The following is a 56,996-nucleotide window of genomic DNA, read 5'->3' as shown; positions in this document are numbered from 1 at the left end:
TTTGCTTCTTAAGACGAGTTATCTCCTCCTCTTGAATCCGGATTTTAACACGATATTCAATCACTTCATCACTTTGCTGTAGATTTCCTCCAGCAGATAGACGCGACTGATTCAACTCTCGTTCGGTGACCTCTAGCTTACTATTACTACGAAATAACTTTTCTTCAAGCGTATTAACGGCTTGATGCTGAACTCTAACTTCATCTAACAAGGACGTATATTTCTGCAATAGCGCTTGATAATCCTTCTGTAATGCTATTAACGAATGGCCGCCATCCTGCTCGGCCTTGTGCAGCAGCTCTTCAAGCTCTCGAATACGATCACTGTAAACAGCGCTTTGCTCTTGAAAGCGTTTTTCAGCATAAGCCAACGCCCTATCCCACGTCTGATTCGCTAACCTAATCACAGGTTCTGGTAATTCAGGATGATCGTGACGACGATTGAGCCGCTCACTTAATGAGCCCCACCAGTCACCCAAAGCTTTGTTGATGGTTGTAATGCTGCCACTACCAATTAAATCTCGCACATTTTGCTGAGTAGGACGCACACCTTGCTCTAGCAAGGTGTCTGCTGCCTTAAAAACTGCTTGATGAGTATTACTGCTTCTAGCCATATTATTTAGTACACAATACGTATTGAATGGTATGTATCGTTAGCAATAATATCATTATTAAAAGCCTATGCAAGCGTCTTTACTCGCCTCTTTAAGTGGATTTCGATAAAATTGCGCTTTGATTTCTTCTAAGGTTTTTTGAAAGTATATGAACGCACCCAAGGTAGGCTTTGTTAGCCTAGGCTGCCCTAAAGCACTCGTTGACTCCGAACGCATCCTGACCCAACTTCGTACAGAGGGATATGAGATCTCTCCTTCTTATGACAATGCCGACATCGTGGTCGTCAACACCTGCGGCTTTATCGATAGCGCTAAAGCAGAATCCTTGGATGCCATCGGTGAAGCCATCAAAGAAAACGGTCGCGTGATCGTTACCGGATGTCTTGGTGTGAATGAAGATGAAATTCGCAACCTACATCCTCAAGTGTTAACGGTAACTGGACCTCAAGCCTACGAGTCCGTGGTGAACGCTGTTCATGAACATGCACCTCATACTCCTGTTCATGATCCATTTATCAGCCTAGTGCCTCCACAAGGTATTAAACTGACCCCTCGTCATTATGCTTATGTAAAAATCAGTGAAGGCTGTAATCATCGCTGTACTTTCTGCATCATCCCTTCCCTTCGTGGCGACCTGGTTTCCCGCAAAGCTGAAGATGTGATGAAAGAAGCGGAAGGCTTAGTTAAAGCAGGCGTAAAAGAGCTACTGATCGTCTCTCAAGATACCAGTGCATACGGTGTCGATTTGAAATACCCTCTGGGTATTTGGAATGGCCGTCCGGTTAAAACGCGGTTATTGGAACTTTGTCAGGCACTCGGCGATTTGGGTGTATGGGTTCGCTTGCATTATGTTTACCCTTATCCATCAGTCGATAAAGTGATTCCTTTGATGGCAGAAGGAAAAATTCTTCCTTACTTGGATATACCATTCCAGCATGCCAGCCCTCGCGTTCTAAAGATGATGAAACGTCCTGCACATGCGGAAAACACCCTTGAGCGTATTCGCGCTTGGCGTGCTATTTGCCCGGAACTCGTGATTCGTAGCACCTTTATTGTTGGTTTCCCCGGTGAAACCGAACAAGACTTCCAAGAATTATTGGATTTTCTGGAAGAAGCTCAGCTTGATCGCGTGGGATGCTTCCAATACTCACCGGTTGATGGCGCAACAGCCAATGATATTGCCGAGCATATTCCTGATGATATTAAGCAAGATCGTTGGGAGCGTTTTATGGCAGTTCAAGCGCGAATCAGTGCCGCAAAACTGCAGCAGAAGATCGGAACAGAGATCGATGTCATCATAGATGAAGTGGTTGAAGAAGGCGCTGTTGGGCGCAGTAAAGCAGATGCACCAGAAATCGACGGTCAGGTTTTCTTGGACAATGCGACTCATTTAATCCCTGGTAGTATTGTCCGCGCCCGCGTTATTGACGCAGATGAATACGACCTTTGGGCAGAACTCATTTAGTAACAATAGGTTACTAATGCAACCTCAAGCGCTGCCCACGCGGTGCTTGAGGTACTAAATCACAGTACAAATCACCTCGAATTAATCTATCTTGTTCAATCTGGCGCGAAATACCTCGCTCATATTGCTGTCGAGTCGCAATCATTTCTGCACACTCTCCCACTGAACGTCGTTGAACGGCATTTGCTGAACGACACACACGAACGGTTTGACCATCGAAACTGGCATAAAAAGATTGACCATAGTGCCCACGCGAATCGATGGCTTCCATTTCATCGGCGAAACCACTAACAAGATCTAGTGCAACAGGTCTTGCAGCTTCCCAGCGCCCTCTGACATAGACTTCAGCAGGATCTAAAATACATTGCACTCTTTCGCCGTATTCTGCATTTCGTCTACGCTGATCTAGCTCTGCTGCTTCTTTAAGAGCCTCAGCCTCTCTTGCCCGCGCTTCAGCCACTCTTCGCTCATGAGCGGCTTTATCAAGTGCCGCTTGCTGACTTCTGGCATCTAACTGCTGTTGCGGTGACATCAACACCCACTGCTCTTCTGGAATATTCAGAGGATAGCGAGTTCCACAAGCCGTTACTCCTATGACTAGAAGAACCATTAATATGCATTGGTACGTAAGTGTAATCGTCTTTATCATCATCTCAGTTTACAGTGGTTAAATGAGCTGAAGCTTAACAACATTAAAAGAGAAATAAGTTGATTTCAGAAGCAGCCGAAAAACTTCATACATTTATCCGCAAGCACCCTCGCCTGATGGTGCTGACCGGAGCTGGCATGAGCACAGATTCAGGAATTCCTGCTTATCGAGATGCGAATGGCCAATGGCAGCAAAAACAACCGGTGCAGCATCAAGCATTTATGACGCAACTGTCTGTAAGACAACGTTATTGGGGAAGAAGTTTACCGGGCTGGCCTGTCATGCGTGATGCCAAACCAAATCCTGCGCACTATGCACTGGTGGATTTGGAACATAAAGGCCATATCAACCTGTTAGTGACGCAGAATGTTGATCGTCTGCATCAACATGCAGGTTCGCAACAGGTTACGGATCTGCATGGACGATCCGATCAAGTCATCTGCATGTCGTGCGATTATCGTGTTGACCGTAATAACGTCCAAACACGCTCTGCCGAGTTAAATCCTGATTTTGCCTCTATTCAAGCAGAGGCCGCACCTGATGGTGATGCGAATATAGAGATGGATTTTTCTACCTTTAAGGTCCCCGATTGCCCCAAGTGTGGCGGCATTCTTAAGCCAGACGTGGTGTTTTTTGGCGACAATGTGCCTAAAGAACGAGTCCATCACAGCTTAGACACACTCAAGAGTTCCGATGGATTATTAGTGATTGGCTCTTCGTTAATGGTTTATTCTGGATTTCGTTTTTGTCGTTATGCTGCTGACTGGAAACTACCCATCACGACACTGACCCTAGGAGTGACTCGCGCAGACCCTATCTCTCAATTACAGATAAAAGCACCGATTAAGGAAACCTTGGATTTAGTGATAAAGAATCTATGAGTCTTTGGAAAAGCGTTGCTTTCCAATTTTAGATGCTTTTCTATTTTAAATGTCGACCGCCATCAACCGCCAAGGTACGACCTGTGACATAACCGCTATTGAGCAAATAATCAACAACATTTGTCATCTCAGCTGCGCCAGCTTCTTTATTCATTAATGACTTAGCGCGTGCTTTTAACTTATATTCTTCATCATCACCTTCATTGAACAAGATGAGTGCCGGTGCAATATTGTTAACTTTAACCTTGGGTGCTAGCAGTTGTGCGAAGGATAACGTCATATTAGACAGAGCAGCCTTGCTTGCAGCATAAGCAATATGTTTTTTACTTCCCTTCTCTGCCACGTAGTCGGTAATGTGAATAATATCAGCCGAGTTGGAAGCTAATAACAGATCTTTAAGTGCCAAATTTAGTTGATACGGAACAGCAACATGAATGTGCATCATCACATGCATGGTCAATAGCGCTTGATCCGCTGTACCATCAGGCAACCAGTCAGAGGCATTATGAATAATACCTCTTAATGCAGGTGACTTATTTTTTACATGCGATATCAACGCTTGAACCTGATCACCGACATTAAAATCACATTGAAACAGGTCAATACCAAGATTGGTCAAGTGTTGTAGTGAAGAACGTTCAGTACGATAGGTACCGATCACCTGATAACCCTGTTGCTGTAAATGCTCAGCCAGATGAAACCCTATTCTCTGACCCACGCCGGTAATCAGAATAACTTCACTCAAGAGACTTCTCCCTTATAACTCATGAAAATTAGCAATAAAGATATGCATGTAAAACTTATTTTTGAGTATTATTTTAAAAACTCAGCTCTAGTATGAATATTTTCTTTAAAAACCCCGCCAAGAGCAGTTGTTGATGTTTTAGAATTAACATCCATCACACCACGGGATTTAACGCAGTAGTGTGTTGCTTCAATAGAAACCGCAACATTTTCAGTTTCCAACAAAGCTTGTAGCGCAACTAAAACCTGCTGAGTCAGCCTCTCTTGCACTTGAGGTCTTTGTGCAAAAAAGCGCACTAAACGATTGATTTTTGAAAGACCAATGATTTTTTCATTGGGAATGTAAGCCACCGTTGCAGACCCATCAATGGTAATAAAATGGTGTTCACACGTACTGGTTAAATCAATATCAGAAACTTTTACCATCTCGTCAACTTGCATCTTATTTTCAATAAGAGACATCGATGGAAAGTTTGAATAATCTAGCCCAGAGAAAATCTCATAGACATACATTTTAGCAATACGATGTGGCGTTTCAGCCAAACTGTCATCAGCAAGATCCAAACCTAGTGTTTTCACAACATCAGTCATAGACGCTTTGATCTTCTGATATTTTTCTTCAGCCGATAAACTCTGTTCCGTTAGAGGTGTTTCTAATCCCCTATCGATCAATACTTGACGAACACGTGCCGCTTCATTGGAGATCATACATCTGCTCCTGTGCTTTTAATCAGCTTTTATCATAATGAAGTGTGAGAGAAACCGAGTCAGCAAACCTTAACGCATGCGGTTTATCAATTCGGACTTGAGCATGAGTCACCACCTCTGCTTGAGTGCAAATGCTCAACACATCTGACACAAGTTTTTCGAGTAACAGGAACTGTCCATCTTCGACATGTGCGATGATTTGTTTAGTGATTCCCTTGTAGTCTAATGCAGCATCCACTTGATCGGTTAAGCAACCACGATTAATGGGATAATGAATTTCAGCATTAATGACAACATCTTGCTTCTTTTCACGCTCTTCTGGGTTAAACCCGATAAACGTGCGAAGTCGCAGGTTGGTAATCTTAATAATCGCATTGCTCAACGGCATGTTCAGTCTTCTCCAGTAGGTGATGTTGCTCTTTACGCACATCACTATTCAAATAGAGCATAGCAAGTGTAAAAATTTTCATAAAATTGTTATAAAAACAACACTAAATCAAAGGGTACTGTCGCTAAATGCGTCTAAAGGCACAAAAATCCAACCCTCAGTCATTGAAATATCCTTGTGGGGAAAGGCCACTTTGTCTTTATCTGTATCAAAAAGAAAAGCGATTAAAGCACACCACAACGCATCGCGCTTGTCATCGTTCAGTAAATCTGGATATTCAGCAAAGTATTGCTGCATTATCGGGGATCGCTTACAGGCTGAAGGATACCCTTCAAATGCAGTTAACTGAGAACCATCGCTCCAGACCCCTGCCAAGACTTTATTCGGTGCAAATCGAGACAAAAAATGAATACCCTTGGTTGCTTGGCTACCAATCATATCCTTAATGGGCGACAGGGGTTTAATGCCACGCTCAAAGAGAAAACGTTCCGTCGCTCGATACAAGTAAGGGTTATCTTGAGAAAGCCCTATATACGCTGTTGCCCTATCTTGAGTAATCAACTCAACAAAGGCATCTGAAAAGCCAAGTGGCGTATCTATGGCTAAGGTGACATGAAATGGTTTGTCAGGCACCGCCACGTCACATAAACCAAACACAGCGGTAATAAATTCCGTTGGTGTGCTGGCTTGATTAATGATGTCACGAAGGTTACCGCGCCATGCACTACCTACCCACTCACCCTTAGCGTTCAGTAGAACCAGCGCATCTCGGCTTAGGGCGTTTTTATCACAATTCCAACCCCCGACATCCCAGCCAAGATAAAATTGCTCGATCATTGTTACCAATGTCCTGTATTTTCCATACTGCTCCAAGGCTCTTGAGGCGCTAGCGCATCTCCTTTTTGCAGAAGTTCGATGGAGATATTATCGGGTGAACGCACAAAGGCCATGCGACCATCTCTAGGTGGGCGATTGATTAGGATGCCGGCTTGCTGAAGCGCCGAACAGGTGGCATAAATATCATCTACCTCATAAGCAACATGACCAAAATGTCGACTATCTGAGGGTAAGCCTTGGTCGCCATCCCAGTTATAGGTTAGTTCTAATGGGCATTCAAGTTGACCCGGAGGTGCCATAAAAACCAGCGTAAAACGCCCTTGCTCACTTTCATGACGACGTATCTCTTCAAGCCCCAAGTGCTTAAAAAAAGCCATCGATTGCTCTAAATCTTTAACACGAATCATGGTGTGTAAGTATTTCATTATTCTCTCCTTGTTAAGCAGCTCTATGAAAGAATCTTTAAGCGACGCAGTTTAACCACCTCAGCCTTACGACAGCAAACGATAAATCGATTCATTGTTTTCTTGACCCATCTAAGATCAAACGCTAAGGTGCAAAAAGGTTGTAATTGACAATCTACGTCGCTCAGACGGTTCTGGGCGCTTACGTGAGAGAAATATCATGTCTGACAAATCTTCTATTCGTTTTGAGCGCATTGAGCGCTTGCCTCCTTATGTCTTCAATATCACCGCTGAACTGAAAATGGCTGCGCGCCGACGTGGCGAAGACATCATTGATCTCAGTATGGGTAATCCTGATGGTGCTACCCCGCCGCATATTGTCGAAAAGCTCTGCACCGTTGCCCAGCGACCGGATACGCATGGCTATTCAACCTCGAAAGGTATTCCAAGATTACGTCGCGCCATCAGCCACTGGTACAAAAATCGTTATGACGTTGACATAGATCCTGAAACCGAAGCCATTGTTACTATCGGTTCTAAGGAAGGCTTAGCTCACCTTATGCTTGCAACGCTTGATCGAGGTGATGGTGTGTTAGTGCCTAACCCTAGCTACCCTATTCATATCTACGGTGCGGTCATCGCGGGTGCTCAAGTTCGATCGGTTCCTTTGATTCCGGGTATCGACTTTTTTGCTGAACTCGAACGCGCCATTAAAGAAAGTATTCCGAAACCCAAAATGATGATTTTGGGGTTTCCTTCTAATCCCACGGCTCAGTGTGTTGAAATCGACTTTTTTGAACGCGTCATCGCCTTAGCAAAAGAGCATGGCGTACTGGTTGTGCATGACCTCGCGTATGCCGATATCGTCTTTGATGACTGGAAAGCTCCTTCGATTATGCAGGTAGAGGGAGCTAAAGATGTCGCCGTTGAGTTTTTTACACTGTCTAAAAGTTACAACATGGCTGGATGGCGTATTGGTTTCATGGTGGGTAACCCAGAACTTGTCAACGCGCTATCTCGGATAAAAAGCTATCACGACTACGGTACTTTTACACCACTTCAAGTGGCTGCGATTGCTGCGTTAGAAGGCGATCAAACCTGTGTGCATGAGATTGCAGGTCAATACCAAAAACGACGCGATGTGTTAGTCAAAGGCCTTCATGAAATAGGCTGGATGGTAGAAAAACCCAAAGCGTCCATGTATGTCTGGGCAAAAATTCCAGAAGCTTATGCTCAATTAGGCTCGTTAGAATTCGCCAAAAAGATGTTAGCCGATGCGAAAGTCTCGGTTTCACCCGGTATTGGATTTGGTGATTACGGCGATGATCATGTTCGTTTTGCTCTAATTGAGAACCAAGACCGTATACGTCAAGCATTACGGGGTATCAAGTCGATGTTTCGTGCTGATGGTCTGCTGTAATACTCAATCGCTATGCTGGAAAGCTTGGTTTGATAAAAGCACCTAGGAGAAGTTATTTATGAAAATTAAGAACACCCTAAAGACGATGATACTAGCGGGATCCGTGATGCTTAGCAGCAGCCTAATGGCGCAGTCGCCAGTGGTTGTTTCATCAAAAATTGATACAGAAGGGTCTGTGTTAGGCCATCTTATCTATTTTGCATTAGAAGATGCCGGAATTGCAGCGACTAACCGCATTCAGTTAGGCGGCACCAGCATCGTACGTAATGCTCTGATTAATGGTGAAATTGATATCTATCCTGAATATACAGGTAATGGAGCATTTTTCTTTGACCATGATGATGCGGGTATCTGGAAAAATGCTGAACAGAGCTATCAACTGGTCAAAAAGCTAGATTACGATGCGAATAAACTGGTATGGCTGACACCAGCCGACGCTAACAATACCTGGGCAATCAGTGTTCGTGGTGATTTAGCACGTGGTCAAAACCTCACTACTCTTGAAGACTTGGCGAGTTATTTAAATGATGGTGGTGATTTTAAATTTGCCGCCAGTGCTGAGTTTGTCGATTCACCTAGCGCCCTACCTGCATTTCAGGAGGCCTATGGCTTTGCCTTGGAGTCAGATCAGCTGTTAATCCTTTCTGGGGGTAATACTGCCGCAACCATGAGAGCGGCAGCTCTGCAAACCAGTGGCGTGAATGCAGCCATGACCTATGGGACTGATGGTGGCCTACCTGCCTTGGACTTAGTGGTGTTAGAAGATACGCTAGAAGTACAACCTGTATATCAGCCAGCACCGGTGATTCGTGAGAGCACTCTCAAGGAGCATCCAGAAATTGCTGGCATTCTTGCACCTATTTTTGCTGAACTGAATTTAGAAACGCTTCAAAAGCTGAACGGTGATGTGGCTGTAAACGGCGAAGATGCCTCAGTGGTCGCTAGGCGCTTTTTAGATTCCATCAGTCAATAAATCCGATGCGTTAAGGAGTTCATGCTCGGTATTCGATTCGACAAAGTGATGCCCGTATTAACCGGAGCATCACTGCTTTCCATTTGGACGCTTGATTTTGTAAACCTGCAGCCTAATCGCATTCTTCCTGGCGTCGGTTATTCACTTCAAGATGCCGTGGGATGGTGGTCGATGATCATCGTTACCACCCTCCTGATCAGTGCTTTTCTGCTATCGTTTTCCCGCTTATCCCTTAGACGTTGGTTGCAACTTTTCATAGTAACGTTGTTGCTTGTCTTAATGCCGATAAGCTTATCAAGTTTCGCGCAAAACCATATTCCTGAGACGTTAACTCATGCCAGAACAGGATTGGGTTCCGCCTTTTGGTTAGTGTTTTTCTTGCTGGTATTGATGCTAATAGAGTTACAACAAAAACTTGAACTATCACGCTCAATTTATTGTTTTATATTTTCTTTCCCTCTTATCTCGACAGTCTTTATCTACCTGATGGGTGGTTTAGATACCCTAGCCATATTGCGTGAATACGGTGCTCGATCCGACCAATTTCATCAAGCCGTACACATACACATTGCTCTAGTGGGTGGCGCCGTGATTACCAGTATATTACTGGCAGCCTGCCTAGTGGCGATGATGCGCAAATCAACAACAGCGCAGAAAATCATCTTTCCGTTGCTTAACTTTATTCAAACCATTCCTAGCTTGGCATTATTTGGATTACTGATCGCTCCTTTAGGATACATAGCGTCCAAAAGCGAATGGCTTCAAGCGATGAATGTCAGCGGAATTGGGTGGGCACCCGCGATGATTGCATTAATCGCCTACAGCCTGTTACCCATGGTGCGAAATACGTTTGTCGCACTTGAGGAAGTATCAGAGTCAGTCATTGAAGCAGCTAAAGGCATGGGTATGAGCCCTGCTCAAGTTTTCATCCAGGTCAGACTACCACTGGCGATGCCAGTTATTCTTGAAGGCATTCGCATTACCACGATTCAAGCAATAGGACTCACAGCCGTCGCAGCTCTTATTGGAGCCGGCGGTTTAGGTAACTTTATTTTCCAAGGACTTGGACAAGCAGCAATGGATATGGTGTTACTGGGGGCACTTCCCATATTGCTCTTGGCGATCATAGCAGATCTATTTTTCAGCAGCGTGATGACCTTTTTTAATCAGCATACAAAACAATCAGGAGCAACTAAATCATGAATCTTAACACCATGATCGAGTTGCAAAATATCAGTAAGTACTATGACCAAGTGAGTGCCGTTGATTCAATTGATCTCAAGATCAACAAGGGAGAGTTTTGTGTATTGGTGGGCACCTCTGGTTGCGGAAAGTCCACCACACTGAGGATGATTAATCGCTTAATTCCCCACTCAGCGGGAAAAATTCTGATAGAAGATCAAGAGATTAATTCGTTTAATGAACAAACGCTTCGTCGTAGAATTGGCTATGCCATTCAAAATACTGGTCTATTCCCTCACTGGAGCGTCGAAAAGAACATAGGCACCGTACCAAGACTGTTAAAATGGCCAGAAAAACGAATTCAGGAACGTGTTATTGAACTGCTTGAGTTGCTCAACCTACCCTACGCGGAGTTTGCCCACAAATACCCTAGCGAACTTTCAGGTGGACAAGCGCAGCGAGTAGGAGTTGCTCGAGCCTTAGCCGGTGATCCTGACATACTGTTGATGGATGAACCCTTCGGCGCACTAGACCCTATTACCCGCGAATCCTTGCAAAATGAGTTACTTAGAATTCAGCAACAGATCCATAAAACCATTGTATTCGTCACCCATGATATGGATGAAGCCTTAAAGCTAGCAAACCATATTGTGGTAATGGATCAAGGTAAGATTATTCAACAGGCATCTCCTTATGAACTCTTATTGAATCCCGCCAGTGACTTCGTTTCTCAACTACTCGGTGGTGAAGATCGAGGCTTAAAGCAAGCTGGATTAATGCGTGTTGGTGAGTACATGGTTGTTGCGAGCAGCACACATATAAATGATTTAGACATTAAAAACTTAGACATTAAAAACGTAGAAACTAACAAGCTTGCAACCAAGCCATTAGCGAGTGTTAGTACACACGATAGCTTGCGCTTTGCTTTATCGGTGATGCTATGGCATCAATGTGAACTGTTGACGGTGGTAGATGATCAGCAACAACCTGTCGGTTATATCAGCTTACAACAGATTATGCAGGCTAAACCTCATGGGTAAACAGGAAACTATCGCTAGGATTTGGGGTATTCCTTTGTTGTGGCTCTCATGCCTAATCATTGCAACATTTAGCTTTCCTTACTTTGAAGAGATTTTTAGACAAATTGAACCCAATCAACGTCAAGTCATCTACTCTCGAGATAGCTTTTTCACCTTGCTTCTTAATCACCTTAGCTTAGTCGGCATTGCGGCAACTATCTCAATTCTGCTGGGTGTCAGCAGTGCCATTTTTGTGACCCGTCCTTTTGGAAAAGATTTTTTACCCTTGGTCAGCCAAATTGCCTCGATGGGTCAAACCTTTCCACCTATCGCGGTGCTAGCGTTATCCGTTCCGCTGTTGGGATTTGGTGCGCTACCGACCATTCTGGCTCTTTCTCTTTATGGTTTATTACCCATCGTACGCAACACGCTAGCAGGGATTCAAGGTGTTGATGCTGCGGTGATAGAGTCTGCACGCGGAATGGGAATGTCGTCCTTTCAAGTACTGCGTCAGGTTGAACTTCCTCTAGCCAGCACCGTTATCCTCAGTGGCATTCGCACCTCGGTAACCATCAATATTGCCACCGCCGCTATAGGTTCTACTATCGGGGCCAGCACCCTTGGCGATCCCGTTATTTCGGGTCTGGTGAATGGCAACACCGCTTATGTGATTCAAGGCGCTATTCTGATCGGGTTGCTTGCTTTAAGCACTGATAGCCTGCTGGATAGATTACAGCTCCGCCTTAGCGCTAGAAGATGAAAAGTTGATCTTCAGCTTAAATATTTCTCGAAGAGTCACAAAGCCTCAGTTAAAATCTCCTTTTTATTTACTGAGCGCGCACCATGCCTAAAGCTTCTGAAATCAAACGTGGCCATGTCGTTGAAATTAATGGTTCACTCTATATTGCTAACCAAGTCGATGTAAAAAGCCCCTCTGCTCGAGGTGCCGCGACTCTTTATAAAATACGCTTTAACCAGGTTCCTGGTGGTCGCAAACATGAAGAAACCTTTGTGGGTGATGATCAAGTTAAGGATGTGCAGTTAGAACGTCGCAAAGTCTCCTATCTTTACAAAGAAGATGATCTTTACACCTTCATGGATCTAGAAGATTACAGCCAATACAGCATCAATGGTACCGCTATTGAAGCACAACAGCCCTTCCTGATGGATGGTATGGAAGGCATTACCGCCCTGCTGGTTGATGGCAATCTGATTACCATTGAGCTTCCTGGAACTGTGGTGATGGAAGTTAAGGAAACGGTTCCCAGCATGAAAGCGGCAAGTGCGACGGGTAGAACTAAACCAGCGATCATTACCACTGGATTAGAACTTCAAGTACCGGAATATATTGAAGCAGGTGAGAAAGTTAAGGTAAACACAGAAACTGGCAAGTTTTTGTCTCGCGCTTAATACTTCGAAAAACTTATCTGCACATCACATCCTCACACCGTTAACGGTGTGAGGATGAAATCCAAAACAGCTACTTTCTATGTGGCAGCAGATACCAGACACTTCAAGAATTTCAGACAGAGTTTGTACCAGTGCTTTTCTCAGACTCATTTTCTTCAGCTCGCTCATGAAGCACCTTCCAAGCATCATAGGTACTCATATAAACAACGCCTGACATCTCATCAAGGAAGTCTGTTTTCTTTAAGCGATCCATCACGGGCCCCTTCACCTCAGCTAAATGCATCTGTACACCAGAATCTTTCAATCGACGGTTAATGGTACGCAAGCTATCAAGTGCCGATGAATCGATTAAATTAACGGCCTGGCAGGTCAGTACCAAATGATTTAGCTTGGGTTGATTAATCACTATATCCATCACAACGTCTTCTAAATAGCGTGAATTGGCAAAATAGAGACTTTCGTCAATTCGTAAAAGTGCAATGCGATCATCCACTTCAACATCATAGCGCTCAATGTTACGAAAATGCTCTGTGTTAGGTAAGCGACCAATCACAGCATAATGAGGACGGCTGGTGCGGTATAAGTACAGTAATAAAGACAAACCCACACCCACCATGATACCCAACTCAACACCTTGAGTCAGCGTAATCAAAATGGTCGCCAACATGGCTGCAAAGTCACTTTTAGAATACACGAAGGTTTCGTGCACTGCTTTAAGATCTATCAATGACAACACGGCAACAATAATGGTGGCGGCAAGCGTAGCCACAGGTAAGTATGCGATCAGTGGCGTTAAAAATAAGGTCGCTACTAAGATGCCTACTGCGCTATAAGCTCCGGCGGCAGGCGTCGCAGCACCTGCATCAAAGTTAACGATAGAACGGGAAAAACCACCACTAACTGGCATTCCACTGCTAAAAGCGGAACCTAAGTTCGCAGCACCCAAACCAATAAGTTCTTGATTCGGATCAATACGCTGACGTCGTTTCGCAGCAAGCGTTTGTCCTACCGAAACAGATTCTACAAAACCCACAATACTAATCAAAACAGCGGCTAAAAATAGATCGCTCCAGAGTTGAGGAATTAACGGAGGTAAGCTTAAGGGTGGTAATCCTGTCGGAATTTCTCCGACAACCTTAACGCCCTGCTGATCTAACTGCCAAAACCACGTGACGAAAGTTGTCAATGCAACGGCTAAAACGGGCGCAGCTTTACTCAACATATCTGCTGTATGAGGATTGAAGCCAATCCATGTCAGTAAATGACGACCCCAAAAACGATTGGCATACAGGAAAGCAAGGGTTCCCAAACCTATCGCCAAAGTGATTAAGTGCGTTTCGTTTAAGCGACCAATCAAACCATACATAACTGAAATAAAGTTGACCCCTTCTGCATCTAAACCAAGCAAGTGCCGTGCTTGACTCGCTGCAATGATCAAACCAGAGGCAGTAATAAAACCAGAAATAACTGGATGGCTAAGAAAGTTAGCTAAAAACCCGAGTTTCACCAACCCCATTATTGTCAACATAATGCCCGACATAAACGTCAGTACAATAACGAGAGTCACGTATTCTGGACTACCTTGAATGGCGAGATTTCCAGCCGCTGCAGCTGTCATCAGTGCAATGACCGCGACAGGACCCACCGCTAAGGTACGACTCGTACCAAAGATGGCATATAAGAATAACGGTGCGATACTGGCATACAAACCAACTTCGGGTGGCAGACCTGCGAGCATCGCATAGGCCAAGGATTGCGGTATCAACATGATGGTAACGATAACAGCAGCCAGTAAATCGCTGATCAGCGTTTCACGACCATACAAAGGTAACCATTGGAAGATAGGAAAGAATCGTTTGAAATCCATCTGCAAACCTTATTGAACGAAAGTCAAATAGTTTAGTTATAAGCATATAAAATTGCGTACTAAAAAGATTTTAGCAGAGATACTGACTAAACGTTATCTCTAGAACCCAATCGAACCAGTAAAAAAATGCTATTAAAAATTTGACACACTTCAAAATGCTGTATATAAATACATGTACTGTATATATGAACAGTTAGTGAGGTGTCATCATGTATCAAGCCCATACCGCAGTTGAATCCATTGTTCGTCAGCCAGAACAATTCTTGCCCTTGCTTGCTGATGCAAGCCATCAGTCACGATGGGTGACCTTGATAGATCCACCAGAACGTTTAGATCAACATGAGCTAAAAAGCGCTGGCATTGATCTTAAAAAATTACGCATTGTGTATACACGAAATCGCCATCAATGGTTAAAGACGTTAAGTACCTGCGTTTGCAATGGATTAAACAGTCTTGTGGTTGCATGGCCTGAACCTTCGGTTAGTAACGCGACGGTTAAAGCATTGGGGGAAGCATGCCAACACGGTAAAAGCTTTTGCCTATTACTTGGAAATCGTCAGCCAACACAGGTTACCTTCAAATCAGCACAACCCGAAGAGCAATTGCAACTAGCACTGTAACTCCATAACGCTATCGATCCGTATCTGTTAAAGTTAACTGTAGATGACTAACAGATGATCTGATTGATAAAGGATGGAATTGTGACTGCTGATAAAACCCGAACGCCTCTGCCTACGCTATGGTTACTGGGTAAAACTGGAGCTGGCAAATCATCGCTGATTCGTCATTTAACGGGCAACAAGAGTATTACCATTGGAAATGGCTTTAGGCCTTGTACAACCTCATCAGAAGCCTACAACTATCCTGAGACCTTACCCTGGGTGCGTTTTTTAGATACACGCGGTCTTGATGAAGCTGGCTATAATCCAGAAGAAGACCTCATTTATTGCCAAGAACAAAGCCACGCTCTGCTGATTTGTGCTCGTCTTGATGATCCAGAACAAAGCTCTTTGATAACCGCTTTAAAAAAAATCCGAAAGAAAATCCCAGCTGAGTCAGTATTAGTCATACACACTGCTTCAGAGCACATTTCTAACACAGATGAAAAACATCGCGCATATCAGTATCAACAACAGCAGATTGAAGAGGCTTGGGGAGGCTCACTAACCAGTATTTTGATGGATTTATCGAATCTTGATATACCAGTGGGTGCCGAACTATTACAACAACATCTTCTAGAGCTATTACCCGCTGCTGCTCATTTAAGCGAAAAGTTACGCATGCGCGAAGATGAACAACTTGCATTCAATCAACACAAACCTCTTATTAAGCGTTTTGCTACCGCCGCCGCCGCAACCGACACCATTCCTGTTATAGGTTTTATTACAGTGCCATCTATTCAGGCAGCGCTTTTAAATAAACTAGCCAAAGCTTATGAATTAAAGTGGAGTCGTAAGGATATTTCAGCCTTTGTCGGAACGCTAGGTACAGGTTTTGGCATACAGTACGCATCTCATTTAGGTCTACGACAACTGGTCAAACTACTACCTGTGTATGGACAAACGTTAGGGAGTGCTGGCGCTGCGGCAGTCAGTTTTGCGACCACCTATGCGATTGGTCGCGTCGCTTGCTTATATCTTTATTACCAACGTCATCAAGCACCACTTTCTCCTGAAGAGTTGCAAAAGCAGTATCGACAAGCCTTCACCACCATACGATTGGAAAAAATTGATGAATAGAATCATTAACTCTCTTCGATTTGGTCAGCGCTTTGCTAAGGATGGATTACCTTTATTGATGATCCTGTTCTGTATTCCCGTTGTCGTATTAATCATCTTTGGATTTATTGCGCTCTACCAACTAGGGTACATGCTTTACTTTGTAGTGTTATTATCAGGAATCAGCGTAGTTTATTTTTTAGTGCTTCTTAGCCTTAAAAAACGCATGAAAGCACAGGTGAAAGAATCTGACCGTCATCACGAAGCAACCCATTCCACTGAAGGACTAGTAGATCCTAATCATGATTGGAGTGAGTTTGATTTACAGGTCTGGTATGAACTTAATAGCACCATGGATCAATTGCTACAGCAACAAGATTCATGGGAAATTTTAAGAGAACATGCCTTGGCCTTGGTCAGTGCAACCGCGCGTCACTACCGGCCTAACAAAGCGAATGGTGAGCTAGCCATCACCTTACCAGAACTCTTAGCCATGACTGAAGAGGTTAGCCGACGCTATCATCGTATTATTCTGGAACACCTACCCTTTGCAGAACAGATTCATATCTCACGATTAAAGCAGATTTATCAATATCGTGATAAAACAGAACAGATAGAGCAGATCTGGCAAGCCTACCGCGCATTTAGACTCTTTACCCCAACAGGAATTATTGCAGAAATACGTTCTCAAATTACGGGCCATTTGCTTGATGAAGTGAAGGAAGAATTAAAACTGAATTTGAAAAAAGCGTTTCTTCAGGAAGTAGTCAGTGTAGCTATTGATTTATATTCCGGTCGATTTCAACATCCTTTTGATATTGAAAAGACGACTGAAACGTTAGAGAGTGAATTACCACCTTTACGCATCTGCTTGATTGGTCAGCTTAATTCAGGGAAATCTACACTCACCAATTCATTACTCAATGAGATCAGAGCCGAATCTAGTCCTCTTCCCTCTACAGACAAAAAACATGTCTATCAGCTGGATACCGACGGGCAATCTTTAATTCACTTAATTGATTTACCCGGTTTTGACGCGACTGAATCAACTCAAAAACTGCTGCTTAAGGAAGTTAGTGAAGCTGACATGGTGATCTGGCTATTAAAAGCCAATCAGCCGGCACGAGGCTTAGATACACAGTTTAAAGAGGCGTATGACGGATTTTTTAATCAACCTGAAATGCGTTCTAGAAAGCGACCAGCGCTGATCGGTGTGTTAACCCATATAGATCAACTGCCGCTTCTAAAAGAATGGCAACCGCCCTATTCATTAGATTCTAAACTAGAAGAAGGCCCTAAAGCCCTTGCAGTGCAGCAACTAAAAGATGCCCTAGCATATAATCAGTCACTGTTAAAAATAGAAACGCTTGTTCCCCTATGCTCGGCACCAGGCAAATCCAACTGGGGATTAGATCAACTGTTAACAGAACTAGACAGTCGCTATCAAGATGCACGCCAAACCCAACTAAATCGCTTAAAACTAAGTCGATCTAAGCAGATTTCATTCAGTAAAGAGTTTCGCCGAATTTACAGAATTGGAGACTCATTATTTCAACGCTGGCGCTCAGGTACAAAAGATAAAGGCAGTTAATAATAAAATCTTAACTGCCTTCTAGGCTATTTATCCTAGCTAACTTAATTCCAGTAAAGATCTTCCAGTACAAATGAAGGTATAAAACTATTTTCCCAAATACCCTGTAGCTTACGGTGCATGAAGTTTCGCTCGGGTCGCATAAACAAGAACACATTGACTGCATCATCAGCTAATTGCCGCTGAGCCTCACCTAAGTAGTGATGAAAAACCTCTTCTGTTCTCGCTTCTAACACGTTAGACCAAATCTCTTTAAAATGATCATTGTCATAATTAAAGTAGTATTCATCTCGTGCATAGATATTGATATCCATAGGTTCGACATGAAGGATCAGTGTTAGCGCATAATCATGCTGATTAAATACTCTATCCATCCATTGACGCCAATCTATCTGTTCTAATTCGACACGAAAACCCATAGCTTCGAGATTATCAGCAATTAACAATCCGCCATAACGACCATAATCTGTGGGAGGAAGCGTTAACCGTACTTCCAAGCCGTCATCAATCCCTGCCTCTTTTAATAGCGCTCTTGCCATATCTAAATCGAAAGGGTAACGATCTGCTAGATCAACATACGCTGGATGTCTTGGTGAGAAATGACTTCCGATGAGCTCAGGATGAAACTGAGAACCATAAAGAGTACTTAACTCTTCGCGATTGATTCCATGAGCTAATGCACGTCGAACACGAATATCATTAAAGGGAGGTCGAGCATTATTGATCGCCAATAGCATTTTACTTTCTAGATTTCGAGGAATCATTCGATACTCAGGATGAATGATAAAACGATTAGTCACACGTGTAACGCCCAGCAATCCATCGATTAAACCTTCAGCTAACAAGCTTTCAGTACCCACGGATGTTTGCATAAACAGAAATTCTGCTTGGCGAATAGCGGGTTTTGAACCCCAATAACGGTCATTTTGTTCAAGGATAACAGAGCGCTCTGGAGTCCACTCCACAAAGCGAAAGGGTCCAGTACCTATGGGATGTGTTGCATTCTGTGAGGATGTATCAGGGTGAACCATCACCGCAGCGGGTAATGCTAAGTTGTATGGTAAAAAAGCATCTGGTTTTTCTAACCGAATAACCAAAATATGATGACTTTCAGCTTCAACACTAGCAATGCTTTCAAAAAGCATTCTTTGTGGATTTTTTGAATCAGGCGCTATGATTCGATCAATTGAATACTTAGCCACACTGGCATTAAATGGGTTATTGTCATGAAAGCGTACGGCTCTTCTTAGCGAAAATCGATAAGTTAGCCCATCATCTGAAACTTCCCATTGACTGGTAAGACGTGGCTGTAATTCGCCGTTACCATTGATAATAAATAAACCTTCTAAAACATTACCGTAAGTAATTTCTCCGGCTGAAGCCGCTGGTGTTAAAGTTGGATCTAGCAACGGAGGTTCAAGATGAATACCCAAACGCACCGTATCTTTCGCCAATGCCGGTATACTAATCATTAGAGCAGCAATAGAAAGAATTAACAGCTTAAACAGTTTCATCATCACCACCCTCTTCAATATTGACTGCTGAGACAGGCTCTAAAGATGTACAGACAAGATTTCTTCCCAAAGATTTAGCGTCATAAAGCGCCTCATCGGCTGCAAGCAAAGCATGATCAAGTAATAGTTGAATTTTCTCGTCGGAGGTTTCAACCGGTAATGGCATATCTTCCACGATGGTAATTCCAAAGCTACAGGTTAACCAAATAACCGGCTGCCCAGGAATCTCAATTGGCGTAGACTCTATTTTTAATCGAATTTTTTCAAACACTTTGAAAGCGTCATCCAGCGTTGCCACACTAAAAATAGCAGCGAACTCTTCACCACCAAAGCGTGCTAAGACATCTGTTTCACGAAGCCCTTTAGTTAAAGTATTAGCTATAGATTGAAGTGCAACGTCACCAACGGCGTGTCCTCGTTGATCATTCACTTCTTTAAAATGATCGATATCACATAGGGCTACACACACAGGTAAATGGTTTTGACGCAATAGTCGTTTTGCTGCCGCATAAAAATGTCGTCGATTAGCTAAGCCGGTCAAAGAATCGTGTTCTGCTAGAAAAGACAGCTCTTGATTGACATTGAGCATATGTTCTTCTTGCTGCTGTATTCTCTCAATGAAACTCACCACCGTCTGAGAAAGCTTAGCGATCTCATCTTTACCTTGCCGTTCAAAATCATTGATGTTGACTGGCGAGCGCTCTACTGCACGCTGCATACGCAAAATACGTCGAACAACGGTCATATCGAAATAAACACCCGCTATCAGAGCAAATAAAACAATAAATACAGCAAGAGCAATTAGGTTTTGTTGATGCTCTCGAATCTGCTGCTGAATCTCTTGGCTTTGGGAGATGATCTGTAAACGCACGCGAGCGGCCACGTAACCCATCAGTACGGACATTTCTCCAGCAAGTTCTCGATTTTTCAGTGACACATCACTTAAGTGCTCTAGCTCTCTTGCTCCCAAGCGTTCGTTAATACGCTCACTAACGAGATGGTTCAGGATACGAATATTAAGATCCAATTCATGCTGAACTTCACGAACACGATTCAACATTTCAGCGTCAATATGATTACTAGGAAGATCTGAGGTCATTTGACGCACCCAAGTAGTGCGGTCATTCAGTTCGACGAGGGCTCTGCGACGATCGTTTTGAGTTTCGGCTGTAGAGAGCATCAAACCCAAACCAATCAGTGACTCTGCTTGCTGAACGATACGAACAGAATTCATGAGGCTTTCCATTTCAACTTTGCTGAGCTGTTCTACCATTTGATGCAGACGCTCAAAGGCTCTTGCTGTGAATGCAGTAGCCCCTACCACCAATAACGCGATAAGAAAGGTGACACCCAAGGTTTTTGCATTTAAACCAAGCCGGTAGCCTTTTGCACCCATTTACATATCCATGTTTAATATAAATTCACAAACTATTGTTTTAATTATTTTAAATCTAGATCATTGAGTTTTAATGACACTAGTTCGTTTATACACTATTGTGGTTTTTCGGACAAGAAAGCTATGAAATGCTTTGGCAAGAAGTCTAGAGATAAATAGGGGTAGTGCAAGGGTTTATAGGTAAAAAAAGATAAACTTCAGAATGATACTATTCATTCGAATATTTATTTAGGATATTGATTTTAAAGCACAAATGGTGCCCCGAACCGGACTCGAACCGGTACAGCCTTTCAGCCGAGGGATTTTAAGTCCCTTGTGTCTACCAATTTCACCATCGGGGCGGTGAGGTCTAACAATGTAAGAGATGTGGAGGCTGGAGTCGGAATCGAACCGGCGTACACGGAGTTGCAGTCCGCTGCATGACCACTCTGCCATCCAGCCCAAAATCTCTTTTTTAAGATCAAATCACTGATTCAATCTTGGAGCGGGAAACGAGACTCGAACTCGCGACCCCGACCTTGGCAAGGTCGTGCTCTACCAACTGAGCTATTCCCGCATTTCACTGGATAGACAATGTCTGTCAGTGGGTGCGTATTTTACGGAAATTGACTTGGGCGTCAATAGTTATTTTCAAGTTTTTGTTTTTTCAACAATTATGTTCAATTTTTGTACAGCATAAATGCTTATATATCATCGATTAACAAGGGCCAAGCGGCTCTTAAATAGATATACATCGACCACAAAGTTAGCAACGCCGCGCCATACAGCGTTAAAATCCCCACCCAAGATAGCATAGAGAAAGGTGCTACAGCGATCAGCACTAAAATAGAGACCATTTGCAGAGTGGTTTTCACTTTGCCGATCATGGAAACTGAAACGCGAGTTCTTTCCCCTATTTCAGCCATCCATTCACGAAGCGCAGAAATCACGATCTCACGTCCGATAATAATAACCGCGGGAATGGTAATCATCGGGGTCGCATAGGTCTCAACGAGTATCACTAAGGCAGCAGCGACCATGAGCTTATCGGCAACAGGATCCAAGAAGGCACCAAAAGGTGATTGTTGATCTAAACGTCTAGCTAAGTATCCATCAAGCCAATCCGTCAGAGCAGCCAATCCAAAGATTGCAGCAGCAACCCAGGGCGACCAAGCACCTGGCATGTAATAGATAGCAACAAACACTGGGATTAAAAAAATCCGAAGCAATGTCAATAAATTAGGTATTTTCATAGATAACAGCATTTCGCAGTCCTATTTAGCTGTCGGGATGCAGGCACGACCAAATTTCCAGTGCCAGCTTATCACTTATGGTAGAGACTTTTGCAATTTCTTCAACACTTGCGTTTTCTATCTCTTTGATACTGCCGAAATATTTTAGTAGTTCGCGACGCCTTTTAGGGCCAATACCGGCTATATCTTCTAAGGTTGAACGCTTTCTTGCTTTTCCTCGGGCTGCACGATGACCTGCTATCGCATAGCGGTGAGCTTCATCTCGGATATATTGCAACAGATGTAACGCACCTGAATCAGAAGGCATAACACTTTCATGACCCGTTAACCCATTTACCAGATATTCAAAGCCCGCTTTACGCGTTGTTCCTTTGGCTATACCGATCACTTGAACTTCGGTAATCTGAAGTGACTCAAGCACTTTCATCGCCTGCGAGACCTGTCCTTTACCGCCATCAATCACCAAAAGATCAGGCAATTTACCCTCACCTTTTTTTAGCTTGGTATAGCGGCGCTCAAGTGCTTGCTGCATCGCTGCATAATCGTCACCCGCCGTGATGCCGTCAATATTAAAACGACGATAGTCTGTTTTCAGAGGACCATTGGCGTCAAATACCACGCATGACGCAACTGTCGCTTCGCCTGAACTGTGACTGATATCGAAACATTCCATTCTTGTAATAGGGCTATCCATATCTAACACTTCTTGTAACGATAAGAAGCGTTGAGCCATATTTTGCTTACTCGCTAACTGACTCAGGAGTTGGTTCTGAGCATTGGTTTGTGCAAGACGCTGCCATCCAGCTCGATCACCTCTAACGTTATGTAGCAGCTGAATTCGTCGTTGAGTTTTTTCAGACAACGCCTGTTCAATAATGGCACCATCCTCCAAGGCATTTGGAAGAATGATTGTGCTCGGTACTTCTCTGACACTGCTTAAATAAAATTGAGCAATAAAGGCTGAAAGCACGTCACTTTCAGAACCTTCCAAAGATAGCTTAGGATGATAGACGCGACTACCTATGACTCGACCACCTCGGACGAATAGAGCGTGGATGGACACCAACCCCTTGTCCATAGCACAACCAAATACATCTGCTTCACCGCCACTTCCAGATACATACTGCTGCTCTTGGACTTGGCGCAAGGCAGATACTTGATCACGTAACTCAGCTGCTAACTCAAAATCTAATGCAGCAGCCGCTTGCTCCATTCGCTGCCCTATCTCACTGATAACGGCGTTATTCTTACCCTCCAAAAACATACTGGCATGGCGTAAGTCATTAGCGTATTCGGATTCGTTGATCAGACCGACACAGGGGGCAGTACAGCGCTTGATTTGATACTGCAAACAGGGACGAGAACGGTTTCTAAAAAAACTATCTTCACACTGACGAATGCGAAATAGTTTCTGCAGTAAATTTAAGCTTTCTTTAACCGCTCCACCGCTTGGGAAAGGTCCAAAATACTGACCTTTAGCTCGTTTAGCGCCTCTGTGAAATCTCACTGCAGGAAAGGATTCATTCGATGAAATAAAGATGTAGGGATAGGACTTATCATCTCTAAGCAAGATATTATAAGGCGGTTTTTGTGCCTTAATAAGATTTTGCTCTAACAACAGTGCTTCAGTTTCACTGTTTGTAACTGTCACTTCAATACGGTGAATGTGAGACACTAAGGCTCTAGTTTTAGTGCCTTGACCTGTTCCCCTGAAATAACTCGACACTCGGTTTTTTAAGTTACGAGCTTTGCCAACGTAAAGTATCTTGCCTTGGGTATCATACATTTGATACACACCAGGGCGAGAGCTTAAGTTAGCCAGAAAGGCTTTATGATCAAACGCTGAGGATTCAGAAGGGTTTTGCAACTCCGACATGCAGTTAAGATTTCAAAGCTAACTGCTTATTCGCATTCATGTGAATATGGGTCGCGTCTTTGTGAATCTGCTCGAGCTGTTCACGGGTTGCATCAGTGATACCGGCTCCCCGTGACAGTGACACTTCAAGGTATACACCTATCTCTGCATAATAGTAGATACGTGCATTAAACGAACGTGCTCGCTTCAACTTACTTAATGACATTTGCGCACCATTCACAAGAATAGTGTTTATGTCATTATCAGACAGCAATGGATGACGCTGGCTTTCACGCTGTACCTTTTCGGGTTGGCTGAGATTAGCTGAGCGAAACATATCGTTACCTTGAAAAAATGATTTTGAAACTTGATGTACCCTTACTTACCTGTTTTAGCCGCATCCTTTGCGATCTGCTTCTTCAGGAAAATGATTCCGAATACAGTAATTGCAACTACGCCAGCAATCACAGCGATACTTGGCGCAAGAGAGATCATACTATACTTATCAATAGACATAGAACGTACCTTTTATAAATATTAAGTTAAATTAAAAACTTAGGGTCTTAGCGCCCTTATTTATGTAAATTATAGAGGATTACGAGCGGACCTCACATCCTTTTAAGTCTAAATCTTTTAGGAGTTAAACCTTTTGACTAGACTTGAAGTGTCCCATCTACCGCCGCCTTTTTGCTGAACTTCGGCATAAAACTGGTCTACTAGAGCCGTTACGGGTAGTTGAGCCCCATTCTTGCGCGCCTCATTTAAAGCAATACTCAGATCTTTGCGCATCCAGTCCACAGCAAAACCGAAATCAAATTCATCATTCAACATAGTCTTGTGACGATTAGCCATCTGCCAAGAGCCAGCTGCACCGTGTTGAATAACGTCAAATACTTTTTCACCATCCAAACCTGATTTTTTAATGAAATGAACGGCCTCCGCTAATCCTTGAACCAAGCCAGCGATACAGATTTGATTGACCATCTTAGCCAACTGTCCTGAACCTGAACCTCCCATCAGCTTTTGTGAACGCGCAAAGCTTGCAATGATCGGCTCTGCTTTAGCATAGACAGCATCATCACCACCTATCATAACGCTCAAGACACCTTGCTCAGCGCCCGCCTGTCCACCTGATACGGGAGCATCTAGAAATCCGATGCCTTTTTCGACTGCTGCGTGATAAAGCTCACGTGCAACCTCAGCCGAAGCGGTAGTGTGATCTATAAGTACGCTACCTGATTTCATACTGTTCAAGACACCTGTTTCTGCAGTCGTGACAGAGCGTAGGTCGTCATCATTACCAACACAAATAAACACGAAGTCAGCGTCTTTAGCAGCTTCAGCAGGTGTTAACGCAAATTTACCCGCGTGTTGTGACACCCAGGTTTCGGCTTTAGCAGTAGAGCGGTTGTAGACACAGACCTCATGCCCCTGTGCAGCCAAATGACCTGCCATCGGAAATCCCATGGTTCCCAAACCTATAAACGCTGTTTTAGCCATGATTATGCTTCCTGCTGGATACTCTTTTGATGAACCACTATTTCACGAACGATGGCACAGACCATATTGGCAGAGTTAGTGGCAGCTGTTTCTAGAAACTCTTTAAAGGAGACGTTGGACTCTTTACCCGCTATATCCGAGAGCGCTCTGATGACGATAAACGGGATATCAAAACGATGACATACTTGAGCTATCGCTGCAGCTTCCATCTCTACTGCCTTGATATCAGGGAAAGTTTCTCGTGTAGCAGCGACACGCTCAGGTGCATTCATAAAGCTATCACCTGTTGCAATCAAACCGTGAACCGTATTCACCCCATCGAATTCACTGATACATTTTTCAGCAATGGCGGATAAATCAGCATCGGGAGTAAAAGCTGGCGGCATACCTGGCAGTTGTCCAGGCTGGTAGCCAAAGATAGTTAAGTCGGCATCGTGATGTAAGACACGGTCTGAAATGACTACATCACCTACCGACAATGACGGATCAAACCCACCGGCTGAACCCGTGTTGATGACACAGTCAGGAGTGAACTCATGTAATAAAATAGTGGTTCCAATGGCGGCATTGACTTTTCCTATGCCGGATTTTAGTAAAACCACATCAGCGCCTTGAAGCTGGCCTTGGAAAAACTCATAGCCGGCCTGATTGAACAACTGTACATCGCTCATTGCACTCTTAATCAACTCAATTTCTTGATCCATTGCGCCAATTAATGCAACTCTTAAGGGTTTATCTGCGGTCAATCTATGCGTTAGCGTTTTTGCGATTTCTGTTTGATCATTCATGTCGTATGCGTTTTGATTATTTAATAGTTGTATGATCATGCTACCACGCACGCTAGATTTCGCAATCAATTCAGGTCCGTAAATTTGGGTTTTCACTCAGCTTATTAAGATCATGCCACCCTAATTGAGCAAAGAGCTTTTTTACTGTCTCATCTGGTTCAGCTTGGACTCTAACCTGCTTTAACTCAACAGGATGATCAAAGCGCAATTCAGTTGCCATCAACAACAATCGACGCAAATCAAAATGCTCTCTAAAAAGACGATTATGTCGGCCCTCTCCGTGCTTAGTATCGCCAACGAGTGGATGCAAAATATGCTTCATATGGCGACGAATTTGGTGTTTTCGACCGGTTTCAGGCTTCACCTCTACCAAGGAATATCTCGCGACTGGATAACGCCCTACAGGTATGGGGAGTTCTACATGCGCTAGGGTACGGTAATGCGTCACCGCTTCTTGAGCTGGCTTATCCTCACTGGCAAACGGATCTGCATAATGATCTTTTTTCTGACTTAGCGGATAATCTATGGTTCCTTCCGCAGCAGACCATCCCCGAACAACACATAGATAGGTTTTAGAAACTCTTCGATCTAAAAATTGTTGATGCATGATCTGGGCAGCTTGTTTGTCATTACGAACAAATACAATCACCCCTGAGGTGGCCCGATCAAGCCGATGGATCGTATGAAATGTGTCTGTTGGAAACTGCTGCTTAAGCCACTTAATTAAATTGGGGGAGTTAGCCGGAGATATCCAGCTGGGGTGAACTAACATACCTGCAGGCTTATGAAGCACCACCAGATAATCATCTTGATACAAAATTTCAGGTGTTTGTGATGCGTTTTGAGTATTTAAGTCGTAAGAATGAGTCACGAGCGTCAACTGATTTCAATTTTCAGAGGTTAATTGGGAATTATTGCTATTGATTTAGGTCAAAAACTTGAACTTAGGGTAATTTACCCTGATTATTAGCCCTGTTCCAGATTTTACTTCAATGAGGACTACTATGGATAAAGTACAAGAATTGGGTTATCGCTCAGAAGCGTCAGTAATCCAGACCAATAAATTGATTCGCAACACTTACATGTTGCTTGCCATGACTTTGGGATTCAGTGCCGTTACGGCAGTGATCTCCATGATCATCAACCCTCCATTTTTTATGTATATCGGTAGTGTACTGGTCAGCTTTGGTCTGCTTTTTGTACTCCATAAAAAACAGAACTCTGCTGCAGCTCTACCGCTGGTATTTGCCTTTACAGGTTTACTAGGATTTGGTTTAGGTCCTATCCTTAACCACTACTTAGCTATGTCTGGCGGTGGTCAAATAGTCATGACCGCACTCGGCATGACGGCTCTTACTTTCGTGGGCTTGTCAGCTTACGTGATGAGCAGCAAGCGTGACTTCAGCTTTATGGGTGGCTTCTTAGCGACAGGCGCGATTGTGATGCTGATCGCTATGGTTGTTTTGCTGGTTCTGCCTTTCTTCGGCGTTCATATTCCAGCATTACACTTAGCTTTCTCAGCTTTAGTAGTTCTGCTGATGGCAGGCTTCATTTTGTACGACACTAGCAATATTGTGAATGGTCATTACCAAAACTATATTATGGCTACTGTTGGTTTGTACTTAAGTATTTACAACTTGTTTGTTCACCTACTTCACTTAGTAGGCGTATTAAGCAACGACTAATCGCTTTAGCTTTAGAAAACCCCGCCTTCTTTGTTAAGATGGCGGGGTTTTTCTTTTCTAAGGGTTTATCAGATGATTTTCACCCTCGTTATTCATGCATCACCCGTGCAACATCAAGCACCAGAAACCGCACTTCGCTTTGCACGTGCGCTTTTGGAAGCCGGACACACTTTGCATCGAGTATTTTTTTATCGTGACGGTGTCTTTAATGGCAACGCTCTATCCAGTAGTGCTGCAGATGAACCCTGCCTACCGTCTGACTGGAGGTCTTTAGCTGACGAGCATAAGCTCGATTTAGTGGTTTGTATCGCCGCTGCCATAAGACGAGGCGTACTCGATAGCAATGAAGCACGCCGTTATGACAAAACACACCATAATCTTGCAGAAGGGTTTGAGTTATCGGGACTCGGCCAATTAATTGAGGCTGCTATTATCTCTGATCGCGTAATCACCTTTGGAGGTCGAGGATGAGCCCTGAAAAACAACCGACACCTAAGCGCTTTTTGTTGATTTTCAACTCGCCTCCTTATGGCACTTCAGCCGCACGAGACTTGCTGGACATTGCCTTAACCTGCTCGGTGTTTGAACAAAACATCAGTCTTTTATTTTTAGGAGATGGCGTGCTTCAGCTGCTTTCGAATCAACACAGCGCTCCTTTACGTCAAAAAAACCTCAACGCATTGCATTCATCGCTAGCCATGTATGATATCGAGGCAGTCTATGCTGAAGATAGCGCTTTAACTTATCATGGCATCGAGATAGATCAGCTTCAGATTAATGCAACTGAACTTAATACAGATGCAATTAAGCAACTGATTAATGAACATGATGTTGTCTTTACGCTTTAACGACTGTCTATCAAGAGCATTTTATGAGCAAATCACTGCATACCCTTAATACGCCACCTTCAGACTTACATAAACTAAATCAGTGCCTAAAAGCGCTGTCTGAGACCGATGAGTTGCTACTGATTGAAGATGCTGTTTACTTAGCGCTTCCTATCCATCGTACAAAACTTCCCACGCATATCATCATCCACGCTCTGGATATAGATATCGAAGCCAGAGGAATTAAAGCTGATGAATCTGTCGTGATAATTAACGATGCGGAGTTCGTCAACCTAACCTTACGTTGCGATCGAGTGGTCAGTTGGTTTTAATTAGGCTTAGCAAATGAACTATCAAGACTTGCTGGATGATGAAGGGTATTTGTTTAAACTGGAAGATTGGTCTGAAGATCTTGCTGTCGAACTGGCTAAGGAAAAAGGAATTCAACTGACCGATGATCACTGGGAAATTATTCGAGTGATTCGACAATTTTACCTAAATTATGAACACTCTCCCGCCATGCGTCCTTTGTGCAAAGCGGTGAGTCGGGAGCTAGGTGCTGAAAAAGGACGTAGCATCTATTTGATGAAGTTATTTCCTGGTAGTCCAGCTAAATTAGCAGCATGTATTGCTGGATTACCTAAACCTGATAACTGTTTATAATTTTTAATGGGCAAAATATGCTTTTCATCCTAGACTTGTTTAAAGTGCCAATGCAATTCATGGACATATCATAGTCACATGCATTTATTACCGCTATAATCCAAATCAATATTATCGTCACCGTCAGCCTGTTATGGCTAGCAGAAAGGAACCTTGATCATGAGTTTAGAGGCCGCTGCAGAGCAAATTAAAATGATGGAGAAGATCTCCGCGAACAAGAAAAAGCAGGAAGAAAACGCACGCCGCGCTAAAGAAGAGGAAGTCGTTTACCACCAGTGGGCTACCTTTAGAGTGAATCAAGAGCTCTACGGTATTGATGTAATGCAAGTCAAAGAAGTCTTACGTTATGTTGAAATTACACCCGTTCCTGGCGCTGACTATTCCGTACTAGGCATCATTAATGTGCGCGGTAACGTCGTCACAGTGATAGACACTCGTAGACTCTTTCATATGTCTGACGTACCTTACGATGATGAAACGCGAATCATTATTGTCGAGTTGAACGATAAGGAAGTCATTGGTTTAGTGGTAGACAGTGTGGATGAGGTTATCAACTTACCGACTAATCGCGTTGATCGAGCGCCTAATTTGAGCGGTGACGAGTCAGCTAAACGCTTCGTACAAGGTGTTTGCTATCACAACAACATCTTAATCATCTTATTAGATCTGACTAAGATGTTGCTAAGTATTACACCTATGTCTGATGATGACCTAGGCTTTTGATATACTAGGATTTAAGAAACTAAGCTTTTGAGAAAAGACGATAAAAGTTTTCACTAGAGACCCTTGCAACCGTTTCTAGTGAAACCCCTTTGAGATCCGCTACACACTGTGCCACTTCAACGACATAAGCAGGCTGGTTCTGTTTACCGCGATAGGGAACGGGTGCCAAATAAGGCGAGTCCGTTTCGATCAACAAACGTTCAAGAGGAACTGCTTTGACTACAGCTCGTAGCTCTTCAGCATTTTTAAAAGTAATGATCCCTGAAAAAGAAATCATGTAATTAAGATCCAGTGCCTGCATCGCCATATCGAGCGACTCGGTAAAACAATGCAATACACCCGCTGTTTCTGAATTACCATGCTGATCAATAAGATCAAGCGTATCTTTTCTAGCATCACGGGTATGCACTATCACGGGCAAACCTAAATCACCTGCGACACGAAGATGACCAGCAAAGCTCTCATGTTGAGCATCGATATGATCACGAGAATAATAGTAATCTAATCCAGTTTCGCCTATCGCAATAACACGATCCTTTGCAGCAGCTTCTCTAAGTCTCGGTTCATTAAAAGGCTGTTCATCAACATGCAATGGATGAACTCCGGCTGAAATATACACGTTGTTAAATTCTCGCGTTACCCTTTCCATCTGTTCAAACTGATCAAGATCAATCGATACACATAACATTTTATCAACATCACGTGCATGAGCAGCGTCCACTAAACTCGGTAGTGTTGCATTAATTTTTTCTAGATTGATACGATCGAGATGACAATGCGAGTCTATAAACATACTTCGAAAAAAATCCTGATATAACTGCGTTTAAATAGTGTAAGTGCGTCTAGAGCTGTTCAATGCGCCCGCTAAGTAATTTTCTATCTTTCTAACCAATGGTGCATCATCAGATGTCAACTGAATGCCAATACCCGGAACCCGTCCACCTTGAGCGGCTTTAGGTGTTACCCAGATCACTTTACCCGTCACCGGTATTTTTTCTTGCTCTTCCATAATAGTCAGCAACATGAAAACTTCTTCACCCAGTTGATAGGAGCGTGATGTCGGAATAAACAACCCACCATAGGTCACAAATGGCATAAAAGACTTGTAGAGATCTTCTTTATTTTCTATTGATAACGATAAAATACCATGGCTAATTCTAGGCACTATGGACATCGAACTATTCCTTCATCATTAACGAACCAGTTTAACCCAGCCTAACAACAGCGTTTCAAGAAGCAACTGTCGATTTGGATTGTGGCGTTGCAATAAACTAACACGCTCAGATTGAACGTGATCCAACAAATTAAACACCTGCATCGCGTTCGCCCTGTTAGAAACAGCACTGAGCATTTTTTGCATATCTTTATTGCTGATACTCAAGGCTTGATCATCAGCCTGTAGACGAACAATATCAACTAATAAGCTATGTATCCATTCTAATAATTGTAACAGATCTTCTTTATAAAGCTTTTCAGCCACGGCAACCGCCGTAATGCGTGCTTTGAGAAGATCTCCTAAGCTTTTCATGAAGGATGCACGTAAGGTAATTAAGTCTCGCTGAAACAGATCTTTCGCCTTCAAAGGAGCACCTTGCGAAATAGACAATAACTGCTCTGCTCTATCATGGCTAAGCGATAATTCTTCAGCAAGCCAAGCAGTTGCGATCGCATGATCAGGAAAAGGGAATGTCACTTGTTGGCAGCGACTTCGAATGGTCGGCATCAGTTGACCCGGTAAATGAGAAACTAATAGCAGTAGAGTATTATCGCCAGGCTCTTCCAAAGACTTCAGTAAAGCATTCGCAGCATTGATGTTCATGCTTTCGGCAGGTTCCATCACGACAACACGATAACCACCTTGTTGTGCTGTACTATGTAAAAAGCTCATTAACTCACGTACTTGATCAACCTTAATCGGTTTACCCTGCTCTTCTGGATGCAGATAGACTTGATCAGGATGTGTTCCACTACTAACCAACTCACAACTTCTACACTGACCACAAGGTTGTTGATTAACAGGGCGATGGCACAGTAAGAGATGTGCAAAGGCATGAGCAAACTCACTTTTACCTATGCCGGTATGACCACTTAATAAGATCGCATGAGGTAATTTAGATTGCTGATGCTGCATGACCAATCGCTGCCATAAAGGTCTAGCCCAAGGCAAAACGACTGGTTTGTTCATACTGCAGGCACTCCAAGCTTATCGAATAACACCTGATCAATCTGGGCTTGAACTCGGTCAATTGAAGGAGTCGCATCAATAATTGCAAAGCGCTCAGGTTCTTGCGCGGCTCTGTGTAAATAAACCTTACGTACCTGTTCAAAAAAATGCTGCTGCTCAGCTTCAAAACGGTCAAAAGCACTTCTCTGTCTTGCTCGCTCTAATCCCACTTCAACGGGCAGATCAAGAAGTAATGTCAAATCTGGTCGTAAACTTTGCTGAACCATAGCTTCTAAGGTCGATATCCATTCGAAAGAAACTCCTCTTCCACCACCTTGATAAGCAAAGGTAGCATCCGTAAAGCGATCACATAAGACCCAAGTACCGGCTTCTAACGAAGGTTTAATTAAGGCGTGAAGATGCTGAGCACGCGCAGCAAACATCAGTAACAACTCCGCCATCTCCGATACAGATTCGTCACGAGGTTGCAAAAGCAAGGCTCTAATCTCTTCTGCCATCTCGGTACCACCAGGCTCTCGTGTAACAACCAGTTTAATACCAGCGGCTGCTAGTCGACATTTAATGTGCTCTAAATTAGTGCTTTTGCCAACACCCTCAACACCTTCAAGGGTAATAAAACGACCTGTCATGGTGTATTTCCTGCTGGCGGTGGTGAAGATCGATAATCGCTGCGACGATTGCGTTGATAGCGATTTACAGCGTTATTGTGTTCTCGCAGTGTGGCTGAAAAGTGATGCGTTCCATCACCACGCGCGACGAAATACAGCGCATTACCCTCTAATGGATTAAACGCCGCTACGATGGCTTCGCGACCAACCATGGAAATGGGCGTGGGGGGCAAAGCATCTATGGTGTAAGTATTCCAAGGAGTTGGACGCTGCAAATCAGCGCGAGTAATACGGCCTACGTAACTGTCTCCCATACCGTAGATAACGGTAGGGTCTGTTTGTAAGCGCATGCCGATATTAAGGCGTCGAACGAAAACACCTGCGATTTTGCTTCGTTCTGCAGCAACACCCGTTTCACGCTCAATAATTGAAGCCATAATGACCGCTTCATAAGGTGATTTATAAGGTAAGCTTTCGTCACGAGACATCCATTGTGCTTCTAGGAAGCTTTGTAAGTCTCTATTGGCGCGACGTAAAATATCGACATCAGTCGCCCCACGAATAAACTGATAGGTTTCTGCCAAGAACATCCCTTCTGCGGGTAAATCAGGATCACCAGTAATGATCTCCATTAACTCAGCTTCGGACTTATCTTTTAGGGTTGGTTGGATACGTTCATCCGCGTGAAGAGCCGTGATCATTTGACGAAAGGTATGACCTTCGATAATGGTAAAGCGATGCGCGATCACATCACCACGATTCATTTGATCGATCACATCCATCAAGCTTCTGCCTGGATTAATAGCGTACTCACCAGCACGAATGGAGGTTAATTCAGGATGAAGACGGCTATAAAGACGCATAAAATCGGCCTGCTTAAGCCAGCCATCAGCCTCAAAACGACGCATCAACTGTTGAAAGCTAGTTCCTTGATTCACATTAACGACAACTGTCTCTTCTATCGGCAGGGGGGCGTAAAGTTCACGTTCATGATAATCAAACAGATACCATGCAGCTACGACAGCAACAATGATAGCTAGGAGGAACAACAAAAACAGTTTTTTTAACATCAAGGACTACTCTTCCATCAGCAACTGTTGAAGTTTACGGGTCATTGGACCCACTTCAAAGCTGTGTTGTTCCAATTGACGCAGTGGCCAAATTTCGATCAAGCTATTACAGAAAAAAACTTCATCGGCTGCAATTAAATCATTTTTGGTCAATTTACATACATCAACATCCATATCTGCGGAACGCGCAAGATCTATCAAGTGATTGCGCATAATCCCTGCGACACCATAATTTACAAGATCCGGCGTTTTAAGTACCTGATCTTTCACTATGAATAGGTTACTCATTGTCCCTTCAGCAAGATACCCATCGCTTCCACAGAGTATTCCTTCACGTATATCGCTATCGCTCCATTCAGCTCTCGCTAGCACCTGTTCTAAGCGATTCAAATGCTTAATACCCGCTAGTAATGGAGCGCAACTGAGTTGAATGCTACACCAACGCGCTTTAATGCCCAAAGTTGATGGTTGATCTGGGTAAGATGGAAAGGGAAAAAGCTGCACTATACGAGTCGGTGATGAGTGAGTCGGTAGTTGATAGCCACGACCACCGACACCTGCCGTCACCATAATTTTCAACACACCCTGCTCTACCGATTCAAGAAGCGATACATCCTTCTCGAGCTGTTCCTGAAGTGCATCAACTGGAATTTTTAATCGCTGACAACTCGCTATCAATCGATCAATATGAGATTGCCACAATAAAGGTTTGTTTGCAGAAATTTTCAGAGTTTCAAAAACGCCATGACCATAACTTAAACCGCGATCTTGAATATTAAGATCACTACTGTTTTGACCATTCACAAGCTGCTGAATTACGTCTGCCATGGGAATAAAGTGTAGCTCACTACAATCATGCATAAATGACACTTCCTTGTGTTGTGAAAGACAGGTTTACATCTGTCTAAATACCAATGTTCCGTTCGTACCGCCAAAACCAAATGAATTAGACATTGTGCCCTTAATTAGGCAAGGTTGAGCATGATGAGCGACATAATTCAGGTCACAGCCTTCAGACGGGTTATCAAGGTTTATCGTAGGTGGTGCAACTTGATCTCTGATAGCTAGCACACAAAATGCCGCTTCAACGGCTCCTGCTGCACCCAATAGATGGCCAATCATCGACTTAGTTGAGCTCATACGTGCTTGTGAAGCAGAACTACCCAGTACGGTTTTAGCCGCATTTGATTCGGCAATATCACCCGCTGGAGTGGACGTGCCATGAGCATTGATATAATGGATCTCATCAGCATTCATACCAGCGTCTCTCATCGCATTTTGCATAGACAAAGCGGCCCCTGAACCATCTTCGGGAGGTGCTGTCATATGAAACGCGTCATCGCTCATACCAAAACCAGCCAATTCACAGTAAATTTTGGCACCACGTGCTTTGGCACTTTCGTAAGACTCGATAACCAGGATTCCTGCACCTTCACCCAGTACAAAACCGTCTCGATCACGATCCCAAGGGCGACTAGCCGCTTCTGGATTATCGTTTCGAGTTGATAAGGCTCTTGCCGCAGAGAAACCAGCAATCCCTAGTGGTGTTGTTGCCATCTCTGCACCACCTGCAATCATGATGTCAGCATCGCCATACTGAATCATACGCATCGCATGACCAATATTGTGGGTACCGGATGTACAGGCCGTGGTAATGGCTATATTAGGTCCACGAAAACCATATTTAATTGCTATATTTCCAGCAATCATATTGATGATGCTACCCGGGACAAAGAAGGGTGACACTTTTCGAGGACCGGAAGCATTAAGAAGATCATGGGTACGCTCAATCATGGGTAATCCACCAATGCCTGATCCTATTGCGCAGCCAATCCTAGTTGCATTCTCTTCAGTCACTTCAAGACCTGCATCCTCAATCGCCTGCATAGCAGCAACCATGCCGTATTGGATGAACAGATCCATCTTACGACCTTCTTTAGGATTCATGTAAGGCTCGAGGTCAAAAGCCTTCACAGGTGCCGAAAAACGCGTAGCAAATGCTGACGTATCGAAATGCTCGATCAGCTGGGCTCCGCTCTTACCAGCAAGAATATTGTCCCACGCATCCCTTACAGTGTTACCGACCGGAGTTAGCAGACCTAACCCAGTTACAACCACTCTTTTGCGAGACATTTGTTCCTCCAGAAATACACACCATCAACAGAAAAGCCGCACTATATAGGATATATATAGGTGCGGCTTTTCAACAAAACCACCAGAATCTTATTGATTACTGATGAGCGTTGATGTAGTCAATTGCTAGCTGAACAGTGGTAATTTTTTCAGCTTCTTCGTCAGGAATTTCAGTTTCAAATTCTTCTTCTAGTGCCATCACCAGCTCAACGGTGTCGAGCGAGTCTGCACCTAGGTCTTCAACGAAAGAAGCACTATTAACAACTTCCTCTTCTTTTACACCCAGTTGCTCAGCGATGATTTTCTTAACGCGCTCTTCAATATTACTCATATCTCTTCCTATATACTTATAGACACCATCACATCCCAAGATGCGAGACGCAATTTTATTAGAACCAATGACACACTAGCAAGCATGTCGACCGATTTAGTTATTGCTGACCGACAATTATCAACATATCAGCACAAAAAACAATTCTTTGTTGCTGATTATGTGCATTTAAGCCATATACATGCCGCCATTGACATGTATTGTTTCACCTGTTACGTAACTACCACCCTCACTTGCCAAAAATCCAACAACTGAAGCAATTTCATCGGGTTGACCTAAGCGAGCCATCGGAATTTGCCCTTGCAGAATGTTTTTATGCTCATCAGCAAGACCAGAGGTCATATCCGTTTCAATAAAACCTGGAGCAACGCAATTGACGGTAATATTTCGGCTAGCGATCTCTCGAGCCAATGCGCGTGAGAAGCCTTCTAGTCCAGCTTTCGCTGCAGCATAGTTAGCTTGACCTGCATTACCCATCGAACCGACAACCGAACTGATGCTTATAATACGCCCCCAGCGAGCTTTAGTCATGCCACGCAAGCAACCTTTTGCTAAACGAAAGTTAGCACTTAGGTTGGTGTTGATGACAGAATCCCACTCGTCGTCCTTCATACGCATCATAATATTGTCGCGAGTGATACCAGCATTATTAACCAGAATCTCAACAGCACCAAATCTTTCGGTAATTGCTTTTAGAACTCCATCGATAGACGCAGCATCCGCAACATCAAGAACCATTCCGCAACCGCCATTACCAGCCGCTAATAGGTAACTACTGATAGCATCGGCTCCCTTATCACTGGTTGCTGTACCGATGACAATGGCGCCTTGTGACGCCAAGTTTTCTGCAATGGCTTTACCAATACCACGGGTAGCACCGGTAACAAGCGCGACTTTACCTTTAATACTCATAAGTCTCCCTGAATCCACACAAAATTAAACTAGGCTTAGGGCTTTTTCGAAGTTCGCAGAATCAGTTAGCGAAACAACCTCAAGCGATTTATCTATTTTTTTATTTAGCCCACACAGTACTTTTCCAGGGCCGCATTCAACCGTCATAGTGACTCCTTCAGCAATCATTCGGTTAACTGAATCAGTCCAAAGCACGGGATAATATAATTGTGAAACTAGGTTTTCGCGAAGCTGCTCTAGATTACCAGAAAGATCTGCTGTTACGTTTTGAACCACTGGAATAGCAGGCATCAAAAGCTCAACTTCAGCGAGTGCTTTGGCCATTTCTTGTGCAATCGGTTCCATAAGGCGACAATGTGAAGGAACACTAACAGCAAGGGGAATGGCACGTTTAGCACCCGCAGCTTTACAAGCTTCCATCGCTCTCTCTACCGCAGCCTTTTCACCTGCAATCACCACTTGACCTGGACAATTAAAATTAACCGGAGCAACGACTTGATCTTCAGCTACAGACTCACAGGCAGCAGCAACACCTGCATCATCCAAGCCCAATATTGCGGCCATTGCACCTGTGCCTGCAGGAACAGCTTTTTGCATCAACTCGCCACGTAACTGAACTAGCTTTACGCCTTCAGCTAAAGACAGTGATCCTGCACACACCAAAGCCGAGTATTCACCTAAGCTATGGCCTGCCATCACAGAGGGTTTAGCACCGCCCTGCTGCAACCAAAGACGCCAAAGTGCAACGCTAGCCGTTAATAGTGCTGGCTGAGTGACCTCAGTGGAGTTAAGGCGCTCTTCAGGCCCTTGTTGTACTAGATTCCAAAGATCGTAACCTAAAGCTTTTGAAGCCTCAGCAAAGGTTTCTTCAATGACCGGATGAGTTGCAGCTAAATCAGACAACATACCTAGCTGCTGGGAACCTTGTCCCGGAAACACAAAAGCCAGCACTTGCGACATAAATTCCTCTTACAACAGTCCTGAGTATAAAACTCATACATAAGTTCTAAAAAGCATAGTGTACAACATTGCGCGCAGAGATAAACGATAAGTCGATCGACTAAGAGAGATGGTTTTGAAGATTAGCAGCAATACGGGCCGGAATATTCAGTCTAGAATCTGTTATTGCCTGTTCTATAGCCGCTTCAAAATGACGACTACTGGCACTGCCATGGCTTTTGACTACAATTCCCTGCAAACCTAATAAACTGGCTCCATTCCTTCGACCTGGATCTATTTGCTGCTGTAACTCTTTTAGAACCGGTTTAGCAAGCAAGCCCAAAAGACGACGATAAAGGTTTCGAGTAAAACTTTGCTTTAACTTATCCGCAATAAGTCTCGCTAAACCCTCATTACTTTTTAAAGCGATATTTCCTGTAAAACCGTCGCAAACAATCACATCTGCGCGGTCATTAAACACCTCACCACCTTCTATATAGCCAATGTAGTTAAGACCAGTATGCGCTTGAATAAGAAGTGCAGCCTGTCTTACCTGATCATTTCCTTTGATCTCTTCGACACCAATATTTAGCAAAGCCACTCGAGGAGAAGGATTATTTTCCACTGCTGAAACCATCGCTGATCCCATCAAGGCAAACTGATACAACTGCTCTGAACTACAGTTGATATTCGCGCCCAAATCCAGCAGATAGCAATGACCCTTGTTCGTTGGTATCGCACTAATAATGGCAGGGCGATCTATACCAGCCAATCGACCTAGCAGGCTACAACCAAACGCCATCAATGCACCGGTATTACCCCCACTGACACAAGCTGAAGCAAGCCCTTCTTTAACCAACTGCATCGCTTTGAACATAGAAGAATCGCGCCTATGCCTTAAGGCAAACGAAGGTTTGTCTTCCATGCTAACCACGGATTCGGTATGCAGCAAATGGATACGATCTTTAAGATACTTAGGCAGCTTACTTAGAAAGGGATTTAAAACTGAAACATCACCAGCTAGGTGAATGTGTAACTGAGGGTATTTCTTTAACTGATTAATGCATGCGGGAATGGTGATACGGGGACCGAAGTCCCCGCCCATCGCGTCAACAGCAATGCTTAGTCTTTCAGACAAGCTTACTCAGCGTCTTGCTTGTTGATCACCTGACGGCCACGGTAGAAACCGTCTGCAGTCACATGGTGACGACGGTGAGTTTCACCAGTCGTTGTATCAACTGCTAGGGTTGGGCCGCTCAGCGCATCGTGTGAACGACGCATATCGCGTCTTGAACGGGATTTTTTGTTCTGCTGTACTGCCATGGTATATAGCTCCTGATTAACGCTTATCGACCTTGTCTTTCAACGAGGCCAACACACTGAAAGGGTTAGGTTTTTCTTGCTGAAGACGAACTGTCTCACTTTCGCCCCAAGATGTTTTAACTGAACAATCCAGGTGCTTTGGCACGCTAGGTAAGCTCAAAATAAGTTCATCTTCAACGATCGGTAACAACTCTACGTCTTCCTCTTCCACAAGAAGAGGATCAAAATATCGAGGCAGGTTTCGTGCTTGCTCGTCGTTAAGAACAACGGCAAGATTAAAGGTTGCTTCGACATCTATACTGACCGGCTCCAAGCAACGCTGACAGGTCATCAATACTTGACCTTTAGCTGTTCCTGTCACGGTACGCAGATGCTGTTCATCTACTGCAAATTCCAAAGTTACATCTACTGCGCCTTGCTCGCTGCACAAAAAAGATGCAAGGCGAGGCATCGCTGAAATTTCAGCGATTCCGGTAATCTGCGCTCCCCGCTCAGCAAGTTTGCGCGGATCTGCTTTTTTCGGTATTGGACCATTCGACATAAGCGCGCAATTCTAGGGGCTGCAGTCCCATCTGTCAAAGGGATTCAGGCGTTTCCTTCAATAAAAATCGATAACACAGTAAGATAACACCCTATTTTAACTGATAAGGCCAGGTCAACTACCCCTGCCTGAAGGCAGGAGCTTGTAAAAGCAAGCTTGGTTGTCCAGGGAAAGCGGTATCTAACCCGCTCCGTTAGCAACAGGTCGTTAAGACCGACCGGCGAATGCTTCCTCAGTTCGCCGCTCTCGAAGACTAGAATCACGACAGCGAAGGGTAAAACGCCGAAGGTTCTAGTCGCCGCTTCTTAAAAAAGCGGGAGCCGGTTGCTGACATTCCCGAGGGGAGACAGGGCGCAAGCCCTGCGTTACTAGAGTCCGTAAGGACTGTGATTAAATCAGGAGAAAGCAGCATGGCTGTTTTTGTTTTGGATAAACGCAAGAAGCCGCTTATGCCCTGCTCGGAAAAACGAGCACGGCAGTTGGTTGAGCGTGGACGGGCGGTGGTGCATAAGATGCGCCCTTTTTCCATCCGGCTGAAAGATAGATTGGCTGGTGAGTCTAGCTTTCAGCCATTACACGTCAAAATTGACCCTGGCAGCAAAACCACGGGGTTAGCTGTCGTGCGTGAAGATGAGCAAAAGCCTGAAAATCAATCGGTACTGAGCTTGTTTGAGCTCATACATCGTGGTTTTCAGATCAAGCAGGCGCTGGAGCAGCGTCGCGCTTTTCGCCGTCGCCGTAGGAGTCAACTGCGTTATCGTCCTGCACGATTTAACAATCGCACTAAACCCACAGGTTGGTTACCACCGTCACTGCAGCATCGCGTGGATACGACGGTGGCTTGGGTTAAGCGCCTAATCAAGCTGGCCCCGATATCAGGTATCCAGAAAGAGCTTGTACGCTTTGATACACAGATGCTCGAAAATCCCGAGATCAGTGGTGTTGAGTATCAACAAGGAACGCTACTGGGGTATGAAGTACGCGAATACTTGCTTGAAAAATGGGGAAGAGAATGCGCTTATTGCGGTGAGCAAAACGTACCGTTAGAGATTGAACATATCTACCCCAGAAGCAAAGGCGGCTCAAGCCGTGTGAGCAACCTGACGTTATCCTGCCACGCGTGCAATCAGGGCAAAGACAATATGCCGATTGAGGCATTTTTTGAACAGGATAAAGGATTGAAAACACGCCTGAAGAAAAATGGTAAGTCATCGGGTAAACAGCTTGAACGTGTACTAAAGCAGTGCAAGAAGCCACTGTGCGATGCCGCCGCCGTAAACGTTACACGCTGGTGTCTGTTTACTCGTCTCAAGCAGACCGGATTACCCGTAAAAACAAGCACAGGCGGGAAAACAAAGTTCAATCGACAACGTCTTGGTATTCCAAAGACACACGCACTGGATGCTGCTTGTGTGGGCCCAGTCGATTTAATCCAAAACTGGAAGCAACCTACTTTGCAAATCAAGGCGTCAGGGCGTGGTAGTTATCAGCGCACACGACTGGATCGCTTTGGTTTCCCACGCGGCTACTTAATGCGCCAGAAGAGTGTTAAAGGTTTTCAAACCGGTGATCTGGTGAAGGCTGAGGTGCCATCAGGTAAGAAAGAAGGCACCCACACTGGGCGGATCGCCATCCGAAAAACCGGAAGTTTCAATATCCAGACGGGAAGCCAAATTATTCAAGGCATCAACTGGAAGTATTGCACTTTAATTCAACGCGGTGATGGTTACGGCTATCACAACATTTCAACTAACTAAACAAGAGGGCGCGAGTAATCAGGAAAACAAGGACTCTACCGAGTCCGCGCTATCCTTCCCCGCACAATAAGTACGGGGTCTCTCGCGCAAAATGATGAATGCATAAAACCATTGTTCTTGCATCGAGTTCCCCCTTCCGCCGTGAATTGTTAGACAAACTGGGATTTGCCTATCGAAGCAAAAAACCCGATGTGGATGAAACACCCTTTCCTGATGAAGCACCTAATGAACTCGTTGCTAGGCTTGCAGAAAGTAAAGCGAGAGCCGTTATGCAGCAGCTTCCCAACGCCTTGATTATAGGTTCAGATCAAGTTGCCGTACTAGATGGTGAAATTCTTGGTAAGCCAGGGACAAAATCTAGAGCCTTTGAGCAGCTAAAAAAAGCATCTGGTCGCTGTATGACTTTTTTAACAGGCTTAAGCCTATTAGATAGTGAAACCGGGATTGCTCAGACAGAGGTTGTTCCATTTGATGTTCACTTTCGCAAGTTAACTGACTCGATGATTGATCGTTACTTAGAAAGAGAGCAACCTTTCAACTGCGCCGGCAGCTTCAAATCCGAAGGACTGGGGATAGTACTATTTGATAAACTAGATGGAGAAGACCCCAACACCTTAATTGGCTTACCTTTAATTCGCTTAACGCGACTACTAGAGAAAGCCGGTGTTGAGGTTATTTAGCTATAACAATTAACGCAGCTCTGGTGCCCATTGTTGCGTTAACTGCATGGACAAGTGCTTAGCGATAGATACACCTAAACGATCAAATAATCGATCAAAAGGTGATGGCGTGTGTGTGTAGTCAATAATACGCTCGACACCCACTAGCTCACGAGCAACATAACTGGAGCTACCTAATCCATCAATTAAGCCGAGCTCTAAAGCCTGCTCGCCACTCCAAATTAATCCAGTAAACACTTCATTAGTATCAACAAGACGATCACCTCGCCCCTCTTGAACCACACGAATAAATTGCTGATGAGTAGTAGCTAAGACAGTTTTCCAAAATTCCGTTTCATCTTCTTTCTGCGGGCTAAACGGGTCCAAAAATGCCTTATTATCACCTGAAGTCATAATACGACGTTCGATACCCATTTTTTCAATAAGATCAACGAAACCAAACCCTGAAGCGGTAACACCTATCGAACCCACAAGACTTGATTTATCAGCGTAGATTTCATCGGCAGCTACGGCAACATAATAACCACCTGAGGCGCCAATGTCGGTTATGACAGCATAAACTTTCTTATCGGGATTCAAGGCCCTTAAACGGTTAATTTCATCATTAATATAACCCGCTTGAACAGGACTGCCGCCCGGACTGTTGATTCTCAAAATGACGGCTTCTGCCTGACGCGTCGAAAAAGCTTTACGTAAGGCTGTAATCACATTATCAGCACTCGCATCAGCGGTGTCCGCAATAACACCTCTAACTTCGATGATAGCAACATGAGGCTGTCGATCTACCGATTCTTTTGCGCCTGATATATCGCGACCCATTAAGAAAATACCTAGCAGGGCAAAAAGGTAGATAAAGGTCAAAGATTTAAAAAAGATCCCCCAACGACGTGAGCGTCTTTGCTCAACATTCAGCGTAGATACTACTTTTTCTATCAGACGCCACTCTTTACTTTTATCCGCGCCATCAGCAACAGACTTCAAGGCTTTATCTACCTTGGTGTCAAGTTTAGGAGGCTCTGCTGCATCAGTTGCTTCACCAGATACGTCATCGGTGGTTAATGGGTCTTTTTTATCTGGATCATCCCAAGGATTTTGACTCACATCGATCTCCTTTTAATTAGCTTTCTGTCTATGGATGCTTTCTGTAACTGCTGTTGATGAAATCTTACTATCGTTAAATTATTGTCTATGACTTAACAGCCATTCCTCTAACTCTGCAAACTCATCGACTTCTCGTACCGGATTCCAGCGTGATAAACGCTCCATGGTATGTGCACCATAACTAACGGCTATAGTATCCATTTTGGCTCGATGCCCCATTTCAAGATCATACTCAGTATCACCGATCATGACGGCTCGATGAGTCGGCACATCGGTGACAAATAGAATCTCTTCCAGCATCATTGGGTCGGGCTTAGACGCTGTTTCATCTGCACACTTAGTAATCTCGAACAGCTTTCCTAGCTGCGTATCCTCAAGTACACGGTTTAAGCCTCTTCGACTCTTACCTGTCGCCACCGCCAAGCGAAATCCTTGATGATGTAAATTGTGCAAGGCTTCGCGAACACCTGGAAATAAGCAAGAACGACTCGGATCAGCGGATAAAAAATGATGCACGTAACGCTCTCTTAGGGATATGACAAACTTGTCATCAGCATCGGGAAACAACATCCGAATCGCTTCAGGCAAACCTAACCCAATGATGTTACGCACAGCAGCATCAGCAGGTTCATCAATGGTCAAATCTCTCGCTGCCGCTTGCATACTATTTATGATGCTTGCTTCAGAATCGATGATGGTGCCATCCCAATCAAAAATAAGTAAATCGTACACGTACATCCTCTTTAGATCGGTGAATCTTTAGTGATTAAACCGTCACTACATTTTCCACTTTAATAATCTTAACATGACGATGTTTGGTATCTGGAAGTTCCCAATCAATCAACTGACCGACAGACAAGCCTAACAACGCACTTCCGATAGGTGCGAAGATAGAGATGGTGTCAGGCTGACCTTTAATTTCATGAGGATAGCAAAGTGTACGCTGAAATTGTTGACCACTCTCTTCCACTTCAAAGGTGACAGTCGAGTTCATACGCACCACGTCTTCGGGCATTTCATCATTACCCACGACGATGGCGCGTGCCAGTTCATCACGCAACCCGTTGTAGCGTGTGTCACCTCGATAAGGGGCTTTATCAAGCATTCCTTCCAATCGATCAATATCTAGCTCGGTAACTTTAATTGGGGGCAATTCTGACATCTTCATCTCCGTTTACGACTCCTGCGTAACCTTACGCTGGTGGCATTTATTTATCAGTGACCATAAAAAAACAAAGCCACCCTCATTGGGTGGCCCTGCTCTAGTGTATTTGTAAATTAATAAAGCCGACCTAAATACAAGGGCAGCTCATTTAGTAGTTAGATTATGCTGTATATCTGAAAGTTCAGCAACTAGCAAAGATCTTATTGTAAGCGAACCAGTTCCGCTTTCAGTTGATCGATCGCTTGGGGCACCATGGTGACTCTTACAACCTCACCTGAACTATCAAAAAGCACCATGACGCCATCAAACGCATCATGACGACGTACGAATAAGTCACCTTCAGGCGTTCCAATGTGCGCGACACGAAAATGCATGTAAGACTCAAGTTCAGGTCGCACTTTCTTTAAGCGCTCCATGGCTTCCATACCAGCTGGAGCATAGCTTTCATACACCAACACAACAGCGGGCATACCTTCACCAATGACCGATAAGTCTTTAGACATAGGCTTCACACCCAGATATGTCCACATCACCCAACCAATCAGTATGGCTGAAATAAGATAGATAGAGACTTTAGCTATTTTTGGCATATGCATTCCTGTTTGGGATCAAAAAATCAATCAATTTTTGCCGATTGAATCATTCTAATTTTGTAAGACTGAGTGCTACATTAAATGGCTCGAAAGGATCTGATCAAAGATATGACGCTAAGTTCAAACATCATCGCGACAAAAGCACCGACACTGCTTGATTCAGTGCTTTAATTTGCTCCTCATCTCCACCCCGATCGGGATGATGCTGCATCGCTAATCGACGCCATGCATGCTTGATCTCTTTGTCTGTCGCAGCGGTATCCAAATCCAGCAATTTAAGTGCTTCTTGGCGCTTTTGATGTCCGTGTACATGTGCATCTAAATGCCCTAACGAGGTCCAAAATTTCGCCAACATTTCCTCTAGGTCTACTTCATTCGTATCTTTTAAGTTATTAAGATCCAAATAATAAACTCTTAAAGGATCATTCAGAATCAATGCATCCTCACACGCATAATAAGGTAAATAGCGAATGCGTAATGAGTGAATGGATAATGATCCCTGTTGTGATGCATGCAACTCATCTTGTAATTGGTATAAGCGATGAAATAACAGAAAGTGAACACGAAAGAGTTTCATCATATCGTGAAACTCATCCGGTTCTAGCTGGATATGGTTCTTCTCTTTTAACCACAGCAGTAAAGCATGTTCACTCATGCCATTAGGGTGCTGTTTTAACACCGAAAGAAGAATGGTTGAACTTATCCAATGGTGAGGCTGGCTCATGCACAGGCCTGTTTATGCATCCGCCAACTCAAGCTTCTGTGCAGAAACCAATACACCATTGTTGTCGGCATAGACATATTCACCGGGAGTAAAGGTGACACCACCAAATGTCACAGGGACGTTTAAATCACCCAGCCCACGCTTGTCGGTTTTCATCGGATGTGTTCCCAATGCCTGAACACCCAGATCCAATTGACCGATGGCATTCACATCACGGATGCAGCTATAAATGATAATCCCTTCCCAACCATTTTTTTCTGCTTTTTCAGCCAGCATATCGCCTAACATGGCACGGCGCATAGAACCGCCACCATCAACAACCAGTACTTTTCCTTCGCCGGGTTGCGCAACCTGTTCACGCACTAAGGAGTTATCCTCAAAAGCTTTGATGGTCACAATTTCACCACCAAAGGTTTCACGACCACCTAAGTTTGCAAACATCGGTTCTACTACGCGCACTAGATCCGGAAATTGATCACAGAGTTCCGGTAATAAATCTTCCATGGTTTTCTCCTAAATTCATGTTAATTAATGGCGAATAGTCTGTCTTATCAGTCACTAAAATGCATTACAACTTTTGCACTATCGATAAAAGCGCCTGAACTGGATGCAACAAATGCTGATCATCTAAGCGTTTCACTTGTGAACGACAAGAATAACCCGTTGCCAGCAACTGACCTCGATGCTCTGGGCTATTCACTATTTCGCTCCAGCTTAGGGCATAAATCTCTTTAGAAAGCTTGTAGTTGTTGGTTTCATGACCAAAGGTTCCTGACATACCGCAACAACCCGTTGCCAGCACCTCAAGTTTTTGCCCGAGCGCGGCAAACACCTCTTGCCACTGACGTATCGACGGTGCGGCATTAGTTTTTTCGGTGCAGTGCGCCATCAACTTAAAGGTGTGTTGTGTGGTTTCCCCTTTAACAGGAAAAGTTTTTAGCGCCTCGGCTAACCACTCTTGAATCAGCTGGACCTTAGGTAACTCAGTACCTATGTCTTTATATTCTGAACGATAGGTTAAGGTCATCGAAGGATCGATACCGATCAGTGGCACACCGGTGCTTTCCAGTGCCGTTAACATTTGAGCGTTTTTCTCTGCCGCTTTGTTAAAGGCCTGCATAAATCCATGGACATGCAAAGGCTTGCCATTAGGCATAAAAGGCGCCACCAACACGTTAAAGCCCAAATGGCTGAGGAGGTCGATCAAGTCTAGTACCAGTTGGGTTTCAAAATAACTGGTAAAGGCGTCTTGAACAATAATCACACTACGCTGGCGCTGCGAGTCTGTCAGTTGCTGAATGGTCTCTGGCGATGCAAAATCAATCGAACGCTCTAGCAAACCCTGGCGCAAGCTGTGGCGGCAAATCACAGGACTGTCGACCATACCACCAAAGCGCTTCATTACCGCGCGAACAAAACTGTTCTCCATCGCCCAATTATAGGGTTGCGGAAACTTCGCCAAGGTCGGAATCATAAACTCCAAACTGCCTACCAGATAATCTTTCACTGGACGCAGATAACGTCCGTAGTAAACTTCCAGAAAACGTGCTCTAAAGTCTGGAACATTGACCTTAATGGGACATTGCCCGACACACGACTTACAGGCAAGACAACCCATCATCGCTTCATGCACTTCGTTGGAGAAATCATACTCACCACGATCACGCTTCACGGTGTTGATTAAACGCTTCGGAAGGCTGCTGATGAAACCGGATTCTCGAACCTGATTTGCCTCGGTGTTGAGATCCGTTCCGCGCTGGCTCATTAACTTGAGCCATTCGCGTATCAAAGAGGAGCGCCCCTTGGGAGAATGAATTCGCTGACGCGTCCCCTTCCAGGACGGACACATGGCATCTTGCGGATCATAATTGAAGCAAGCACCATTACCGTTACAGTGCATGGCTGAATCATAGGTTTCCCGCACTTCAACAGGAATTTGACGATCATGCTGACCACGCATCGGTACTTCATCTATTTTTAACAGTTGCGCACCGTCAACCGTCGCTGGAGTGGCAATTTTGCCAGGGTTCATCTGATTGCGTGGATCAAACAGTGCTTTGATGCGCTGTAACTGAGGATAGAGTTCACCAAAAAATTCCGGTGCATATTCAGAGCGAACACCTTTACCATGCTCACCCCACAACAAGCCTTTGTACTTCACTGTTAATTGTACGACCTGATCGGTGATTTCACGCACCAGCTTTTCCTGTTCAGGATCTTTCATATCCAACGCAGGACGCACATGCAATACACCGGCATCAACGTGGCCAAACATACCATAGGCCAAGCCGCGATCATCCAAGACCTTACGGAACTCCATGATAAAATCAGCAAGATTTTCGGGAGGAACGGCGGTATCTTCAACAAAAGCCACCGGACGTTTATCGCCCTGAGCATTGCCTAACAAGCCCACTGCTTTTTTGCGCATTGCCCAGACTTTGTTGATCTCTGCGGCACCATAGACCACTGAATAGCCAAAGCTTTTACCTGCTTGCCCTTTTACCTGGGTTAAATGCTGACAAAGCACATCGACTTTCGCTTTCAGATCCTGTTCGTCATCGCTGGTGTATTCAATCAGGTTGATACCACGAATATCCGGCTCACCCTCTTCTTGAGGAAAATAGTCACGTACGCTATCCCAAACAATATCACCCATCGCCAAATTCAACACTTTGGAATCAATCGTTTCGATAGATGTAGGCTGCCAACCCATTAAGGCTTTGGCGTCGCGCAAAGAGGACTCGAAACTGTCGTATTTCACGTTTACCAAAGCGGCAAACTTGGGAATCGGTAATACATTCAATTTAGCTTCAGCAATAAAAGCCAGTGAACCTTCCGCACCGCAGAGCAAGGAATTAAGGTTAAATCGACCGGATTCGTCACGAATATGCGCTAAATCATAACCGGTTAAACAACGGTTAAGCTTAGGAAAACAGGCATCTATTTGTGCTTTATGGGTTTCAAAAAGGGCATTGACTTCACGGTGAATTTCACCAATTCGGCCTTCATGCTGCTGGTGAACGGCCAACTCCTCATCCGAAATGGCTCTGGAATCCCAGCATTCACCTCCAATCAATACACTTTTGAGCGACAAGACATGGTCACGGGTTTTGCCATAGAGCACGGAACCTTGACCACTGGCATCGGTATTGATCATGCCACCAAGGGTAGCTCGATTACTGGTGGAGAGTTCTGGAGCAAAAAACAGGCCATAGGGTTTTAATGCTTTATTGAGTTGATCCTTAACCACCCCACCCTGCACTCGAACCCAGCGCTCATCCGGATTAATTTCCAAAATACGGTTCATGTACTTAGAGCAGTCAACGATGAGGCCATCGGTCAACGACTGTCCATTGGTGCCGGTACCACCCCCGCGTGCACTGAGGACAACGTTATGAAAGCGCGGTTGATCCGCGAGTCGAGCGATACGAACAAGGTCTTCGGTATTTTTCGGGTAGAGCACACCTTGAGGCAGCACTTGATAGATACTGTTATCGGTTGCCAATACCACTCGATTGGCATAGTCAGGGTTGAGATCGCCTTCAAAGCCCTGATGTTTTAGGGTGTCGAGAAAGTCGAGATAAAGCGTTTGCACCGGGTTAAGTTCGGCTAAACGTGGAATCATTGATCAAGTGCCTCTGTGTCATCGCAGGTGTTAATTGTGTTGGTGACAATGATCTAGCATTGTGGCGTTGTGTTCAAATCAAAATTTGATTTGGATGGATAGGTTTTTTCTATATTACGGGGTATTGGGGGGGATGGTTTGGTTTGTGGTTTCCGGCTGAGGAAGCTGGGGCAGAGATGGTCAGTACATTAGAACAGGCGTCTCTCGTTTGAGCTAGCCGCTCAAAACCTCAAGCATCATGTGCATTTTTTCACGATCTCGCTAAAATCGGTTTTTTGATTTATTACCGTAATGACAATGACACTACGCACAGCTATACTCAAGTACATTATGCATTAGAGGATTAACAATCATGTCCAGTGTCGAGCCAGCTCCTAAACGAGATACACTTAATCTACGCATCAAGCCGGAGGTGCGAGGTCTTATTGATCGTGCTGCGAAAGTGCGCGGTAAAAATCGTACTGACTTTATTCTTGAAGCAGCTCAACTTGCTGCGGAAGAAGCACTGCTTGATCAAGCACTCATCTGTGTCAGCTCTGAAGCCTATGCCAAATTTGTGGCTCGCCTTGATTCTCAACCAGCATCCAACGCTCGTTTGCAGAAAACGCTACAAACAACCACACCCTGGGAGTCGGCGTGAAACTGTCAGCACCTGAACCCATTAATGCAGATCATGACATTGAATCCTTTGCCTGCGGTGTTGAAAGCCTTGATCATTGGCTTAAGAAGAAAGCATTGAAAAACCAGCAAACAGGTGCCTCACGTACCTTCGTTGTGTGTGAGGGAAAGCGTGTTGCAGCATATTATGCACTGGCATCTAGCGCCGTTGCCGAGGTGGCTGCAACAGGTCGATTGCGACGCAACATGCCTGATCCAATTCCGGTAGTAGTTTTAGGTCGACTGGCGATAGATGAATTTTTTCAAGGACAAGGCATGGGGCGCGCCTTAGTGCGTGATGCGTGCTTGCGTGTATTAAGCGCCGCTGAAATTATTGGTATTCGTGGAATGCTAGTTCATGCACTGTCTGCCGAAGCTCAGGCGTTTTATAAAAATATTGGCTTCGATCCCTCCCCACTAGATTCGATGACCTTGATGGTTAAACTTGCTGATATTCGTAATGGTGTCGCTGTGGGTCAGTGATGGGTCCAAGATGCGGCAATATGCCACAGTTTCATCGACTCCAGATTTCGCTAATATAGCTGGAACTAATTCAAGGAGTTCGTCATGAAAAAACTTTTGATCGCTTTAGCAATCTGTACCGCTTCATCAACGGCAATGTCTCGTGATATTAGTGAATTGTCCAGCCCTCTTATGTTACTGACACCTGCCGTTGCTCAGAATCAAGATGCGTTTAACCTGAATGATTTACAACGTGAAGCAGTTAAAAATTGGATGGCTTCGATGCCTTCGCAACGCGGCGTGGTTGAAGATAAGGCGGTTGAGGTGAGAGCGGCATTGCGTTCAGCAATTATTGCCAATGAATCACAAGAGGTGCTCGACTCTCTTGCCGCCGAAATCGGTTCGTTGGAAACTCAATTGGTGCTTATGCGAGCTAATTGCGTTAATCATTGGCGTGACGTGTTAAATGCCGATCAGTTTGAACAAGCTCTAGGCTTAGCAGGTTACTAATCATTGTTGTTTTTGATTGCCGTTATTACAACGGCAATCTGTACTTTTTGATAAAATCCTCACCTCTAAATAGCCCACTAGCACAAATCATCAAAATATTCTGAATGATAAGACCACAAGCGAATTGATCAACCGCTCATTTAGCATTCACATTTGCTTTGATACACTTGATGGCTGAAATCAACTTCTGAGAACATGCCATTCGATGAATACATCTAACAAACTTGCTATAGCGCTCTCTTTGCTAATCAGCGCAAGTAGTTTTAGCGCTTTTACGTTGGCCAAGCCAACCTTTTCATCCGAAACTCAATTGCCTGCCGGTACTTGGTTGGATCTTAGTGAGGATCTTTGTAATGTCGCCCAACAAACTCATCATTACCTAAGTCAAGGTCATGCGTATGATCCTGCAACCATTCACGGCGGTACGACACCTTGGTTGAAAACACCACCAGAACGTATCAAAGAAACGCTCACTTTTATCTGTGATGTTGTGAATGAGGATCAGCAAGCAGGTCGTGTTTCTCGCTTAACCAATCCAGACTTCATTACACAACACTTTGAACTCGTTCGCTGGTCACCTGATCAACAACGAGCCAATCAGTTAAGTGAAGGGAAGCCTTTGCTTCAGCGTTTACCTGCAGATCGTTTATTACTGACTAAGTACTATGTGCGCCTGACTGATGGACAGCCACAGCAAACACAGCAAACGCCTCATGCCTTGTATGGTTTACCGTTTGATGAAGCGCATTTAACATTGGCAGAAGCGGATGCAAAACGTGACGAAATCACTCGTTATCGTTATGGCAAACAAGCGATCGTTGCGAAAGAGACTTCATCAGAATCTAGCTATATGCTAAACCTAGCACCATCACTGATATGGTTAAGTCGTAGTGATTTGGAGGGCGCACTGCTTCAAGGTACCGCTGTGGTTGATGAACCCAATGGTCAGCGCCGCTATTTTAATGTCCATCGTAATAACGGTATTGCTTACGACCGAACCATTCGCCCAGAGCAACAAGAACGTTACTGGTATTTTAAGGAAGTACCGGGAGTCTTAGGTTATGGTAAAGATGCGGATTACAAAATACCCATAAAACCCCAAGTCACTGTCGCAGGCGATATCTTCCAACTAGGTTTAGGACGACTTATTTTGCTGAGAACAGAGGAACATGGACAACCGGTGTTTCGTTTAACCGTCATGGCGGATACCGGTGGCGCGTTTCATGACAACCTGTATCAACTGGATTGGTTAAGTGGCTATTATCGCGATTGGGATGATTATCATAGTAACAACCGCCACATTGGTGATTATGCCGAAGCGTGGTTGTTACTAAAACGATAAAACCTCTTTACCGTCGCTAATATCTTAAGATTTAGCGACGGAATCCTCTAACTTATTCAGTAACTCTACAATGTGTGCGGAGATCTCTGACACCCTATCGTAGCAGCGTTCGGCTCCTTCAAAGTCATGATTATCCTTAAACTTAATTGCTTCACGCACCATGGCATGGAGTTCTTCATGTGGTTTTTCAATGAGTTTCAGATCATTCATATGACCATACTTTTCAAGACCTGAAGAGTAAAACCATTTACCAAAAGCGCAATCGTGATGAGAAACGGCTTCTTTTAAGGACAAACTACTTTTACCATCCAAGAATGAGCGCAGTCGTGTTTTCCATGCCAAGTGAGCAGATTTTGCCGCACTTAAATCAACACCTTTCACTAACGTTTTGAAATGAGAGAGCTCATCATTCAACTGCTGAATATGAGAGCCAATCTGATTGGTTGCCGATACTGTTTGTTCAGCATAATTATTGGTACGACGTGCCTGATCAGCAACCTTATTAATATTCAGGTCCATATCCTGCGCTACCTGACTTTGCTCTTCTGCTGCCGTTGCGATTTGCGTATTCATATCTGAGATAATACTCACCGAATTCACTATCTCAGTTAATGTCTGTCCTGCCTGATCAGCGCGTTCCACACAAATAGATACCTCTGTTTGACTTCGCTGAATCACATCAACTGCAGAAGATGACTGATGTAGAAGCTGATCAATAATGACGGCAATGTTTTCAGTGGATTCTTGTGTTCGCTGTGCGAGAGTTCTTACTTCATCAGCAACGACAGCAAATCCTCGCCCTTGATCACCTGCTCTTGCAGCTTCAATAGCTGCATTAAGCGCCAACAGATTAGTTTGCTCTGCTATTGCATTAATGACATCGATAATTTGACTGACTTTTTTACTGCCTTCTGACAGTTCTGCAATAGTTTGACCCGATTCAGCCACACGATCAGCAACGCTTCGAATACTGGTAACGGTTTCATTTATTAGTAACTGCCCTTGAGAAGCAGCATGACTAGCGTGACTGGCAGAAGTCGCTGCATTCGCAGCACTGTGTGCAACTTCTTGCACCGTTGCCGCCATCTCAGTGATAGCTGCGGCTAATTGCTCGGTTTCTTCCAATTGAATCCCAGTTCCACGTCGCGTGTCATACAATGTGGTCGATACTTGATCAGCACTGGTACTGACTCGGCCTGAGGTTACAGTCACTTTATGCAGTAACTCACCAACACCCATGATAATTTTGTTATAAGCGGTATAGTTTTGACCAATTTCGTTGTTGGGGTTATCAACTTCGATGGGGATAGAAAAGTTACCTTCTGACAAGATTTGTAAATGATCACGCAGGTTTTTCACTTGGCGCATCATCACTGTCATGCCGAACATACGCCCAAACACCAACAATATTAAAACAAGAATGGAGGCATAGACCGAGTAGTGAAGCCAAAATAGTTGATCTGGATTGTTGATGGTCAGCAACACAAACATTAGGCTCAAGCCAGTGAGCAAGAACATTACTACATATGAAAACAGAAATTGCGAATCTAGTGATCGCATACCACCGATTGAAAGTAAGTTTTCAATCAACTTTCCTGTGCGATAACGGAATGAATGCTTGCGGTCATTGTACTTAAACATAAGATATAACTCATCATTGAAACAAAGCAAAAACCCAGCGATTGCTGGGTTTGCGATATTAAGAAAGAAATTAAAAAATTAGTGCTTTATCGCCAGTGTCGTCTTTAATTCGAGTAGGTAACCCCATCTCATTCAGCAGCCCTAAAAACGGCTGTGGTGGCAATTCTTCCACGTTTGCCATCTTACCGACATCCCACTCCCCTTTGGCAACCAGAATGGCAGCAGCCACTGGAGGTACGCCTGCCGTATAGGATATTCCTTGACTACCTACTTCATTAAACGCTTCTTTGTGGTCGGCAACGTTGTAAATGAAAACTTCTTTATCCTGGCCATCCTTCTTACCTTTAACGATATCACCGATACAGGTTTTTCCAGTATAGTTTGGCGCCAAGGACGCAGGATCTGGCAAAACAGCTTTAACTACCTTAAGAGGAATGACTTCTAGACCCTCTGCAGTGGTCACTGGCTGTTCTGATAAAAGACCTAAGTTTTTTAGTACCGTAAATACATTGATATAATGCTCACCAAAGCCCATCCAGAAACGCACATTGGGTACATCAAGGTTTTGCGATAGAGAGTGCACTTCATCATGACCCGTCATGTAAGTGGTTTGCTCACCGACAACAGGAAGGTCGTCCGTCCGCTTCACTTCGAACATGGTGTTGCTGGTCCATTGGCGATTTTGCCAAGACCATACTTGACCAGTGAACTCGCGGAAGTTTATTTCAGGATCAAAGTTGGTGGCAAAATACTTTCCATGACTGCCAGCATTCACATCGATGATGTCAATTGAGTCAATGCTATCGAAGTACTCATTGGCAGCTAATGCTGCGTATGCATTAACCACGCCTGGATCAAAACCCACTCCCAAAATAGCGGTAATGCCATTTTCTTTACAGAGTTCACGGCGCTGCCATTCGTAGTTGTTATACCATGGCGGTGCTTCGCAAATTTTTGTAGGATCTTCATGAATAGCGGTATCTAGATAGGCTGCACCCGTTTCGATACAAGCCTGTAATACAGACATATTGATGAACGCTGAACCCACGTTGATAACGATCTGAGAGTCGGTATCTCTGATCAAGGCCTTCGTAGCTTCTATATCCAGTGCATTCAGTGCATGACCGGATAATTTACCGGGCACTTTCAGACTGTTTTTCTCATGGACACTGGTAATAATCTGTTCGCACTTATCAACACTTCGAGATGCAATTGCAATATCTCCAAGAATATCATTATGTTGCGCACATTTATGAGCCACTACCTGGGCCACACCTCCAGCACCGATTATCAGAACGTTTTTCTTCATTTTTTCGCAACTCCACTTTTCACATGGGCTGAATATACGCCTCAAGAGAGGCTATGGACAAAGTCGTCGAAGGTAAACTCCCTAACCAGTTCGACACGGCCATCCTCATGGCGCACTGCAATAGCGGGCATCTGCACGCCATTAAACCAATTTTTCTTAACCATGGTGTAGCCAGCCACGTCTTGAATTGACAGACGATCGCCCGCTTTTAACTCATGATCAAAATTAAATTCACCAAAAATATCGCCAGCCAAACAGGATTTGCCACAAATCATATAAGAGTGTGGCCCTTCATTCGGACTCATGCGCGCGCTTTGCTGGTAGATCAATAAATCCAGCATATGCGCTTCAATCGAACTATCAACGACCGCTAAATGCTTCCCATTAAACAAAGTATCCAGAACGGTCACTTCTAAGGTTGCTGTCTGAGTAATCGCTGCTTCACCTGGTTCCAAGTAAACCTGAACGCCAAAAGTATCCGCGAAATGCTTGAGACGCTTACAAAAGTCATCTATAGGATAACCTTCGCCAGTAAAATGAATACCACCGCCTAAACTGACCCATTCTACTTGATGTAGCAGATGACCAAACTCTGACTCAATTCTCGTTAACATTTGATCGAACAATTCGAAGTCATTGTTCTCACAATTGTTATGGAACATAAAGCCGCTGATTTTATCAATCACCGACTCGATACGCTTAGGATCCCATTCACCCAGCCGACTGAAAGGACGCGCTGGATCGGCAATGATAAACTCAGAACTACTCACGCGTGGATTAACGCGCAAACCACGAACATGATCAGAAGAAACATCAGAAAAACGCTCTAACTGGCTGATTGAGTTGAAAATAACCTTATCAGAATGCGCTAGAACCTCTTCGATTTCATGATCAGCATAGGCGACGCTATAGGCGTGGGTTTCACCCGGAAACTTAAGCTTTCCGAGTTTAACCTCATTCAAGGAGGAGGATGTTGTGCCATCCATGTATTGACTCATTAGGTCAAAAACCGACCAAGTCGCAAAGCATTTTAATGCTAACAAGGCTTTTGCACCGGAATGTTCTCGCACATAAGCGATTTTTTCCATGTTCTGCTTAAGCTTACTGCGGTCGATCAAGTAGTAGGGTGTCTGAAGCATCGATGGCAATCCCCGCTAAAATGGGCCTTATCAACCCAAGTGAATCAAAGGGCGCGATTATAGGTGATTCGACGCGGGGGTTCGAGAAAAAATCATGAAAATTTTATGAATTAATGACTGAATCCAATGTGGGTACCTTCGAAGCACTTGCAGAAGTGTCTGATGGCTTAGTACTTTTAGCAAGTAAACGCTTTTCT

General features: G+C 44.2%; 64 protein-coding genes and 3 tRNA genes (2 of these 67 only partly in view). 23 read left to right on the top strand and 44 right to left on the bottom strand.

Annotated elements, in window-relative coordinates; translation table 11 throughout:
* A protein-coding gene (locus F7R24_RS04410; protein ID WP_151670030.1) for a DNA-binding protein crosses the window boundary here: on the bottom strand, window positions 1-613 show its 5' portion. Its footprint begins 116 nt before the window's first position; 613 of the gene's 729 nt are visible here — the first part of the coding sequence; it begins with the start codon at window positions 611-613; the stop codon falls past the left edge of the window.
* A gap of 148 nt (window positions 614-761) precedes the next feature.
* Between F7R24_RS04410 and rimO the strand changes: the two genes are divergently transcribed.
* Window positions 762-2,078 carry a 30S ribosomal protein S12 methylthiotransferase RimO gene (gene rimO, locus F7R24_RS04405; RefSeq protein ID WP_151670029.1) on the top strand — a complete coding sequence of 439 codons (1,317 nt, stop codon included), beginning with the start codon at window positions 762-764 and terminating at the stop codon, window positions 2,076-2,078.
* A 13-nt stretch (window positions 2,079-2,091) separates the two neighbouring features.
* Here the strand turns inward: rimO and F7R24_RS04400 are convergent, their stop codons facing one another.
* On the bottom strand, window positions 2,092-2,688 hold the full coding sequence (locus F7R24_RS04400) for a hypothetical protein (RefSeq protein ID WP_151670028.1): 597 nt from the start codon (window positions 2,686-2,688) through the stop codon (window positions 2,092-2,094).
* Window positions 2,689-2,786: 98 nt separating this feature from the next.
* On the opposite strand from F7R24_RS04400, the gene F7R24_RS04395 reads away from it, so the two are divergent.
* Window positions 2,787-3,608 (top strand): NAD-dependent protein deacetylase, encoded by an 822-nt coding sequence (locus F7R24_RS04395; RefSeq protein WP_338087084.1) that lies wholly within the window; start codon window positions 2,787-2,789, stop codon window positions 3,606-3,608.
* A 40-nt stretch (window positions 3,609-3,648) separates the two neighbouring features.
* Here the strand turns inward: F7R24_RS04395 and folM are convergent, their stop codons facing one another.
* The 5 genes from folM to F7R24_RS04370 all read right to left on the bottom strand — a co-directional run bounded on the left by folM (window position 3,649) and on the right by F7R24_RS04370 (window position 6,710).
* Window positions 3,649-4,353 (bottom strand): dihydromonapterin reductase, encoded by a 705-nt coding sequence (gene folM, locus F7R24_RS04390; RefSeq protein WP_151670027.1) that lies wholly within the window; start codon window positions 4,351-4,353, stop codon window positions 3,649-3,651.
* A gap of 68 nt (window positions 4,354-4,421) precedes the next feature.
* Window positions 4,422-5,060 carry a GTP cyclohydrolase I FolE gene (gene folE / locus F7R24_RS04385; RefSeq protein WP_151670026.1) on the bottom strand — a complete coding sequence of 213 codons (639 nt, stop codon included), beginning with the start codon at window positions 5,058-5,060 and terminating at the stop codon, window positions 4,422-4,424.
* Window positions 5,061-5,082: 22 nt separating this feature from the next.
* Window positions 5,083-5,448 (bottom strand): dihydroneopterin triphosphate 2'-epimerase, encoded by a 366-nt coding sequence (gene folX, locus F7R24_RS04380; protein ID WP_151670025.1) that lies wholly within the window; start codon window positions 5,446-5,448, stop codon window positions 5,083-5,085.
* Window positions 5,449-5,556: 108 nt separating this feature from the next.
* Complete coding sequence (locus F7R24_RS04375; RefSeq protein ID WP_151670024.1) at window positions 5,557-6,285, bottom strand: hypothetical protein; 729 nt, start codon at window positions 6,283-6,285, stop codon at window positions 5,557-5,559.
* Window positions 6,286-6,287: 2 nt separating this feature from the next.
* A complete protein-coding gene (locus F7R24_RS04370; protein ID WP_151670023.1) occupies window positions 6,288-6,710 on the bottom strand; it encodes a VOC family protein in 423 nt (140 codons plus the stop codon).
* Window positions 6,711-6,909: 199 nt separating this feature from the next.
* Here F7R24_RS04370 and alaC point away from each other — a divergent pair, with 199 nt between their 5' ends.
* The 6 genes from alaC (at window position 6,910) to efpL (ending at window position 12,693) form a co-directional block, all read left to right on the top strand.
* On the top strand, window positions 6,910-8,109 hold the full coding sequence (gene alaC / locus F7R24_RS04365; protein WP_151670022.1) for an alanine transaminase: 1,200 nt from the start codon (window positions 6,910-6,912) through the stop codon (window positions 8,107-8,109).
* A 58-nt stretch (window positions 8,110-8,167) separates the two neighbouring features.
* Complete coding sequence (gene osmF, locus F7R24_RS04360; protein WP_151670021.1) at window positions 8,168-9,082, top strand: glycine betaine ABC transporter substrate-binding protein OsmF; 915 nt, start codon at window positions 8,168-8,170, stop codon at window positions 9,080-9,082.
* Window positions 9,083-9,103: 21 nt separating this feature from the next.
* The gene (locus tag F7R24_RS04355; protein ID WP_151670020.1) at window positions 9,104-10,285 is read left to right on the top strand and encodes an ABC transporter permease; all 1,182 of its coding nucleotides are present in this window, start codon (window positions 9,104-9,106) and stop codon (window positions 10,283-10,285) included.
* Window positions 10,286-10,296: 11 nt separating this feature from the next.
* Complete coding sequence (locus F7R24_RS04350) at window positions 10,297-11,304, top strand: ABC transporter ATP-binding protein (RefSeq protein ID WP_151670063.1); 1,008 nt, start codon at window positions 10,297-10,299, stop codon at window positions 11,302-11,304.
* Window positions 11,297-12,043: an ABC transporter permease gene (locus tag F7R24_RS04345; protein ID WP_151670019.1), complete on the top strand. Its 747-nt coding sequence runs from the start codon at window positions 11,297-11,299 to the stop codon at window positions 12,041-12,043. The genes F7R24_RS04350 and F7R24_RS04345 overlap by 8 nt, the downstream gene beginning before the upstream one ends.
* Window positions 12,044-12,126: 83 nt before the next feature.
* Window positions 12,127-12,693: an elongation factor P-like protein EfpL gene (gene efpL / locus F7R24_RS04340; protein WP_151670018.1), complete on the top strand. Its 567-nt coding sequence runs from the start codon at window positions 12,127-12,129 to the stop codon at window positions 12,691-12,693.
* 112 nt (window positions 12,694-12,805) lie between these two features.
* Here efpL and F7R24_RS04335 read toward each other — a convergent pair whose 3' ends face one another.
* Window positions 12,806-14,560, bottom strand: a complete 1,755-nt coding sequence (locus tag F7R24_RS04335) for a SulP family inorganic anion transporter (RefSeq protein ID WP_151670017.1) — start codon at window positions 14,558-14,560, stop codon at window positions 12,806-12,808.
* A 209-nt stretch (window positions 14,561-14,769) separates the two neighbouring features.
* Here F7R24_RS04335 and F7R24_RS04330 point away from each other — a divergent pair, with 209 nt between their 5' ends.
* The 3 genes from F7R24_RS04330 to F7R24_RS04320 all read left to right on the top strand — a co-directional run bounded on the left by F7R24_RS04330 (window position 14,770) and on the right by F7R24_RS04320 (window position 17,869).
* Window positions 14,770-15,180 carry a SulA-like leucine-rich domain-containing protein gene (locus F7R24_RS04330; protein ID WP_151670016.1) on the top strand — a complete coding sequence of 137 codons (411 nt, stop codon included), beginning with the start codon at window positions 14,770-14,772 and terminating at the stop codon, window positions 15,178-15,180.
* Window positions 15,181-15,261: 81 nt separating this feature from the next.
* Window positions 15,262-16,299 (top strand): YcjF family protein, encoded by a 1,038-nt coding sequence (locus tag F7R24_RS04325; RefSeq protein WP_168926772.1) that lies wholly within the window; start codon window positions 15,262-15,264, stop codon window positions 16,297-16,299.
* The gene (locus F7R24_RS04320) at window positions 16,292-17,869 is read left to right on the top strand and encodes a GTPase family protein (RefSeq protein ID WP_168926771.1); all 1,578 of its coding nucleotides are present in this window, start codon (window positions 16,292-16,294) and stop codon (window positions 17,867-17,869) included. Before F7R24_RS04325 ends, F7R24_RS04320 begins: the two co-directional genes overlap by 8 nt.
* A gap of 44 nt (window positions 17,870-17,913) precedes the next feature.
* Here F7R24_RS04320 and F7R24_RS04315 read toward each other — a convergent pair whose 3' ends face one another.
* The 12 genes from F7R24_RS04315 to F7R24_RS04265 form a co-directional block, all read right to left on the bottom strand.
* Window positions 17,914-19,386, bottom strand: a complete 1,473-nt coding sequence (locus F7R24_RS04315) for an ABC transporter substrate-binding protein (RefSeq protein ID WP_151670013.1) — start codon at window positions 19,384-19,386, stop codon at window positions 17,914-17,916.
* Entirely contained in the window at window positions 19,370-20,779 is a 1,410-nt protein-coding gene (locus F7R24_RS04310; protein ID WP_151670012.1) for a GGDEF domain-containing protein, read from the bottom strand. The genes F7R24_RS04315 and F7R24_RS04310 overlap by 17 nt, the downstream gene beginning before the upstream one ends.
* Window positions 20,780-21,033: 254 nt before the next feature.
* Window positions 21,034-21,120: transfer RNA gene (locus tag F7R24_RS04305), tRNA-Leu, on the bottom strand.
* A 26-nt stretch (window positions 21,121-21,146) separates the two neighbouring features.
* Window positions 21,147-21,220: transfer RNA gene (locus F7R24_RS04300), tRNA-Cys, on the bottom strand.
* Window positions 21,221-21,259: 39 nt separating this feature from the next.
* Window positions 21,260-21,335: transfer RNA gene (locus F7R24_RS04295), tRNA-Gly, on the bottom strand.
* Between the two features lie 127 nt (window positions 21,336-21,462).
* The gene (gene pgsA / locus F7R24_RS04290; protein WP_151670062.1) at window positions 21,463-22,011 is read right to left on the bottom strand and encodes a CDP-diacylglycerol--glycerol-3-phosphate 3-phosphatidyltransferase; all 549 of its coding nucleotides are present in this window, start codon (window positions 22,009-22,011) and stop codon (window positions 21,463-21,465) included.
* A gap of 25 nt (window positions 22,012-22,036) precedes the next feature.
* Window positions 22,037-23,887 carry an excinuclease ABC subunit UvrC gene (gene uvrC / locus F7R24_RS04285; protein WP_151670011.1) on the bottom strand — a complete coding sequence of 617 codons (1,851 nt, stop codon included), beginning with the start codon at window positions 23,885-23,887 and terminating at the stop codon, window positions 22,037-22,039.
* Window positions 23,888-23,891: 4 nt separating this feature from the next.
* Window positions 23,892-24,203 carry an excinuclease ABC subunit C gene (locus tag F7R24_RS04280; protein ID WP_151670010.1) on the bottom strand — a complete coding sequence of 104 codons (312 nt, stop codon included), beginning with the start codon at window positions 24,201-24,203 and terminating at the stop codon, window positions 23,892-23,894.
* 41 nt (window positions 24,204-24,244) lie between these two features.
* Complete coding sequence (locus F7R24_RS14615; protein ID WP_168926770.1) at window positions 24,245-24,382, bottom strand: hypothetical protein; 138 nt, start codon at window positions 24,380-24,382, stop codon at window positions 24,245-24,247.
* 117 nt (window positions 24,383-24,499) lie between these two features.
* Window positions 24,500-25,366 carry an NAD(P)-dependent oxidoreductase gene (locus F7R24_RS04275; protein WP_151670009.1) on the bottom strand — a complete coding sequence of 289 codons (867 nt, stop codon included), beginning with the start codon at window positions 25,364-25,366 and terminating at the stop codon, window positions 24,500-24,502.
* A 2-nt stretch (window positions 25,367-25,368) separates the two neighbouring features.
* Window positions 25,369-26,154, bottom strand: coding sequence for a 5'-methylthioadenosine/S-adenosylhomocysteine nucleosidase (gene mtnN, locus F7R24_RS04270; RefSeq protein WP_151670008.1), 786 nt, complete (start codon window positions 26,152-26,154; stop codon window positions 25,369-25,371).
* Between the two features lie 70 nt (window positions 26,155-26,224).
* Complete coding sequence (locus tag F7R24_RS04265; RefSeq protein ID WP_240775978.1) at window positions 26,225-27,025, bottom strand: pseudouridine synthase; 801 nt, start codon at window positions 27,023-27,025, stop codon at window positions 26,225-26,227.
* A 133-nt stretch (window positions 27,026-27,158) separates the two neighbouring features.
* On the opposite strand from F7R24_RS04265, the gene F7R24_RS04260 reads away from it, so the two are divergent.
* From F7R24_RS04260 to F7R24_RS04235, 6 genes are all read left to right on the top strand, one after another.
* Window positions 27,159-27,839 (top strand): Bax inhibitor-1/YccA family protein, encoded by a 681-nt coding sequence (locus tag F7R24_RS04260; RefSeq protein ID WP_151670007.1) that lies wholly within the window; start codon window positions 27,159-27,161, stop codon window positions 27,837-27,839.
* Window positions 27,840-27,911: 72 nt separating this feature from the next.
* Window positions 27,912-28,310, top strand: a complete 399-nt coding sequence (gene tusD / locus F7R24_RS04255) for a sulfurtransferase complex subunit TusD (protein WP_151670006.1) — start codon at window positions 27,912-27,914, stop codon at window positions 28,308-28,310.
* Entirely contained in the window at window positions 28,307-28,687 is a 381-nt protein-coding gene (tusC, locus tag F7R24_RS04250; RefSeq protein WP_151670005.1) for a sulfurtransferase complex subunit TusC, read from the top strand. The genes tusD and tusC overlap by 4 nt, the downstream gene beginning before the upstream one ends.
* 23 nt (window positions 28,688-28,710) lie before the next feature.
* Entirely contained in the window at window positions 28,711-28,998 is a 288-nt protein-coding gene (tusB, locus tag F7R24_RS04245; protein WP_151670004.1) for a sulfurtransferase complex subunit TusB, read from the top strand.
* A gap of 13 nt (window positions 28,999-29,011) precedes the next feature.
* The gene (locus F7R24_RS04240) at window positions 29,012-29,329 is read left to right on the top strand and encodes a TusE/DsrC/DsvC family sulfur relay protein (RefSeq protein WP_151670003.1); all 318 of its coding nucleotides are present in this window, start codon (window positions 29,012-29,014) and stop codon (window positions 29,327-29,329) included.
* A 159-nt stretch (window positions 29,330-29,488) separates the two neighbouring features.
* Window positions 29,489-30,052 (top strand): chemotaxis protein CheW, encoded by a 564-nt coding sequence (locus F7R24_RS04235; protein ID WP_151670002.1) that lies wholly within the window; start codon window positions 29,489-29,491, stop codon window positions 30,050-30,052.
* Window positions 30,053-30,071: 19 nt separating this feature from the next.
* Here the strand turns inward: F7R24_RS04235 and F7R24_RS04230 are convergent, their stop codons facing one another.
* The 13 genes from F7R24_RS04230 to F7R24_RS04170 form a co-directional block, all read right to left on the bottom strand.
* The gene (locus tag F7R24_RS04230) at window positions 30,072-30,845 is read right to left on the bottom strand and encodes a TatD family hydrolase (RefSeq protein ID WP_151670001.1); all 774 of its coding nucleotides are present in this window, start codon (window positions 30,843-30,845) and stop codon (window positions 30,072-30,074) included.
* Window positions 30,846-30,875: 30 nt separating this feature from the next.
* Window positions 30,876-31,226, bottom strand: a complete 351-nt coding sequence (locus tag F7R24_RS04225; RefSeq protein WP_151670000.1) for a PilZ domain-containing protein — start codon at window positions 31,224-31,226, stop codon at window positions 30,876-30,878.
* 18 nt (window positions 31,227-31,244) lie between these two features.
* Window positions 31,245-32,237 (bottom strand): DNA polymerase III subunit delta', encoded by a 993-nt coding sequence (locus F7R24_RS04220; protein WP_151669999.1) that lies wholly within the window; start codon window positions 32,235-32,237, stop codon window positions 31,245-31,247.
* Window positions 32,234-32,866 carry a dTMP kinase gene (gene tmk / locus F7R24_RS04215; RefSeq protein ID WP_151669998.1) on the bottom strand — a complete coding sequence of 211 codons (633 nt, stop codon included), beginning with the start codon at window positions 32,864-32,866 and terminating at the stop codon, window positions 32,234-32,236. Before tmk ends, F7R24_RS04220 begins: the two co-directional genes overlap by 4 nt.
* Entirely contained in the window at window positions 32,863-33,915 is a 1,053-nt protein-coding gene (gene mltG / locus F7R24_RS04210) for an endolytic transglycosylase MltG (RefSeq protein ID WP_151669997.1), read from the bottom strand. The genes tmk and mltG overlap by 4 nt, the downstream gene beginning before the upstream one ends.
* 6 nt (window positions 33,916-33,921) lie before the next feature.
* The gene (gene pabC, locus F7R24_RS04205) at window positions 33,922-34,776 is read right to left on the bottom strand and encodes an aminodeoxychorismate lyase (RefSeq protein WP_151669996.1); all 855 of its coding nucleotides are present in this window, start codon (window positions 34,774-34,776) and stop codon (window positions 33,922-33,924) included.
* Between the two features lie 33 nt (window positions 34,777-34,809).
* Window positions 34,810-36,048 carry a beta-ketoacyl-ACP synthase II gene (gene fabF, locus F7R24_RS04200; protein WP_151669995.1) on the bottom strand — a complete coding sequence of 413 codons (1,239 nt, stop codon included), beginning with the start codon at window positions 36,046-36,048 and terminating at the stop codon, window positions 34,810-34,812.
* A gap of 97 nt (window positions 36,049-36,145) precedes the next feature.
* A complete protein-coding gene (gene acpP / locus F7R24_RS04195) occupies window positions 36,146-36,379 on the bottom strand; it encodes an acyl carrier protein (protein ID WP_010323864.1) in 234 nt (77 codons plus the stop codon).
* Window positions 36,380-36,547: 168 nt separating this feature from the next.
* Entirely contained in the window at window positions 36,548-37,291 is a 744-nt protein-coding gene (gene fabG / locus F7R24_RS04190; RefSeq protein WP_151669994.1) for a 3-oxoacyl-ACP reductase FabG, read from the bottom strand.
* Window positions 37,292-37,315: 24 nt separating this feature from the next.
* Window positions 37,316-38,251: an ACP S-malonyltransferase gene (gene fabD, locus F7R24_RS04185; RefSeq protein ID WP_151669993.1), complete on the bottom strand. Its 936-nt coding sequence runs from the start codon at window positions 38,249-38,251 to the stop codon at window positions 37,316-37,318.
* A 100-nt stretch (window positions 38,252-38,351) separates the two neighbouring features.
* Window positions 38,352-39,368, bottom strand: coding sequence for a phosphate acyltransferase PlsX (gene plsX / locus F7R24_RS04180; protein WP_151669992.1), 1,017 nt, complete (start codon window positions 39,366-39,368; stop codon window positions 38,352-38,354).
* A gap of 2 nt (window positions 39,369-39,370) precedes the next feature.
* Window positions 39,371-39,553: a 50S ribosomal protein L32 gene (gene rpmF, locus F7R24_RS04175; protein WP_151669991.1), complete on the bottom strand. Its 183-nt coding sequence runs from the start codon at window positions 39,551-39,553 to the stop codon at window positions 39,371-39,373.
* A gap of 16 nt (window positions 39,554-39,569) precedes the next feature.
* Window positions 39,570-40,094, bottom strand: a complete 525-nt coding sequence (locus F7R24_RS04170; RefSeq protein ID WP_151669990.1) for a YceD family protein — start codon at window positions 40,092-40,094, stop codon at window positions 39,570-39,572.
* 410 nt (window positions 40,095-40,504) lie between these two features.
* Between F7R24_RS04170 and iscB the strand changes: the two genes are divergently transcribed.
* Together iscB and F7R24_RS04160 are read left to right on the top strand one after the other, a co-directional pair.
* Window positions 40,505-41,851 (top strand): RNA-guided endonuclease IscB, encoded by a 1,347-nt coding sequence (gene iscB, locus F7R24_RS04165; RefSeq protein WP_151669989.1) that lies wholly within the window; start codon window positions 40,505-40,507, stop codon window positions 41,849-41,851.
* Window positions 41,852-41,949: 98 nt separating this feature from the next.
* Complete coding sequence (locus F7R24_RS04160) at window positions 41,950-42,531, top strand: Maf family protein (RefSeq protein WP_151669988.1); 582 nt, start codon at window positions 41,950-41,952, stop codon at window positions 42,529-42,531.
* Window positions 42,532-42,540: 9 nt separating this feature from the next.
* Here F7R24_RS04160 and F7R24_RS04155 read toward each other — a convergent pair whose 3' ends face one another.
* The 7 genes from F7R24_RS04155 to ydiJ all read right to left on the bottom strand — a co-directional run bounded on the left by F7R24_RS04155 (window position 42,541) and on the right by ydiJ (window position 49,739).
* A complete protein-coding gene (locus tag F7R24_RS04155) occupies window positions 42,541-43,632 on the bottom strand; it encodes a S49 family peptidase (RefSeq protein ID WP_420812978.1) in 1,092 nt (363 codons plus the stop codon).
* A 78-nt stretch (window positions 43,633-43,710) separates the two neighbouring features.
* Window positions 43,711-44,364, bottom strand: coding sequence for an HAD family hydrolase (locus F7R24_RS04150; protein WP_206057468.1), 654 nt, complete (start codon window positions 44,362-44,364; stop codon window positions 43,711-43,713).
* A gap of 34 nt (window positions 44,365-44,398) precedes the next feature.
* Window positions 44,399-44,794 carry a nucleoside diphosphate kinase regulator gene (gene rnk, locus F7R24_RS04145; protein WP_151669986.1) on the bottom strand — a complete coding sequence of 132 codons (396 nt, stop codon included), beginning with the start codon at window positions 44,792-44,794 and terminating at the stop codon, window positions 44,399-44,401.
* Window positions 44,795-44,997: 203 nt separating this feature from the next.
* Window positions 44,998-45,387: a hypothetical protein gene (locus F7R24_RS04140; RefSeq protein ID WP_151669985.1), complete on the bottom strand. Its 390-nt coding sequence runs from the start codon at window positions 45,385-45,387 to the stop codon at window positions 44,998-45,000.
* A 130-nt stretch (window positions 45,388-45,517) separates the two neighbouring features.
* Entirely contained in the window at window positions 45,518-46,114 is a 597-nt protein-coding gene (locus F7R24_RS04135) for a DNA-J related domain-containing protein (RefSeq protein ID WP_151669984.1), read from the bottom strand.
* A gap of 12 nt (window positions 46,115-46,126) precedes the next feature.
* Entirely contained in the window at window positions 46,127-46,618 is a 492-nt protein-coding gene (gene rraA / locus F7R24_RS04130; RefSeq protein WP_151669983.1) for a ribonuclease E activity regulator RraA, read from the bottom strand.
* A 64-nt stretch (window positions 46,619-46,682) separates the two neighbouring features.
* On the bottom strand, window positions 46,683-49,739 hold the full coding sequence (ydiJ, locus tag F7R24_RS04125; protein WP_151669982.1) for a D-2-hydroxyglutarate dehydrogenase YdiJ: 3,057 nt from the start codon (window positions 49,737-49,739) through the stop codon (window positions 46,683-46,685).
* 352 nt (window positions 49,740-50,091) lie between these two features.
* Between ydiJ and F7R24_RS04120 the strand changes: the two genes are divergently transcribed.
* The 4 genes from F7R24_RS04120 to F7R24_RS04105 all read left to right on the top strand — a co-directional run bounded on the left by F7R24_RS04120 (window position 50,092) and on the right by F7R24_RS04105 (window position 52,710).
* Window positions 50,092-50,379, top strand: a complete 288-nt coding sequence (locus tag F7R24_RS04120) for a type II toxin-antitoxin system TacA family antitoxin (RefSeq protein ID WP_151669981.1) — start codon at window positions 50,092-50,094, stop codon at window positions 50,377-50,379.
* Entirely contained in the window at window positions 50,376-50,879 is a 504-nt protein-coding gene (locus tag F7R24_RS04115) for a GNAT family N-acetyltransferase (protein ID WP_151669980.1), read from the top strand. The genes F7R24_RS04120 and F7R24_RS04115 overlap by 4 nt, the downstream gene beginning before the upstream one ends.
* Window positions 50,880-50,963: 84 nt before the next feature.
* Complete coding sequence (locus F7R24_RS04110) at window positions 50,964-51,368, top strand: hypothetical protein (protein ID WP_151669979.1); 405 nt, start codon at window positions 50,964-50,966, stop codon at window positions 51,366-51,368.
* 205 nt (window positions 51,369-51,573) lie between these two features.
* Complete coding sequence (locus F7R24_RS04105) at window positions 51,574-52,710, top strand: MltA domain-containing protein (RefSeq protein WP_151669978.1); 1,137 nt, start codon at window positions 51,574-51,576, stop codon at window positions 52,708-52,710.
* A 24-nt stretch (window positions 52,711-52,734) separates the two neighbouring features.
* On the opposite strand, the gene F7R24_RS04100 is transcribed toward F7R24_RS04105, so the two are convergent.
* The 4 genes from F7R24_RS04100 to F7R24_RS04085 form a co-directional block, all read right to left on the bottom strand.
* Complete coding sequence (locus F7R24_RS04100; protein WP_151669977.1) at window positions 52,735-54,351, bottom strand: methyl-accepting chemotaxis protein; 1,617 nt, start codon at window positions 54,349-54,351, stop codon at window positions 52,735-52,737.
* A gap of 70 nt (window positions 54,352-54,421) precedes the next feature.
* The gene (locus F7R24_RS04095; RefSeq protein ID WP_151669976.1) at window positions 54,422-55,660 is read right to left on the bottom strand and encodes a saccharopine dehydrogenase family protein; all 1,239 of its coding nucleotides are present in this window, start codon (window positions 55,658-55,660) and stop codon (window positions 54,422-54,424) included.
* A 41-nt stretch (window positions 55,661-55,701) separates the two neighbouring features.
* A complete protein-coding gene (locus tag F7R24_RS04090) occupies window positions 55,702-56,799 on the bottom strand; it encodes a carboxynorspermidine decarboxylase (protein WP_151669975.1) in 1,098 nt (365 codons plus the stop codon).
* 103 nt (window positions 56,800-56,902) lie between these two features.
* On the bottom strand, window positions 56,903-56,996 hold the final stretch of the coding sequence (locus tag F7R24_RS04085; RefSeq protein WP_151669974.1) for a PH domain-containing protein. Its footprint extends 509 nt past the window's final position; only the last 94 of its 603 coding nucleotides appear in the window; its start codon lies off the right edge, out of view; it ends in the stop codon at window positions 56,903-56,905.

Origin of the sequence: Nitrincola schmidtii, from assembly GCF_008973715.1 — a bacterium.
Lineage (GTDB): Bacteria > Pseudomonadota > Gammaproteobacteria > Pseudomonadales > Balneatricaceae > Nitrincola > Nitrincola schmidtii.
The sequence above is the reverse complement of the archived record's forward strand: the minus strand, read 5'-3'. Positions and strand labels throughout refer to the sequence as shown.

Coding starts and splice junctions, on each gene's coding strand:
- ydiJ (WP_151669982.1), bottom strand. CDS start 49,739: ATGATTCCACGTTTAGCCGAACTTAACCCGGTGCAAACGCTTTATCTC.
- uvrC (WP_151670011.1), bottom strand. CDS start 23,887: ATGTCGGAGTTGCAAAACCCTTCTGAATCCTCAGCGTTTGATCATAAA.
- F7R24_RS04225 (WP_151670000.1), bottom strand. CDS start 31,226: ATGTCCATAGTGCCTAGAATTAGCCATGGTATTTTATCGTTATCAATA.
- fabG (WP_151669994.1), bottom strand. CDS start 37,291: ATGAGTATTAAAGGTAAAGTCGCGCTTGTTACCGGTGCTACCCGTGGT.
- tusD (WP_151670006.1), top strand. CDS start 27,912: ATGATTTTCACCCTCGTTATTCATGCATCACCCGTGCAACATCAAGCA.
- F7R24_RS04105 (WP_151669978.1), top strand. CDS start 51,574: ATGAATACATCTAACAAACTTGCTATAGCGCTCTCTTTGCTAATCAGC.
- tmk (WP_151669998.1), bottom strand. CDS start 32,866: ATGACAGGTCGTTTTATTACCCTTGAAGGTGTTGAGGGTGTTGGCAAA.
- F7R24_RS04370 (WP_151670023.1), bottom strand. CDS start 6,710: ATGAAATACTTACACACCATGATTCGTGTTAAAGATTTAGAGCAATCG.
- F7R24_RS04095 (WP_151669976.1), bottom strand. CDS start 55,660: ATGAAGAAAAACGTTCTGATAATCGGTGCTGGAGGTGTGGCCCAGGTA.
- F7R24_RS04330 (WP_151670016.1), top strand. CDS start 14,770: ATGTATCAAGCCCATACCGCAGTTGAATCCATTGTTCGTCAGCCAGAA.
- F7R24_RS04170 (WP_151669990.1), bottom strand. CDS start 40,094: ATGTCGAATGGTCCAATACCGAAAAAAGCAGATCCGCGCAAACTTGCT.
- F7R24_RS04230 (WP_151670001.1), bottom strand. CDS start 30,845: ATGTTTATAGACTCGCATTGTCATCTCGATCGTATCAATCTAGAAAAA.
- efpL (WP_151670018.1), top strand. CDS start 12,127: ATGCCTAAAGCTTCTGAAATCAAACGTGGCCATGTCGTTGAAATTAAT.
- fabF (WP_151669995.1), bottom strand. CDS start 36,048: ATGTCTCGCAAAAGAGTGGTTGTAACTGGGTTAGGTCTGCTAACTCCG.
- folE (WP_151670026.1), bottom strand. CDS start 5,060: ATGATCTCCAATGAAGCGGCACGTGTTCGTCAAGTATTGATCGATAGG.
- iscB (WP_151669989.1), top strand. CDS start 40,505: ATGGCTGTTTTTGTTTTGGATAAACGCAAGAAGCCGCTTATGCCCTGC.
- F7R24_RS04110 (WP_151669979.1), top strand. CDS start 50,964: ATGAAAAAACTTTTGATCGCTTTAGCAATCTGTACCGCTTCATCAACG.
- F7R24_RS04310 (WP_151670012.1), bottom strand. CDS start 20,779: ATGGGTGCAAAAGGCTACCGGCTTGGTTTAAATGCAAAAACCTTGGGT.
- rpmF (WP_151669991.1), bottom strand. CDS start 39,553: ATGGCAGTACAGCAGAACAAAAAATCCCGTTCAAGACGCGATATGCGT.
- F7R24_RS04345 (WP_151670019.1), top strand. CDS start 11,297: ATGGGTAAACAGGAAACTATCGCTAGGATTTGGGGTATTCCTTTGTTG.
- F7R24_RS04375 (WP_151670024.1), bottom strand. CDS start 6,285: ATGATCGAGCAATTTTATCTTGGCTGGGATGTCGGGGGTTGGAATTGT.
- tusB (WP_151670004.1), top strand. CDS start 28,711: ATGAGCAAATCACTGCATACCCTTAATACGCCACCTTCAGACTTACAT.
- F7R24_RS04350 (WP_151670063.1), top strand. CDS start 10,297: ATGATCGAGTTGCAAAATATCAGTAAGTACTATGACCAAGTGAGTGCC.
- F7R24_RS04240 (WP_151670003.1), top strand. CDS start 29,012: ATGAACTATCAAGACTTGCTGGATGATGAAGGGTATTTGTTTAAACTG.
- F7R24_RS04275 (WP_151670009.1), bottom strand. CDS start 25,366: ATGGCTAAAACAGCGTTTATAGGTTTGGGAACCATGGGATTTCCGATG.
- folX (WP_151670025.1), bottom strand. CDS start 5,448: ATGCCGTTGAGCAATGCGATTATTAAGATTACCAACCTGCGACTTCGC.
- rnk (WP_151669986.1), bottom strand. CDS start 44,794: ATGTCAGAATTGCCCCCAATTAAAGTTACCGAGCTAGATATTGATCGA.
- F7R24_RS04090 (WP_151669975.1), bottom strand. CDS start 56,799: ATGCTTCAGACACCCTACTACTTGATCGACCGCAGTAAGCTTAAGCAG.
- F7R24_RS04260 (WP_151670007.1), top strand. CDS start 27,159: ATGGATAAAGTACAAGAATTGGGTTATCGCTCAGAAGCGTCAGTAATC.
- F7R24_RS04135 (WP_151669984.1), bottom strand. CDS start 46,114: ATGAGCCAGCCTCACCATTGGATAAGTTCAACCATTCTTCTTTCGGTG.
- alaC (WP_151670022.1), top strand. CDS start 6,910: ATGTCTGACAAATCTTCTATTCGTTTTGAGCGCATTGAGCGCTTGCCT.
- F7R24_RS04335 (WP_151670017.1), bottom strand. CDS start 14,560: ATGGATTTCAAACGATTCTTTCCTATCTTCCAATGGTTACCTTTGTAT.
- osmF (WP_151670021.1), top strand. CDS start 8,168: ATGAAAATTAAGAACACCCTAAAGACGATGATACTAGCGGGATCCGTG.
- F7R24_RS14615 (WP_168926770.1), bottom strand. CDS start 24,382: ATGTCTATTGATAAGTATAGTATGATCTCTCTTGCGCCAAGTATCGCT.
- F7R24_RS04140 (WP_151669985.1), bottom strand. CDS start 45,387: ATGCCAAAAATAGCTAAAGTCTCTATCTATCTTATTTCAGCCATACTG.
- F7R24_RS04315 (WP_151670013.1), bottom strand. CDS start 19,386: ATGATGAAACTGTTTAAGCTGTTAATTCTTTCTATTGCTGCTCTAATG.
- tusC (WP_151670005.1), top strand. CDS start 28,307: ATGAGCCCTGAAAAACAACCGACACCTAAGCGCTTTTTGTTGATTTTC.
- mltG (WP_151669997.1), bottom strand. CDS start 33,915: ATGTTAAAAAAACTGTTTTTGTTGTTCCTCCTAGCTATCATTGTTGCT.
- F7R24_RS04120 (WP_151669981.1), top strand. CDS start 50,092: ATGTCCAGTGTCGAGCCAGCTCCTAAACGAGATACACTTAATCTACGC.
- rimO (WP_151670029.1), top strand. CDS start 762: ATGAACGCACCCAAGGTAGGCTTTGTTAGCCTAGGCTGCCCTAAAGCA.
- pgsA (WP_151670062.1), bottom strand. CDS start 22,011: ATGAAAATACCTAATTTATTGACATTGCTTCGGATTTTTTTAATCCCA.
- F7R24_RS04320 (WP_168926771.1), top strand. CDS start 16,292: ATGAATAGAATCATTAACTCTCTTCGATTTGGTCAGCGCTTTGCTAAG.
- F7R24_RS04235 (WP_151670002.1), top strand. CDS start 29,489: ATGAGTTTAGAGGCCGCTGCAGAGCAAATTAAAATGATGGAGAAGATC.
- F7R24_RS04400 (WP_151670028.1), bottom strand. CDS start 2,688: ATGGTTCTTCTAGTCATAGGAGTAACGGCTTGTGGAACTCGCTATCCT.
- F7R24_RS04160 (WP_151669988.1), top strand. CDS start 41,950: ATGCATAAAACCATTGTTCTTGCATCGAGTTCCCCCTTCCGCCGTGAA.
- rraA (WP_151669983.1), bottom strand. CDS start 46,618: ATGGAAGATTTATTACCGGAACTCTGTGATCAATTTCCGGATCTAGTG.
- F7R24_RS04355 (WP_151670020.1), top strand. CDS start 9,104: ATGCTCGGTATTCGATTCGACAAAGTGATGCCCGTATTAACCGGAGCA.
- mtnN (WP_151670008.1), bottom strand. CDS start 26,154: ATGAATGATCAAACAGAAATCGCAAAAACGCTAACGCATAGATTGACC.
- acpP (WP_010323864.1), bottom strand. CDS start 36,379: ATGAGTAATATTGAAGAGCGCGTTAAGAAAATCATCGCTGAGCAACTG.
- F7R24_RS04220 (WP_151669999.1), bottom strand. CDS start 32,237: ATGAACAAACCAGTCGTTTTGCCTTGGGCTAGACCTTTATGGCAGCGA.
- F7R24_RS04100 (WP_151669977.1), bottom strand. CDS start 54,351: ATGTTTAAGTACAATGACCGCAAGCATTCATTCCGTTATCGCACAGGA.
- pabC (WP_151669996.1), bottom strand. CDS start 34,776: ATGCATGATTGTAGTGAGCTACACTTTATTCCCATGGCAGACGTAATT.
- F7R24_RS04280 (WP_151670010.1), bottom strand. CDS start 24,203: ATGTTTCGCTCAGCTAATCTCAGCCAACCCGAAAAGGTACAGCGTGAA.
- fabD (WP_151669993.1), bottom strand. CDS start 38,251: ATGTCGCAAGTGCTGGCTTTTGTGTTTCCGGGACAAGGTTCCCAGCAG.